At 33.6% G+C, this 43,186-nt stretch carries 46 protein-coding genes (1 of these 46 running past the window's edge); 29 read left to right on the forward strand and 17 right to left on the reverse strand.

Annotated features, from left to right (window positions below):
• Window positions 1–52, reverse strand: the 5' portion of a protein-coding gene (gene hemA / locus PHR76_RS04915; protein WP_300059156.1) for a glutamyl-tRNA reductase. 1,205 nt of this gene lie to the left of the window's left edge; only the first 52 of its 1,257 coding nucleotides appear in the window; the start codon lies at window positions 50–52; its stop codon lies beyond the left edge, outside the window.
• Between the two features lie 218 nt (window positions 53–270).
• Between hemA and PHR76_RS04920 the strand changes: the two genes are divergently transcribed.
• The 8 genes from PHR76_RS04920 to PHR76_RS04955 all read left to right on the forward strand — a co-directional run bounded on the left by PHR76_RS04920 (window position 271) and on the right by PHR76_RS04955 (window position 8,588).
• Window positions 271–1,137: an AraC family transcriptional regulator gene (locus tag PHR76_RS04920; RefSeq protein ID WP_300059158.1), complete on the forward strand. Its 867-nt coding sequence runs from the start codon at window positions 271–273 to the stop codon at window positions 1,135–1,137.
• A gap of 11 nt (window positions 1,138–1,148) precedes the next feature.
• Window positions 1,149–2,186: a ferrochelatase gene (hemH, locus tag PHR76_RS04925; protein ID WP_300059159.1), complete on the forward strand. Its 1,038-nt coding sequence runs from the start codon at window positions 1,149–1,151 to the stop codon at window positions 2,184–2,186.
• The gene (locus PHR76_RS04930) at window positions 2,187–3,521 is read left to right on the forward strand and encodes an MATE family efflux transporter (protein ID WP_300059161.1); all 1,335 of its coding nucleotides are present in this window, start codon (window positions 2,187–2,189) and stop codon (window positions 3,519–3,521) included. It begins immediately after the preceding gene.
• A 2-nt stretch (window positions 3,522–3,523) separates the two neighbouring features.
• The gene (locus PHR76_RS04935) at window positions 3,524–4,120 is read left to right on the forward strand and encodes a hypothetical protein (RefSeq protein WP_300059162.1); all 597 of its coding nucleotides are present in this window, start codon (window positions 3,524–3,526) and stop codon (window positions 4,118–4,120) included.
• A 5-nt stretch (window positions 4,121–4,125) separates the two neighbouring features.
• A complete protein-coding gene (locus PHR76_RS04940) occupies window positions 4,126–4,674 on the forward strand; it encodes a CopD family protein (protein ID WP_300059164.1) in 549 nt (182 codons plus the stop codon).
• A gap of 53 nt (window positions 4,675–4,727) precedes the next feature.
• Window positions 4,728–6,161, forward strand: a complete 1,434-nt coding sequence (locus PHR76_RS04945; RefSeq protein ID WP_300059166.1) for an ATP-binding protein — start codon at window positions 4,728–4,730, stop codon at window positions 6,159–6,161.
• A 1-nt stretch (window position 6,162) separates the two neighbouring features.
• A complete protein-coding gene (locus PHR76_RS04950; protein ID WP_300059168.1) occupies window positions 6,163–6,948 on the forward strand; it encodes an enoyl-CoA hydratase-related protein in 786 nt (261 codons plus the stop codon).
• Window positions 6,949–7,073: 125 nt separating this feature from the next.
• Entirely contained in the window at window positions 7,074–8,588 is a 1,515-nt protein-coding gene (locus PHR76_RS04955) for a S41 family peptidase (protein ID WP_300059170.1), read from the forward strand.
• Between the two features lie 119 nt (window positions 8,589–8,707).
• Here PHR76_RS04955 and PHR76_RS04960 read toward each other — a convergent pair whose 3' ends face one another.
• Genes PHR76_RS04960 through PHR76_RS04975 form a run of 4 tightly spaced genes read right to left on the reverse strand, consistent with a single transcriptional unit; the run spans window position 8,708 to window position 12,047 of the window.
• Window positions 8,708–9,598, reverse strand: coding sequence for a T9SS type A sorting domain-containing protein (locus PHR76_RS04960; RefSeq protein WP_300059172.1), 891 nt, complete (start codon window positions 9,596–9,598; stop codon window positions 8,708–8,710).
• A 35-nt stretch (window positions 9,599–9,633) separates the two neighbouring features.
• Window positions 9,634–10,278 (reverse strand): HD domain-containing protein, encoded by a 645-nt coding sequence (locus PHR76_RS04965; protein WP_300059174.1) that lies wholly within the window; start codon window positions 10,276–10,278, stop codon window positions 9,634–9,636.
• A gap of 41 nt (window positions 10,279–10,319) precedes the next feature.
• Window positions 10,320–11,309, reverse strand: coding sequence for an acyl-ACP desaturase (locus PHR76_RS04970; protein WP_300059176.1), 990 nt, complete (start codon window positions 11,307–11,309; stop codon window positions 10,320–10,322).
• 3 nt (window positions 11,310–11,312) lie between these two features.
• Window positions 11,313–12,047: a lysophospholipid acyltransferase family protein gene (locus PHR76_RS04975; protein WP_300059178.1), complete on the reverse strand. Its 735-nt coding sequence runs from the start codon at window positions 12,045–12,047 to the stop codon at window positions 11,313–11,315.
• A 139-nt stretch (window positions 12,048–12,186) separates the two neighbouring features.
• Between PHR76_RS04975 and recA the strand changes: the two genes are divergently transcribed.
• The 7 genes from recA to PHR76_RS05010 all read left to right on the forward strand — a co-directional run bounded on the left by recA (window position 12,187) and on the right by PHR76_RS05010 (window position 17,458).
• A complete protein-coding gene (recA, locus tag PHR76_RS04980) occupies window positions 12,187–13,188 on the forward strand; it encodes a recombinase RecA (RefSeq protein WP_300059180.1) in 1,002 nt (333 codons plus the stop codon).
• Window positions 13,189–13,281: 93 nt separating this feature from the next.
• On the forward strand, window positions 13,282–13,689 hold the full coding sequence (locus PHR76_RS04985; protein ID WP_300059182.1) for a hypothetical protein: 408 nt from the start codon (window positions 13,282–13,284) through the stop codon (window positions 13,687–13,689).
• 18 nt (window positions 13,690–13,707) lie between these two features.
• Entirely contained in the window at window positions 13,708–14,250 is a 543-nt protein-coding gene (locus PHR76_RS04990) for a sigma-70 family RNA polymerase sigma factor (RefSeq protein WP_300059183.1), read from the forward strand.
• On the forward strand, window positions 14,247–15,719 hold the full coding sequence (locus PHR76_RS04995) for a hypothetical protein (RefSeq protein ID WP_300059185.1): 1,473 nt from the start codon (window positions 14,247–14,249) through the stop codon (window positions 15,717–15,719). The genes PHR76_RS04990 and PHR76_RS04995 overlap by 4 nt, the downstream gene beginning before the upstream one ends.
• A 135-nt stretch (window positions 15,720–15,854) precedes the next feature.
• Window positions 15,855–16,358, forward strand: coding sequence for a nuclear transport factor 2 family protein (locus PHR76_RS05000; protein ID WP_300059187.1), 504 nt, complete (start codon window positions 15,855–15,857; stop codon window positions 16,356–16,358).
• Between the two features lie 64 nt (window positions 16,359–16,422).
• The gene (locus tag PHR76_RS05005; protein WP_300059189.1) at window positions 16,423–16,860 is read left to right on the forward strand and encodes a hypothetical protein; all 438 of its coding nucleotides are present in this window, start codon (window positions 16,423–16,425) and stop codon (window positions 16,858–16,860) included.
• A 16-nt stretch (window positions 16,861–16,876) separates the two neighbouring features.
• Complete coding sequence (locus PHR76_RS05010; RefSeq protein WP_300059191.1) at window positions 16,877–17,458, forward strand: hypothetical protein; 582 nt, start codon at window positions 16,877–16,879, stop codon at window positions 17,456–17,458.
• 46 nt (window positions 17,459–17,504) lie between these two features.
• Here PHR76_RS05010 and PHR76_RS05015 read toward each other — a convergent pair whose 3' ends face one another.
• Window positions 17,505–18,446: an L-threonine 3-dehydrogenase gene (locus PHR76_RS05015; protein WP_300059193.1), complete on the reverse strand. Its 942-nt coding sequence runs from the start codon at window positions 18,444–18,446 to the stop codon at window positions 17,505–17,507.
• Window positions 18,447–18,585: 139 nt separating this feature from the next.
• Here PHR76_RS05015 and PHR76_RS05020 point away from each other — a divergent pair, with 139 nt between their 5' ends.
• Window positions 18,586–19,173, forward strand: a complete 588-nt coding sequence (locus tag PHR76_RS05020; protein ID WP_300059194.1) for a hypothetical protein — start codon at window positions 18,586–18,588, stop codon at window positions 19,171–19,173.
• A 129-nt stretch (window positions 19,174–19,302) separates the two neighbouring features.
• Window positions 19,303–22,536: a transcription-repair coupling factor gene (gene mfd, locus PHR76_RS05025; protein WP_300059240.1), complete on the forward strand. Its 3,234-nt coding sequence runs from the start codon at window positions 19,303–19,305 to the stop codon at window positions 22,534–22,536.
• 361 nt (window positions 22,537–22,897) lie between these two features.
• Here the strand turns inward: mfd and PHR76_RS05030 are convergent, their stop codons facing one another.
• The 3 genes from PHR76_RS05030 to PHR76_RS05040 all read right to left on the reverse strand — a co-directional run bounded on the left by PHR76_RS05030 (window position 22,898) and on the right by PHR76_RS05040 (window position 24,981).
• Window positions 22,898–23,557, reverse strand: a complete 660-nt coding sequence (locus tag PHR76_RS05030; RefSeq protein WP_300059196.1) for an aspartate kinase — start codon at window positions 23,555–23,557, stop codon at window positions 22,898–22,900.
• Window positions 23,558–23,621: 64 nt separating this feature from the next.
• A complete protein-coding gene (locus tag PHR76_RS05035) occupies window positions 23,622–23,981 on the reverse strand; it encodes a YraN family protein (protein ID WP_300059198.1) in 360 nt (119 codons plus the stop codon).
• Window positions 23,982–24,015: 34 nt separating this feature from the next.
• A complete protein-coding gene (locus PHR76_RS05040) occupies window positions 24,016–24,981 on the reverse strand; it encodes an LD-carboxypeptidase (RefSeq protein WP_300059200.1) in 966 nt (321 codons plus the stop codon).
• A gap of 348 nt (window positions 24,982–25,329) precedes the next feature.
• Here PHR76_RS05040 and metG point away from each other — a divergent pair, with 348 nt between their 5' ends.
• The 5 genes from metG to PHR76_RS05065 all read left to right on the forward strand — a co-directional run bounded on the left by metG (window position 25,330) and on the right by PHR76_RS05065 (window position 31,370).
• Window positions 25,330–27,414 (forward strand): methionine--tRNA ligase, encoded by a 2,085-nt coding sequence (gene metG / locus PHR76_RS05045; protein WP_300059202.1) that lies wholly within the window; start codon window positions 25,330–25,332, stop codon window positions 27,412–27,414.
• Between the two features lie 5 nt (window positions 27,415–27,419).
• Window positions 27,420–28,271, forward strand: a complete 852-nt coding sequence (locus PHR76_RS05050; RefSeq protein WP_300059204.1) for a DMT family transporter — start codon at window positions 27,420–27,422, stop codon at window positions 28,269–28,271.
• Between the two features lie 6 nt (window positions 28,272–28,277).
• Window positions 28,278–28,973: an HAD family hydrolase gene (locus PHR76_RS05055; protein WP_300059206.1), complete on the forward strand. Its 696-nt coding sequence runs from the start codon at window positions 28,278–28,280 to the stop codon at window positions 28,971–28,973.
• Window positions 28,974–29,045: 72 nt separating this feature from the next.
• Window positions 29,046–30,461 carry a hypothetical protein gene (locus PHR76_RS05060; protein ID WP_300059208.1) on the forward strand — a complete coding sequence of 472 codons (1,416 nt, stop codon included), beginning with the start codon at window positions 29,046–29,048 and terminating at the stop codon, window positions 30,459–30,461.
• 6 nt (window positions 30,462–30,467) lie between these two features.
• Entirely contained in the window at window positions 30,468–31,370 is a 903-nt protein-coding gene (locus PHR76_RS05065) for a histone deacetylase (protein ID WP_300059210.1), read from the forward strand.
• On the opposite strand, the gene PHR76_RS05070 is transcribed toward PHR76_RS05065, so the two are convergent.
• The 4 genes from PHR76_RS05070 to ssb (PHR76_RS05085) all read right to left on the reverse strand — a co-directional run bounded on the left by PHR76_RS05070 (window position 31,367) and on the right by ssb (PHR76_RS05085) (window position 33,142).
• Window positions 31,367–31,843, reverse strand: a complete 477-nt coding sequence (locus tag PHR76_RS05070) for a CBS domain-containing protein (protein WP_300059212.1) — start codon at window positions 31,841–31,843, stop codon at window positions 31,367–31,369. The genes PHR76_RS05065 and PHR76_RS05070 overlap by 4 nt on opposite strands.
• Before the next feature lie 97 nt (window positions 31,844–31,940).
• Window positions 31,941–32,393: an HRDC domain-containing protein gene (locus tag PHR76_RS05075; RefSeq protein WP_300059214.1), complete on the reverse strand. Its 453-nt coding sequence runs from the start codon at window positions 32,391–32,393 to the stop codon at window positions 31,941–31,943.
• Between the two features lie 15 nt (window positions 32,394–32,408).
• Window positions 32,409–32,729 (reverse strand): single-stranded DNA-binding protein, encoded by a 321-nt coding sequence (gene ssb, locus PHR76_RS05080; RefSeq protein ID WP_300059242.1) that lies wholly within the window; start codon window positions 32,727–32,729, stop codon window positions 32,409–32,411.
• 83 nt (window positions 32,730–32,812) lie between these two features.
• Window positions 32,813–33,142, reverse strand: coding sequence for a single-stranded DNA-binding protein (gene ssb / locus PHR76_RS05085; RefSeq protein ID WP_300059216.1), 330 nt, complete (start codon window positions 33,140–33,142; stop codon window positions 32,813–32,815).
• Between the two features lie 181 nt (window positions 33,143–33,323).
• Between ssb (PHR76_RS05085) and PHR76_RS05090 the strand changes: the two genes are divergently transcribed.
• From PHR76_RS05090 to PHR76_RS05115, 6 genes are read left to right on the forward strand one after another with little or no spacing between them, the layout of a single operon-like run.
• Window positions 33,324–34,850 (forward strand): bifunctional GNAT family N-acetyltransferase/carbon-nitrogen hydrolase family protein, encoded by a 1,527-nt coding sequence (locus PHR76_RS05090; protein WP_300059218.1) that lies wholly within the window; start codon window positions 33,324–33,326, stop codon window positions 34,848–34,850.
• Between the two features lie 2 nt (window positions 34,851–34,852).
• A complete protein-coding gene (locus PHR76_RS05095; RefSeq protein WP_300059220.1) occupies window positions 34,853–35,203 on the forward strand; it encodes a hypothetical protein in 351 nt (116 codons plus the stop codon).
• 24 nt (window positions 35,204–35,227) lie between these two features.
• Window positions 35,228–37,618, forward strand: coding sequence for a M20/M25/M40 family metallo-hydrolase (locus PHR76_RS05100; RefSeq protein ID WP_300059222.1), 2,391 nt, complete (start codon window positions 35,228–35,230; stop codon window positions 37,616–37,618).
• The gene (locus PHR76_RS05105; RefSeq protein ID WP_300059224.1) at window positions 37,608–38,405 is read left to right on the forward strand and encodes an SDR family oxidoreductase; all 798 of its coding nucleotides are present in this window, start codon (window positions 37,608–37,610) and stop codon (window positions 38,403–38,405) included. The genes PHR76_RS05100 and PHR76_RS05105 overlap by 11 nt, the downstream gene beginning before the upstream one ends.
• 26 nt (window positions 38,406–38,431) lie before the next feature.
• Window positions 38,432–39,427 (forward strand): NAD(P)H-dependent glycerol-3-phosphate dehydrogenase, encoded by a 996-nt coding sequence (locus PHR76_RS05110; RefSeq protein WP_300059226.1) that lies wholly within the window; start codon window positions 38,432–38,434, stop codon window positions 39,425–39,427.
• A 1-nt stretch (window position 39,428) separates the two neighbouring features.
• Window positions 39,429–39,644, forward strand: coding sequence for a hypothetical protein (locus PHR76_RS05115; RefSeq protein ID WP_300059228.1), 216 nt, complete (start codon window positions 39,429–39,431; stop codon window positions 39,642–39,644).
• A gap of 2 nt (window positions 39,645–39,646) precedes the next feature.
• Here PHR76_RS05115 and PHR76_RS05120 read toward each other — a convergent pair whose 3' ends face one another.
• The 3 genes from PHR76_RS05120 to PHR76_RS05130 form a co-directional block, all read right to left on the reverse strand.
• Complete coding sequence (locus PHR76_RS05120; protein ID WP_300059230.1) at window positions 39,647–40,054, reverse strand: hypothetical protein; 408 nt, start codon at window positions 40,052–40,054, stop codon at window positions 39,647–39,649.
• A 47-nt stretch (window positions 40,055–40,101) separates the two neighbouring features.
• Entirely contained in the window at window positions 40,102–41,121 is a 1,020-nt protein-coding gene (gene pheS / locus PHR76_RS05125) for a phenylalanine--tRNA ligase subunit alpha (protein WP_300059232.1), read from the reverse strand.
• A gap of 82 nt (window positions 41,122–41,203) precedes the next feature.
• Complete coding sequence (locus tag PHR76_RS05130) at window positions 41,204–41,560, reverse strand: hypothetical protein (RefSeq protein ID WP_300059234.1); 357 nt, start codon at window positions 41,558–41,560, stop codon at window positions 41,204–41,206.
• 89 nt (window positions 41,561–41,649) lie between these two features.
• Here PHR76_RS05130 and PHR76_RS05135 point away from each other — a divergent pair, with 89 nt between their 5' ends.
• Entirely contained in the window at window positions 41,650–42,192 is a 543-nt protein-coding gene (locus tag PHR76_RS05135) for a CvpA family protein (RefSeq protein ID WP_300059236.1), read from the forward strand.
• Between the two features lie 96 nt (window positions 42,193–42,288).
• Here the strand turns inward: PHR76_RS05135 and PHR76_RS05140 are convergent, their stop codons facing one another.
• Window positions 42,289–42,954 carry a T9SS type A sorting domain-containing protein gene (locus PHR76_RS05140; RefSeq protein ID WP_300059238.1) on the reverse strand — a complete coding sequence of 222 codons (666 nt, stop codon included), beginning with the start codon at window positions 42,952–42,954 and terminating at the stop codon, window positions 42,289–42,291.
• Window positions 42,955–43,186 lie beyond the last annotated feature (232 nt).

The following is a 43,186-nucleotide window of genomic DNA, read 5'->3' on the forward strand; positions in this document are numbered from 1 at the left end:
TTAAGCCAACCGCATAAAACGTTTGAGACTTCAATCCTTTAATACTTTCCATAAATTCATTATCGGTGTAATGTTTGACAAAATTATAACGAACATTAGCAAAAAAATAACGCTCAAAGTTCTTTTTATATCGTTTAAAGATTTATTTTTGTTTTTGTTTAAAATGATTCTAAGTTAATAGCTTTTTAAGGAGCTAATAAGGTTTTTGTTTAGAATCATTCTAAATAAATAATTATCTAATCGATACATTATATACGAAAAAATACCGCTATGGGTTCAAATGAAGAAATAAAAATTGAAAACGATTTCTATTTGATTCGTTTTCAAAACGATACAGAGGAAACAATTGTGTATCAACGGCCAGTACATAATGAGTTGATTCAGTTTCATTATGGTTTAAAAGGAAAGGCAAAATTTGTATTTAATCAAGGGAATTATGCTTTGGATTTGCACGAAGAAAAATCACTTCTTTTTTATAATCCGCAAAAAGAACTCCCGGTTCACTTAGAAATTGGCCCTAATTCATGGATGATTTCAGTTTTAATTTCGATAAAAAAACTGCATTCGCTTTTTTCAACAGAAGCGGAACATATTCCGTTTTTGAGCCTTGAAAATAGAGAAAAAAAATATTATTCAGAAGAATCAATTAGTCCATCAATGGCTATTGTGCTGAATCAATTGTTTCATTATAATTTAAATTCTTCCATCAAAAACTTGTATTACAAAGGAAAAGGATATGAATTATTAAGCTTATACTTCAATCGAAACGAAGACCCAAATTCAGAATATTGTCCGTTCTTAATTGATGAAGAAAATTTAGCTAAAATTAAAAAAGCCAAAGAAATCATCGTTCGAAATATGGCAGAACCGCCTGGTTTACAAGAATTAGCAGACCTCGTTGGTCTAACTTTAAAAAAACTAAAAGTTGGCTTTAAACAAGTATATGGCGACAGTGTTTTTAGCTTTTTATTTGATTATAAAATGGAACAGGCTCGAAAAATGCTCGATTCTGGTTCGTATAATGTAAATGAAGTAGGTATCCAAATTGGATACAGCACGTCCAGCCATTTTATTGCCGCTTTCAAGAAAAAATTTGGTACAACTCCAAAAAAGTACCTCATGTCTTTAATAAATTAATTGCTAAAAAAATGAAAAAAGGAGTATTATTAGTCAACTTGGGCTCACCCGAAAGCCCAACCGCAAAGGATGTTAAACCTTATTTAGATGAGTTTTTAATGGATAAATACGTTATTGACGTTCCGTTTTTATTACGAGCTCTCTTAGTAAGAGGAATAATTTTACAAACTAGGCCAAAAAAATCGGCAGCAGCTTACAAAAAAATTTGGTGGGAAGAAGGTTCTCCGTTAATTGTGTTGTCTAAACGATTGCAATCTAAAATTCAAAAACTAGTGAGTATTCCAGTTGAATTAGCCATGCGGTATGGAAACCCAAGTATTGAAAGTGGTTTACAAAAATTGAGTGACCAAGGAATTACCGAAGTCTTATTGTTTCCGCTATACCCACAATATGCAATGGCCTCTACGCAAACTATTTTAGTTTTAGCGGAAGAATTGCGAAAAAAGAAATTTCCACACATCACTTTTACGATCGTTCCCACATTTTATAACCATCCCGATTATATCAGAGATTTATCAAATTCCATCCAAAAACATTTGGAAGGATTTGATCATGATCATCTTTTATTTTCGTATCACGGAATTCCAGAACGACACATTCGAAAAACAGATGTCACAAAAAGTCATTGTAAAATTGACGGAAGTTGTTGTAACACGCCTTCGCCAGCTCATGAATTTTGCTATCGCCACCAGTGTTATGAAACCACAAAGCAAGTTGTTAAATTATTGGGAATTGAAGAGGGGAAATACAGTCAAACGTTTCAATCGCGTCTAGCTGGAGATAAATGGCTCACTCCTTATACCGATACGGAAATAAACAAAATGCCTGCCAAAGGAATTAAAAAATTGGCGGTGGTAACCCCAGCTTTTGTATCTGATTGTTTAGAAACTTTAGAAGAAATTGCAATGGAAGCCAACCACCAATTTAAAGAAAATGGTGGCGAAGAATTTAAAGCAATTCCGTGTTTAAATGACGATGATAATTGGTCTAGAACCTTAAGCCGCTGGATAGATCAATGGGCTTTTGCCGAACAAGAAATTCAAGTTTAAATGGCAAAATCTTCGGGAGCTTTAGGCTCAGAAAACATAAAAACCTTACTTTTCAAACAAGCGGTTCCGGCTTCCATTGGCATTTTATTTATGTCGGTGAATATCTTAATTGACACCATTTTTGTGGGTCAATGGATTGGTTCGTTGGCTATTGCTGCTGTTTCAGTTGTTTTACCAATTACTTTTTTAATTTCCTCATTAGGAATGGCTTTAGGAATTGGAGGTAGCTCCATAATTTCAAGAGCTTTGGGTGGTAATAATCGTGAAAAAGCACTCAAGACGTTTGGAAATCAAATTATGTTAACGTTGAGCTTGTCAGTCATTACCGTAGTTATTGGGTCTTTTTACTCCGAAGAAGTTTTATTGCTTTTTGGAGCGAATGGCGAAATCATGAAACCTGCAAAAGAATTTTTTATGCCCGTTTTATTTGGCGTTCCTTTTTTAGCGTTATGCATGATGGGAAACACGGTCATTAGAGCCGAAGGAAAACCTAAATTCGCAATGATTGCGATGATTATTCCCGCCTTTTGTAATATTATCTTAGATATTATTTTTATCAAATTTTTAAATTTAGGAATGTTTGGAGCGGCTTTAGCTACTTCCATTTCCTATTTTATGTGTTTCGCCTTTATTCTTTGGTTTTTTATTTATAAAAGTGATCTTCGATTACATTTAAATCATTTTAATTTTAATTTTAAAATTGTATCCGAAATCACTTCTTTAGGCTCTGTAACCTTTGCCCGTCAAGGCGTGGTGGCTATTTTATCGATTATTTTAAATCATACCTTATTTGTTTATGGAGGCGAACATTCTGTGGCTGTATACGGAATTATAAGCCGCATGCTGATGTTTGCTTTATTCCCAATATTAGGCGTTACACAAGGATTTTTGCCCATTGCAGGCTATAACTATGGAGCAGAAAATTTTGAACGTGTCAAAGAAACCATTTCAATTTCTATAAAATGGTCTGCAGGTTTAGCGACCATTATTTTTATTGCGATTTTGATTTTTGCCGAATCAATTGTGGGTGTCTTTTCAAATGATGCGGCAATTATAAAAGAAACTCCTAATGCGTTGCGATTGGTTTTTGCAGCGTCACCAATCATCGCCATTCAACTCATTGGAGCAGCCTATTTCCAAGCGGCCGGAAAAGCCATTCCTGCTCTATTACTTACATTAACTAAACAAGGGTTTTTCTTGATTCCTTTGATATTGATTCTGCCTAATTATTACGGTGTTTTTGGAATATGGATTTCTTTTCCAATTGCTGATATTTTAGCTACCTTAGTCACTGGATTGTATTTAAAGAGAGAAATGATTCGAAAATTAATTTAAAAATGAAACGTTTTTTGTCCCTACTGGTTTTCCTTTTTTCACTGTATTCTTGCAGTGTGCCAAATTATTATGTAGAAAACAAAACACAAGATTTTGGTGTTGATTTCACTAACGGAAAATGGATGTTGAATAAAATTGATGCTCCTCTTCAGGTAGAAGACAAATTAAAAAAGAACGCCTTGCACGATTTTAAAGCATTACTTGACGACCGTTTAATAGCTATCGAAGATGTTAAAGGCCAACTTTTGCCAAAGAAAATTCCTTTACAACCCACGAAAGAAACATTAAAAGAATTGAAAATTGGTACTAATTTTGATTACATTATCAACCTCAAAGCGTCTAATCTTAAACAAGATTTTGATAGTGTTTCATTAACGAACCATAAATTCCAAAATGGCGAAATAAATAGTAATGAGGTGATTATAGAAATATATGATTTATCACTCTTAGAAATAATTTACAGTCAAAAAGTTATTGGTTCCGCTTCAATACCTGAAAACAGTTCGAGCGACGTGCATTTTTCTAAATCATCAAATTCTTTAATTTTGGGGGCTTATAAAAAGCTGATGAAAGAACTGAAAAACAAATCAATAAAATAAAATTTATGGAATATGACTATATAAAATCCTTGCATTTAATATTTGTAATCACTTGGTTTGCCGGGCTTTTTTATGTTGTTCGCTTGTTTGTTTATCATGCTGAAGCGAAACAAAAACCGCAACCGGAACAAGATATACTCATCAAACAATACCAATTAATGCAATACCGGTTGTGGTATATCATTACGTGGCCAAGTGCCGTTCTAGCAAGTATATTTGGCTTTTGGCTGATTTTTTTCACGCCTATCGGAAAAGCTTGGCTACAAATGCCTTGGATGCATGTGAAACTAGGATTTGTTTTCTTATTGTATATTTATCATGCCAAATGCCATCAGTTTTATTTACAATTACAAAAAAATGAAGTTAAAAAATCTTCTAATTTTTTTAGATTATGGAATGAAGGAGCTACACTAATTTTATTTGCGGTCGTGTTTTTGGTTATCTTAAAAAGTGCAATAAATTGGATTTATGGCGTGATTGGTGTTTTTGTGTTTTCAATCCTCATCATGCTTGGCTTTAAGTTTTATAAAAAAATACGAGAACGAAACGAGTGAAATTATCTAAAAAAATAAGCCATCTCTCTCTTCGAGTTAGAATTTTCATTTCGATGATTTTACTAACCGTGATTTCTTCGATTTTAATTGCTTCCGTTTCCATTTATCAATTTCGAAATGAAGCAAAAGATTACCATCGCGAACGCCTTGAACGAAAAGAAAATGCCATTAAGGAACACATTAATTATATTTTAAACACCACAACTTATCCGTTAACAACAGAAAATATTCCGTTAATTTTTTCAGAACGAGATAAAATACATGAACTTGCTGATATTCATGGTTTAGAAATTAATTTATTTGATTTAGAAGGCCGACTTTTAAAGTCGTCAAAATCTTCTTTTGCCGTCGATGAGGAACCAAAATCAATTGATATTTATATTGTCAAACTAGTACAATCAAGCATGGACAAACGCTATGTGGAAGTAAAAGAAATTGATGGTGTAAAAAACCTTTCTTCCTTTAGTGAAGTAAAAGACACACAATTTAAACCACTGGCAATTTTAAACCTCCCTTATATTGAAGATGATGGCTATTATGAACGAGAATTACAAAAATTTTTAGTCCGTTTTGGTCAAGTATATACTTTTATGCTGATACTTTCTGGCGTTTTGGCTTATTTTTTATCGAGTTATATTACGAAATCGCTCAAAACTATTTCAGATAAATTAATCAAAACGCAACTCAATAAAAACAATGAAAAAATTGAATTAGAGGCTAGTAGTAGTGAAATTGAATTGTTGGTGGAATCGTATAATAGTATGGTTGATAAATTAGAGGAAAGTGCCATTAAACTTGCACAAAGTGAACGGGAACAAGCGTGGAGAGAAATGGCCAAACAAGTGGCCCATGAAATAAAAAATCCACTAACGCCGATGCGTTTAACAGTTCAAAGTTTTCAGCGAAAATTTGACCAAAACGACCCAAATATCATCACTAAATTAGATGATTACACTAAAACCATCCTACAACAAATTGACACCATGAGTGCTGTAGCCGGTGCTTTTTCTAATTTTGCTTCTATGCCAGCTCAACAAAATGAAGAAATTAATGTGGTCAAAATAATTCAATTGGCTCTTGAAATATTTAATGAAAACTTCCTTTATTTTAAACCAGAAAAAGAAGAAATCTTAACGGTGATGGACAGAACACAACTTATTCGTGTCATTACCAATTTAGTTAAAAATGCGATTCAATCCATACCCGAAGAAAATAAAAATCCGTTCGTAGAAATTGAAGTTTACCAAGAAAGCGAAACGATAATTATTAAAGTAAAAGATAATGGTTCTGGCATAGCCGACGAGAATAAGGCATATGTTTTTGAACCAAAATTCACAACCAAAACCAGCGGAATGGGCTTAGGGTTAGGAATTATAAAAAAAATTATTGAAAACTATCACGGAACCATAACTTTTAAATCTGAACTCCATGTAGGGACAGAATTTATGGTTTCTTTACCACTGAATACAAACGTAAAAATAAATTAAAATGAGGCAATTTGAAAACCTAGAAATTGAAAGAGAAAACGGAATCACCGTAATTACAATCAACAGACCAACAAAATTAAATGCGTTAAATAAAGCAACGATTGAGGAGCTTCACCATGCTTTTGAGACAGAAAATAAAAATCAGGAAACGCGAGTTATTATTCTAACTGGAAGTGGCGAAAAAGCCTTTGTGGCAGGAGCCGATATTTCGGAATTTGCAAATTTTTCGGTTGAAAATGGAGGGAAATTAGCAGCAAAAGGACAAGAACTATTGTTTGATTTTGTTCAAAATCTTACTACTCCAGTAATTGCAGCCGTAAACGGTTTTGCACTTGGCGGCGGATTAGAATTGGCCATGGCTTGTCATTTTAGAGTAGCCTCTGAAAATGCCAAAATGGGATTGCCAGAAGTTACCTTAGGTGTCATTCCTGGTTATGGGGGAACACAACGTTTGCCACAATTGGTTGGAAAAGGAAGAGCGATGGAAATGATTATGTCTGCCGTGATGATTGATGCCGAAACAGCTAAAAATTATGGTTTAGTAAACCACGTAGTGCCACAAGCAGAATTAGTAAAATTCACCAAAGGAATTGCGGCTAAAATTGCTAGAAATTCTGCTACTGCAATTGCCAGAGCGATTGAAGCGGTTAATGCCAACTACATCGATGGAATAAATGGTTATGAATCAGAAATCAAAAACTTTGGGGCTTGTTTTGGAACAGCAGATTTTAAAGAAGGAACAACTGCCTTTTTGGAAAAAAGAAAAGCCGTTTTTTCCGGAAAGTAGATACCATTATTAGCATCAAATATTATAAATTGTAATAACAAAATTAAAAATAGAAGAAAAGTATATTTAGAAGCTGTCCGTTACATTACTGAAACACCCTAAAAATCAAAAGCTTAATAAAACAAATGAAATATATTTTAACTATTACAGCTTTTTTCATCTTAACAAATAATTTATTTGCCCAAGAGGATTATGAACACAAAATTGGCTACACCAACCTAAAATTAGATTTAGATTTCTTTTGCAACATCAGAAAGAAAGCAAATTCGGGTTTGTATAAATACCGAACAGTTGCACAAACAGACAGCATAGAAAAACAAGCGTATAAAAAACTTTCCGACGAAACAACGTTGAGAGAATTTTTTAATATCATCAGCGAATTGACAGATTTTGAAGGAAGTTTACATAACGATGTTTCATTTTCACAAAAAATCGTAAAACAGGTAATTGCAGACTCTGTTTATTTCCCTATACCAATTAAAGTTATAGCTGGAAAAATACGTGTAAATAGCAAAGAATCTATCATCCCATTAGGAGCAGAAATACTGTCAATAAATGGAATAAATGCCGAAGAAATATTAAAATTCAATTCTATTTACTATACAACCGACGGTTTTAGCTTTACTGCCAAATTATTTGCTCAAGACGGAGGTTTTGCCGCTTACTTATTCTATTCATTAGGTAAAATGACAGAATACAAAGTGCTGTTTCAAACAACCTCAGATAGTGAAATTAAAGAAGCCATCATTAAACCAGTAATTGGTAAAACATTTTCAGATAATTATAAAAAGAGGCATTCAATTGCTTTGGATAGTATTTCCAAAAGCAGCACACGATTGCCATATAGTTTTGAAATTATAAATGAAAATACTGCAAAATTGAATCTTCATTCTTTTATAATTGGAAACAATGCAAAAGACCCCAAACATTTGCAGTTTGTTACTTTTTTAGATAGCTGCTTTATTTCTATTAAACACAATTCTAATATTAAAAATTTAATTGTTGATGTAAGAAATAATGGAGGCGGAAACGACCCAAATGATGTGGTTGCGTTTTCATATTTAGCCAACAAACCGTTTCAAGAAAACATAAAGGCATTTTCTAATTTCGTAAAAATACCAAGTTGGAAAAATGTTGACCATAAAGCGTTCTTTTTGAAACGAATTATAGCTAAATGGATTTATCAAAAAGAGTTGCGAAAAGAATTCCCAATTGCTAAAGACAATGTTTTTTATCAGGGAAACTGTAGTGATAACACTTTAAGAAATCCAAATGAAAATGCATTTAAAGGTCAGATTTACCTACTTATTAACCCAAAAGTAGCATCTGCGGCTAGTTTATTTGCCGCCTTGGTTGCAGGAAACACAAATGCTATTGTTGTAGGACAAGAAACAGGTGGAGGTTACTATGGACATAATGGTCATACTCCGATGGCATATATTTTACCTAATAGTAAAATAAAATATGAGTTTTCAATTGTAAACCTCAATCAAGACGTTCCTTTCAAAGAAAAACAACCTTTTGGAAGAGGTGTAATTCCTGACTACAACATTGAGCAAACATTACCAGATTTTTTAAATAATAAAGATACGCAAATGGAATTTTTACTGAAACTTATTGAAACAAAGCAAACTAAATAGGCGAACACACAACAGCCGTTCTTATGTAATGTACCATTAAGTTTTTAATAACTTTGAGAGAGGGTTCTATTTAGGTTTAAAAAAAGAAATAGATTAAAACCTTTTGCATAGAGAGGCTATTATTCTGAATTTATTTTGAAGATTTTACGTTGTTCAAAATCATCCTGAAGAAGGAGAATGTATATTCCAGCTTGAAATTCATCTAATGACAAAAAGACACTGTTTTTTTGATTATTAATAATCGTTTTTAATTTTTGTCCATTTATAGAAAAAAGCTCTATCGATTTGATATGCTCTATATTCTGTAATTTAAAACTGTTTTTTTGGTCTGCCCTTATAATCTTAATTTTCGAAAAAAATGAGCTTTGCACTTTTAGCGGAAGATAATCACACGAATTAATCGAATCTAATTGAGCATAAACTAGCATTTCATCTTTGAAATAACAGCTCAATTGCCCAGCTCCATTAATGTCTGCCTCACCTCCAGGAGCATTAATAATTGATTTTGAACCTATTCCTTCTATCCAAACTACGGGATAAGTTGCAATGGTATTCGATTCGGTGGGTGAAAAATAAAAATGCCTATATTCCATGTTATTAACTACCGGTTTCATTCGGATAGAATCCAATTGAAATTCGCCTCCAATTTCTGGAAATGGACTTATCGGATTTTTCATTTCAAAAACATCGCCTTCGTCTAAAGAAAAATCATATAATAAAAATTCTCGTGTATAGGTTGGAAATATTTTTTTTAGATACACTTTTTTCTCTGAAACACTTTCTTTAAGCAAAAAAGTTCTAGATATATAATGATATCCATCTAAAATTTTATAATTTTCTCCATTCACTAAAGTGTCACCATTGGTATAATAAACATCGGTTAAACAACCCGAATAACAAGTAGTAAAATGCCATTGATTTGATGTTGCGAGCATAGGTTGATAGGGCTGACTCAAACAAGGTTTGCCATTCAACACTAACACCAAGATAATTAAAAGTAGCTTTTTCAACTTTAATTGTTTTTAATTGAATGCTTATCGCAATTTTAGAACTGTCCGTCCCATTCTGCATAAAATTGAGATAAAAATCTCACCATATAATTATGGCGATCTTCTGCTAATTTTTTGCCTGTATCGGTATTCATTTTATCTTTTAAAAGCAACAGTTTTTCATAAAAATGATTCAACGTAGGAGCATTATTGTTTTTATACGCTTCTTTATCCATTTTTAAATTAGGTGCAATTTCAGGATTATAAATTGGCCTATTTTTAAAGCCTCCATAATTAAACATTCGGGCAATTCCAATCGCTCCTAAAGCATCCAAACGATCAGCGTCTTGAATAATTTCTAATTCTTTGGATGTAAATTGCTGCTCAAAATTGCCGCCTTTATAGGAAATGTTCTGGATAATTAGAATCACATGTCCAATTATTTCTTCTGGAACTTGTTGTTTTTCTAGAAAGTCTCGAGCAATTTTAGGGCCAATAGTTTCGTCACCATCATGAAATTTACTATCTGCTATATCATGAAGTAAAGCTCCTAGTTTGACCACTTCTAAATTACAGGTTTCGTTTTCTGAAATCAAAAGTGCATTTCGAAAAACGCGTTGCACATGAAACCAATCATGACCTCCTTCGGCACATTGGAGTTGTTCTTTAACGAAAAATATCGTTTTATCTATTATGGACATACAAATTTAGCTTTGACAAAGATAAGTTGGAATTTTTGCGTTTATTTAATTAAAGCGGGCTGCACCCATTTAAAAATATGACTTTCTTGCGGAATCACTAATCGTTCTGAAACTCTAGCCATTCGAGCAGGTAATTTCATTAAAAAATCTCTTGCTTTTTCTGCTTCATCCGTTAGCCCAACAATTTTATCAATTTCCCATTTATCAATCAATTTTTGCATGATTTCTACATAATCGTTGGCTGTATAAACTCCAATTCGTTGAGCAGAATCAGAAAATTGTTCAAAAGCGGTACTTATTTTTTGACCAGATTCTCGTAAAAAATGAGCAGGCATCACAATTTTTTGCTTCATCATATATTGAAACGCCAACATCATTTCACTTGGGTCTACTTTAAAAATTTGGTTGATAAATTCGGCATAAGCCATGTGGTGACGCATTTCATCTCCAGCAATTAACTTACACATTTTTGACAATTTATTATCCCCATATTTTTTTGCCATTTGTGCTACCCGATTGTGCGATACATAGGTTGCTAATTCTTGGAAACTAGTATATACAAAGTTTTTATAGGGATCTCTTCCGGTGCCAATGTCAAAACCGTCATTAATTAAATGTTGGGTAGTCATTTCTATTTCTCGCATGTTTACGCGACCTGATAAATACAGGTATTTGTTGAGCACATCGCCATGACGATTCTCTTCGCCAGTCCAACTTCTAATCCATTTTGACCAACCATTTCGTTCTACATTGTCAACGCCTTCTACTTCCATCAACCAAGATTCATAGGTAGGCAAAGCTTCTTCTGTGATGGTATCACCAACTAATACAACCCAAAAATCGTATGGTAAATCCTTAGCGATTTCGCGGAGCTCTTTCACTTCCTCAAAAAAGTTTTCATTTTCAGAATCAGGTAACAAATCAGTGGGTTGCCAAATTTTTTCGACAGGAATTAGGTAATCCTCTACATACGTATCAACTTTTTTTTCTAGAAGTTGCATAACTTCTAAGCGAATGTTTTTAATAGACATAATTTAAATTTTTATTCCGTTTACTACGGCATTTTCTGTTCGTGTTATAATTTCTTCAAATGACAAATCTTTTATAAAAAACGGCTCCTGAATAGTATGGGTAATTCTAACTCCTAAACCAAGTGGAAATTGTCCATAACGAACCATTTTCCATGAATTATTAATTGATATTGGAACAATACAAGCCGAGGGAGCATATTTGCACAATATTTTTAGTCCGCTTTCTGAAAACTTTTTAGGAACTCCCGTTTTGCTTCTTGTTCCCTCTGGGAAAATAACGGTTGACCGATTGTATTTTTCAATATACTCTCCCATTTTCTTTATTTCCGCCAAAGCTTGTTTCGAATCTTTTCTATCTATTAAAACGGAACCTCCATGTCTTAAATTATACGAAACGCTCGGAATTCCTTTTCCTAATTCTTTTTTGCTCACAAATTTGGGGTGCCATTTCCGCATAAACCAAATAATCGGAATAATGTCATATAAACTTTGATGGTTGGCCACGATGATTAATGGCACATCATTCGGTAATTTTTCTCTTCCTTTAAAGGAATAAGTAGTTCCTAATACATGCGTGTTGCGAACTAAAAAAAAATTTAAAATTGCAACACTACGTTGGTGTGCTTCATAACCAAAAAGATTTATACAAATCCATTGAATCGGATGAAATACACATAATATTGCTAAAAAGAGCAGATAATATAGGGCCGAAATTGGATACGAAATCAGTTTTAGCATAGTACTACATAAAGTCTTCAAAAGTACGTAAACTAATTTAAATAGCAGAAACTGATTTGTGGAAAAATAATTTAATGACACATTGAAAAAAGAAGTATTTTTACAGAAACAATTGTAAATACATTTAAAGCCAACTATTATGAGTTCAGACAAAGAAGCCAAATTAAAAGCCCTGCAATTAACGTTAGACAAATTAGACAAAACATACGGTAAAGGAACCGTTATGAAAATGGGAGACAAAGCCGTTGAAGAAGTAGAGACCATCTCTTCTGGTTCGCTAGGTCTCGATTTAGCCTTAGGCGTAAATGGTTATCCCAAAGGGAGAGTCATCGAAATATATGGCCCAGAATCTTCGGGTAAAACTACGTTAACACTTCATGCTATTGCAGAAGCTCAAAAAGCAGGAGGCATTGCTGCTTTTATTGATGCAGAACATGCTTTTGACCGAAATTATGCACAAAAATTAGGTGTTGATATTGAAAATTTAATTATTTCTCAGCCCGACAACGGAGAACAAGCTTTAGAAATTGCTGAAAACTTAATTCGTTCTGGAGCGATTGACATTGTAGTAATTGACTCCGTAGCAGCCTTAACTCCAAAAAGTGAAATTGAAGGAGAAATGGGTGATTCTAAAATGGGATTGCACGCTCGATTAATGTCGCAAGCCTTACGTAAACTAACGGCAACTATTAGCAAAACAAATTGTACCGTATTTTTCATCAACCAATTGCGAGAAAAAATAGGGGTGATGTTTGGAAATCCTGAAACAACTACGGGTGGAAATGCCTTGAAGTTTTATGCTTCTATTCGATTAGACATTAGACGTTCTTCGCAAATTAAAGATGGCGAAAACGTGATTGGAAACCGAACCAAGGTTAAAGTTGTTAAAAACAAAGTAGCTCCGCCTTTTAGAACTGCCGAATTTGATATTATGTACGGCGAAGGAATTTCTAAAACTGGGGAAATTTTAGATTTAGCAGTAGAATTTGAAATTATCAAAAAATCGGGTTCATGGTTTAGTTATGGCGAAACCAAACTAGGACAAGGACGAGACGGCGTGAAAGCCTTGATTAAAGACAATCCTGAGCTAGCCGATGAATTAGAAATTAAAATTAAAGCAAAAATTAAAGAAGCTGAATAATAAGTAAAACCCGAAATTTCTCGGGTTTTTTTATTTTAGTACGCAACCTTTAATCCGTTTTTGCATCTTAGAAACGTAGAAAACAAAGATGAAATGAAAAACATTTTAGGAATCATCATGCTACTTTTCTTCTTCAATTCTTGTAGTGTTGAAGAAGATCCGAGCTATCATTATGAAATATTACCGGTAACCAATTATGAAATGCCAGAATCATTTGTTTTAAACGAGCCGCAACCTATCAAGGTTTATTACCAAAGACCTTCGTCATGCCATGCATTTCAGGGTTTTTATTTTGAAGTAGAAGGTAATCAGCGAACCATTGCCGTTCAAACCATCGTTTCCCATTCACAACAGTGTACGCCCTACGATAACAATGTGCAAGAAGCTTCGTTTACTTTCACACCAAAAAGTTTGCAAACGTATTTGTTTAAATTTTTTAAAGGCTATGATGAAGAGGGAAATGCAACCTATGATATTATTGAAATTCCAGTGAGCAATTAACAAGAAAAGAATATAAAATTGGGTTTAGAGCTACTCATAAAAGATTGTAAGAACAAAAATACAAAAGCACAAGAACAATTATATAGATTATTTTCATCTAAATTGTTTCAAATCTGCTTGAAGTATTCAAGAAGTTATGTCGAAGCTCAAGATAACCTACAAGATGGCTTTTTGTTAATCTTTGAAAAAATCAACCAGTATGAATTTAAAGGTTCTTTTGAAGGTTGGATAAAGCGGGTGATGATTAATCATATTCTTCAAAAATACAGATCTGTTTCAATTTTTGAAATTGTAACCGAGAATTTTCCTGAAACGATTGATGTTGAAATGGATGAGGAAGAAGTTTCTATGGATTATTTATTAAAGATTGTACAAGAACTACCCGATCGGTACCGAATGGTCTTTAATTTATATGTTTTTGATGATTATTCACATAAAGAAATTGCAGCCATGATGGAAATTTCCATCGGAACTTCTAAATCAAATTTAGCCCGAGCGAAGATGATTTTAAAAGAAAAAATAGAAAATCAGGCGTCTAATAAAATGTACGAAGCCAAATGAAAAATAAGAAAAATTTAGAGCGATTATTTCAAGAACAATTCAAAGATTTTAATGAAAATCCGCCAGAAATTGTTTGGGAAAATATTCAAGAAAAACTACAGGAAAAAGAAAAGAAACGAAGAGTTATTCCAATTTGGTGGCGACTTGGTGGTATTGCAGCTTTGTTTATGTTGGGCATTTTAGGAATTCGTTCACTATATGATTCAAATACAATTTCCGTTGAAAACCCCGTGGTAATTGAGAAAAATAGAAGTCCTAAAAATCCCATTTTAACTCCGCAAGAAAATCCTATCAAAGAAGGCGAAAATGTGAGCCAAGCCGAAAATGAAAACGCTTCTAAAACAACTACTAATTCATTGATTGAAGCAAAATCAAATTCGCGTTTTGAAAAAAATATTCCAGATGAATCTTCTACTCAGATAGTCAATGTGAATACTAAAACGTTGAACAAAAAAACAAGTCTTAAAGCAAACAATCCCAATCAAAACGCAGATAAACAGGAAAGTATGGCCCAAAGTAATTTGGCAAAAAACATCAATTCAACAGAAGCTAAAAATCAAAAAAATAAATCAGAATTATCATCTAATTCTAATACTGAAAAATCGGAAAAGCCTAAAAATGATAAGCCTTTTGAATTAATTGAAAACCTGTTAGTTCAACAGAAAAATACAGTAGATTCAACTCAAACTTCTGCCTTGGCAGAAAATCAAGTTGAGCCTAATGCGTTGGAAGAATTGCTAAAAGAAAAAGAAGAAAATCAAAAACCAAAAGTCGAACCTAAACTAAACAGATGGCAAATCTCTACGGCGGTTGCTCCTGTTTATTTAGGTTCCTCTTCCAACGGTTCTCCAATCGATGCCGATTTTGCAAACAATCCAAAAGACTACAAAAACACCATAAGTTATGGTTTAGGAGTTAATTATGATGTAAATCAGAAGTTTTCATTGCGAACAGGTGTGAGTAATCTTTCCTTGAGTTATGCCACAGAGGATGTTTATTTTTATCCTAATATAAATGCAAGAGGCATCACTACTTTAAATTACAGTTCACAAGGAGCCCCAATTAATGTGCAGGATTTTTCGGCTAACAATGAGATTCAAGTCGTTCAAAGTGGAGCAATTACGCAACAAATGAATTATATTGAAGTCCCATTTGAACTTACCTATAAAGTGTTAGACAAAAAATTTGGTATTCAATTAATTTCTGGATTTAGTACTTTATTCTTGAACAACAATGATTTAATGGTTGTTTCAGAAGGATTTTCTGCTCAATTAGGTGAAGCAACAAATTTAAATCAAATTCATTTTAGCACCAATGTCGGTTTAGGTTTTCGGTATATTTTTTGGAAATCATTTCAAGCCAATTTTGAACCAACTTTTAAATACCAACTCAATACATTTAGCAGTAATGATGGCGGATTTCAACCCTATTTCATTGGATTGTATTCTGGTATTAGTTATCGTTTTTAAGCATCGTAGCATTCGTTTTTTTGTTATAAAGTTTAGTTAAGTTTGTTGTTACTTTAATGCCAACTGTAATAACGCATCAAGAGCACTTCGGTTAGAGTGCTCTTTTTTTTATACCTTCCCGTCAAATTAGTCAATATGAAAAAAATGTGCTTCTTTCTTTTATTTTTAGGTTGTTTTCAATCTTGTCAAAAATCGGTTGCTGAAGAAGAAAATAAAATCAATACACTTTTAGACCAATGGCATTTGGCTGCAGCCGAAGCCAATTATGAAAACTATTTTCAAGCCATGTCAACCGAAAGCGTTTTCATTGGAACAGATGCAACGGAAAACTGGAACAAAAAGGATTTTCAAGCCTATTCCAAACCTCATTTTGATAAAGGAAAAGCATGGCGTTTTAAATCCTTAACTAGAAATATAAGCTTTAACCCAGATTATACTGTTGCTTGGTTTGATGAATTATTAGAAACACAAATGAAAATTTGTCGCGGTTCTGGTGTACTCGTTAAAGAAAAGAACACCTGGAAAATTAAACAGTATGTGTTGTCGATGACTATTCCCAACGAAACTTCTAAAGAAGTTATTCAACTTAAAGATTCTATTGAAAATCAATTGATTAAAAAATTAAAATCAAAAAAATAACTTTTTAAAAAACCATTGCCACTTTTTTCTCGTAACTAAGAATATAAACTCAAAATTCTTGGTTATGGCAATGAATAAAAAAATTAAGCTTTTCCTGTTTGGAACATTAAGTCTACTACTGCTCTTAGTTATTGTATTAGTGGTACATATTGCCATGGCAAAACCCGTGGTGGTGGACAATGCCAACTTACAAATCAGTAGAATCGACTTTAACGAACCGCTCGACGCTAGTAAAGCAAAGGAAATTCATCGAAATCTCAAATCGATTGAAGGGGTAAAAAACATTAAAATTGTTGCTGAAAAAGGTGTCGTGGTTTATTTTCATGACAATCGAACCATCAATTCCTCAGAAGTTTTTGATAAGCTTATTTATCTCGGAAATTATGCAGCAAAACCTTTTGTGCTTTCCAAAGCGTTAGCGTCCAAAAAAGTTTGTCCGGTTATGAATACGGATAGCTTTAGCTATAAGTTCTCACGTGGCATTCAACGAATCTTTAATTAACTAAATACTTTTTATTATGAAACATTTTTCAAAACGCACCCTTTTTGCCTTAGTTCTTATTTGTGGATCTTTCTTGGTTTCCTGTAGTGATGACGATGAAGCTACACCAGCAGAATTAACCCTTTATCAAAAATTAGGAGGAACATCGATGGTAGCCGATCCCAACAATTCAGGCCAGCTTATTGAACAAGGACGATTATCATTTCGTTCGGTTGTAGACAGTACAATTACACTAATTGTAACAGATATTGTGTTAGAATCCAATGGAAATTTAGGAGCTCACTTTGCTCCTATTTTAGCCGAAGTAGCTAGCGGAAACACGACCAACGTAGCGGTTTTAAGTAAAAACTTAACCGATTTCTTTTCGGCAAATACGGGTGGCGGAGCAACCAATACCTATTCTGGTTTAAATATGGTGGTCACTCATGATCCAGCACTAAATCCGCGTATTGGTAAAAAAGTCAACAATACAGAATATGATAAATTTATTGGTTATGTTGGAGCTGCTGCTGGTTTAAATGGGGTGACTGACCCTGCTTTAATTGGTGATGTAGTTACTGTACTAGAATCATTGCGTTCTCCAATTGTTCAAGAATAACATTAGCTTTTTTACTAAAATCGCCACTGTAAAGGTGGCGATTTTTTTATTTTGATAAATTTTCTAACATTTCTACGGTCATCGAATCCATGTCATAGTGGTGTTTCCAATTCCAATCTTCACGAGCAGAAGAATCGTCAATTGAAGCAGGCCAACTATCCGCAATTTTTTGACGGAAATCAGATTTATAAGTAATTTTAAATTCTGGAATGTGCTTTTTGATTTCTTCCGCAATTTCTTTAGGGGTAAAACTAATTCCAGATAGATTATATGAAGAGCGAATTTTAATTTTTTCTGCTGGAGCTTGCATAATTTCAACCGTAGCTCTTATCGCATCTTCCATATACATCATAGGTAAAGCCGTATTTTCAGAGAGAAAACATCTAAACTTTCCTTTCTCTAATGCTTGGTGATAAATATCCACCGCATAATCTGTTGTTCCTCCTCCAGGTTCGGATGTCCAGCTAATTAATCCGGGATAACGAATACTACGCACGTCGATTCCGTATTGTTTATTATAATATTCACACCAACGTTCGCCCGTTTGCTTACTAATTCCGTAAACCGTTGTAGGTTCCATAATTGTATACTGAGGCGTATTTTCTCTTGGTGTTGTTGGCCCAAAAACCGCAATACTTGATGGCCAAAAAATCTTTTTTATTTTTCCTGCTTTGGCTAAATTCAAAACGTGAAACAAGGAATTCATATTCAAATCCCATGCAAAAGCTGGGTTTTTTTCGGCTGTTGCCGATAATAAAGCCGCCATTAAATAGACATCCGTAATTTGATACTGCTCTACTAATTGCTGAATCTGATTGTAATCTAAGGCGTTTACAACCTCAAAAATTCCATTGTTTACGACATCATTGTTTAGTTTACGAATGTCAGAAGCTACTACATTTTCATTACCGTATATAGTCCTTAATCTGTGCGTTAACTCTGTTCCTATTTGTCCACAAGCACCAATAATCAGAATTTTTGTATTCATAAGATATAAATTAAAGTACAAATATAACGTTTTCGTAAATGAGAAATCAGCAAACAAATTACTTTTATTTTGGAAAGCTTTAACGCGATTAACCAAGATTCATTTTACCTTTGTATTTTTGAAATCTAATTTATTGATAATGAAAATCCGAGTCCTTTTTTTCTTGTTTTTTATGTTTGTACTTTTTTCTTGTCAAAATGACAACGAGCAGCGTTTAATTCAACAACAAAAAGAATTGGCTAAAAGCGATGTGGCTTTTAAGAAAATTAATAGTGCCTGGAATTTCAGAATAATGAATTTAGAACCACATTCGCAAGATTTAATAAAAGATTGGACTTTATGGCATTTGTTTTTAACCGAATTAAATCAAAAACCTACTCGTTCGATAGAGGCTTTTCAAAAAAAATCAAAAACGCTTTCCAAAAAAGCAGATGAAATGCTGCTAACCATTCCAAAACATTTAAAAACACCCGAATTTAAAAGTAGATTTACCGTATTACTCACCACCTTTCGCTCTTTAGAAATGTATATTAATTTAAATGATATTCCGGTACAAAAAGTAACCGATTTAATTACCGATATTAATTTACAATTAGCTGCTATCGAACTACAAATCAATGAATTGGTTCGAAAAAAAGAAGTAAGAACTGAACAAGGTGAAGCAGAAATGATTCGACTATTAGACACCTCACGGGCTGCTAAAAATGCTCCTAAAATTTTAGAATAATTGAGTTTAAAAAACATTCATTCCGTTTATCACGCTTCTGCAAAAGTGAACCAACTGGCAGAAATTATTGTTGCTCCTGAATCAAAAGCTCAACTTCAAGGGTTAATAGGTTCTAGTTTGTCTTTTGTGATGGAGGCATTATTTCAAAAAACAGAGCTCCCTTTTTTACTTTTGTTTAATGATAAAGAAGAAGCTGCTTATTATTTAAATGATTTAGAAAACCTCATCAACGACCAAGATGTGCTTTTTTATCCGAGTTCTTATCGTCGTCCTTATTTAATTGAAGATACAGATAATGCCAATGTTTTGTTGCGAGCAGAAGTTTTAAATCGTATCAATTCACGTAAAATACCCTCAATAATTGTAACCTATCCAGAAGCTCTATTTGAAAAAGTAGTGACTCGAAAAGAATTAGATAAAAACACCTTAAAAGTGGCTGTTTCTGATAAGATATCAATCGATTTTATCAATGAAATCTTGTTTGAATATAATTTTAAACGCGTCGATTTTGTGTCTGAACCAGGAGAATTTTCTGTTCGTGGTGGAATTATCGATGTGTTTTCCTTTTCGAATGACCAACCTTACCGGATTGAGTTTTTTGGAAATGAAGTAGATAGCATCCGGACTTTTGATGTAGAAACCCAACTTTCGTTAGAAAAACAGAAAAAAATTGCCATCATTCCAAATGTAGAAAATAAATTTTTGCAAGAAAATCGTGAAAGTATTCTTTCGTATATCCATCCAAAAACGGTGCTTTTTATTCAAGATTCAACAGTTTCTTTAGCAAAATTAGATGATTTGTTTGAAAAAGCAACAGTGGCTTTTTCTAAGCTTACGGGCGAAATTAAACAGGCTTCTCCCGAAGAACTTTTTATTCATCAGAAATCATTTTTAAAACAAGCTCTCGATTTTTCTATTGTTGAAGTTGGCTCCCATTCCTTATTCAACATTGAAAAAAAATTCGAATTTCATATCAAACCACAACCTCCGTTTAGTAAACAATTTGATTTATTGTTAAACAATTTAAACGAGAATCATTTTCATGGATTTAAAAATTATTTATTTTGCTCTAATGAAAATCAGGCGAATCGATTTCATGATATTTTTGAAAGTTTAGATGAGGAAAATCATGAAGACATCCGAAAACAATACAAAACGATTGTTTTTCCGCTCTTTCACGGATTTATTGATGAAGAAAATCAAATCGCTTGTTATACTGACCATCAAATTTTTGAACGATACCACAAATTCACAATTAAAAACGGGTATTCCAAAAAGCAAACCATTACGTTAAAAGAATTAACCCAACTTTCTGTAGGGGATTATGTCACGCACATTGACCACGGAATTGGAAAATTTGGTGGATTACAAAAAATTCAAGTAGAAGGCAAAACACAAGAAGCTATCAAATTGGTATATGCGGATAATGATATTGTGTATGTGAGCATTCATTCGCTTCATAAAATTTCTAAATACAACGGAAAAGACGGCACACCACCCAAAATTTATAAATTGGGTTCTAATGCCTGGAAAGCCCTTAAACAAAAAACAAAAGCTCGGGTTAAACACATTGCGTTTAATTTAATTCAATTATATGCCAAAAGAAGACTTGAAAAAGGATTCGCTTGTGCACCAGATAGTTATTTGCAAAAAGAGCTAGAAAGTTCATTTATTTATGAAGATACACCAGACCAAATTACGGCAACGCAGGATGTAAAAACCGACATGGAAAAAGACCGTCCAATGGATCGTTTAGTCTGTGGCGATGTCGGTTTTGGTAAAACTGAAGTCGCCATTAGAGCGGCCTTTAAAGCGGTAGACAACGGGAAACAAGTCGCTATTTTGGTACCAACTACCATTTTGGCCTATCAACATTATCGAACGTTTACCGAGCGATTGAAAGAAATGCCGGTTACAGTAAATTACTTAAACCGATTTAGAACGGCCAAACAAAAAAGCGAAACCTTAAAAGGATTAGCAGAAGGTAAAGTTGATATCATCATCGGAACGCATCAATTGGTGAGCAAAGATGTAAAATTTAAAGATTTAGGACTTTTAATTATTGATGAAGAACAAAAATTCGGCGTAAATGTAAAAGACAAATTAAAAACAATTTCGGCAACTGTAGATACGTTAACGTTAACAGCTACACCAATTCCGAGAACTTTGCAATTTTCATTGATGGCCGCTCGTGATTTATCGGTGATTACCACGCCTCCTCCAAATCGATATCCAATAGAAAGTCATGTTGTAGGTTTTAATGAAACCTTGATTCGTGATGCGGTTTCTTATGAAATTCAACGAAACGGACAAGTTTTTTTCGTTCATAATCGAATCGAAAATATCAAAGAAGTTGCTGGAATGATTCAACGTTTGGTTCCTGATGCTCGAATTGGCATTGGCCACGGACAATTAGATGGAAAAAAACTGGAAGAATTAATGCTCGGTTTTATGAATGGTGAATTTGACGTTTTGGTGGCCACAACCATTATTGAAAGTGGTTTGGATGTGCCAAATGCCAATACCATTTTCATTAACAATGCCAATAATTTTGGATTATCCGACTTGCATCAAATGCGAGGAAGGGTTGGTCGTAGTAATAAAAAGGCTTTTTGCTATTTTATCACACCACCGCATTCGGTCATGACAGAAGATGCTCGAAAGCGAATCAATGCATTAACTCAATTTAGTGAGTTGGGAAGCGGATTTAATATTGCTATGAAAGATTTAGAAATTCGCGGTGCTGGTGATTTATTAGGTGGCGAACAAAGCGGATTTATCAATGAAATTGGTTTTGAAACCTATCAAAAAATCATGAATGAAGCAATTGATGAACTGAAAGAGAATGAATTCAAAGACCTTTATCAAGAAGAAAATGATAAAGAAACCAAAGAATATGTAAAAGAACTTCAGATTGATACCGATTTTGAATTGCTCTTTCCAGATGATTACATCAACAATGTAAATGAACGATTGAATTTATATAATGAACTCGGTAATGTCAAAACGGAAGAAGCGTTGCTGGTTTATGAACAAAAACTTATTGACCGTTTTGGAGCATTGCCAAAAGAAGCTCATTCGTTGTTAAACAGCATCCGAATTAAATGGATTGCTACGCGTTTAGGAATTGAAAAACTCATCATGAAACAAGGAAAGATGATTGGGTATTTTGTGGGCGATCAGCAAAGTGATTATTATCAATCAACACGATTTCATAAAGTTTTGCAGTTTGTTCAACAAAATGGAAATCTTTGTAAAATGAAAGAAAAAGAAACCAAAAGCGGTTTGCGATTATTGCTAACGTTTGAGAATGTAAAATCTGTTAAAAAAGCATTAGAATTGATGGAGTTAATGGACAAATAAAAAACTTATATGACTTATTTGACTTATATGTTAAAAAATAAAAATTAACCATATAAGGATCATATAAGTTTAAGATGTATTATAATATGTGCTCCAATTTATACAAAAAGTGAAAAAATAAAATCCAAGTGAAAAGCAGGGAAATTCATCAAACGAATGAATAAAAGCTTATATGACTTATATGTTAAAAAAAATAACCATATAAGTTTAAGATGTATAAGGAAATGTGTTCCAATTTATACAAAAAGTAAAAAAATCAAATCCAATTGAAAAACAGAGAAATTCATCAAACGAATGAATAAAAGCTTGTATGACTTATATGTTAAAAAATAAAAATTAGCCCTCTAAGTTTAAGGTAATTTTACAAATTTTTTAAATCTTTAATTACTTTAAAAGCCACATCAACTTCTTCCTCACTAACTAAAATAGTAAATTCATTTGACGTAGAAATCACCTCATTAATAATGATTCCTTCCCAAGCTAAGCGTTGAAAAATGAAGTAATATATTCCAGGAATACTAATATTTTCTTTAGGTAATTTAACCGTAATTGAAGCTAAATTTTCTAATTTTTGAATGAGTTTCTCGTTAGAAAAATAGAGTTCTACTAAATGACCAACACTATCACTCACCACAATATTGGTTTCATTTACACCACGAGAAGAAGTATAAAATATTCCGTTTTGCTTATTAATCTCCGATATCAAAGTTGCTTGTTTGTCTAAAATGGTATCTGAAACGGAAAACGTAAAATCAATTAATGAGGAACGAACGGTGATTTCTCCAATGTTTTTTAAGACTTTTAAAATTTTGTGATTCAGTTGAAAATCCAATTCTTCCGACATGCGTTTTAAAGCCATAACCACCGCTCCTTGTTTTACTTCTTTGCCTAATTCTTGTTCCAATTCAGGCATCATATTCCGTGAAAGTGAGGTTAAATTTATAATACCTTCGGATAAAGCGTTCAATAAAAAAGGTTTGGTTTTGATATAATTTTCAACTACAGAAGAAATCGTTTTCATATAATAATGTTTCAAAAAGCATACGAATATATAAATAAAAACAATTTGTTACAATTGTAACAAATTAAAAATAATAAAAGGCATCTTCTAAATGTTCAATTGCCATTTCGTTTCCGTTTTTATGGATAGCCATGATATCAAAACGTACTTTTACATCTAAATCTTGTTGAATCACATATTCATTAACTGCTTTTAGTAATAGTTGAATCTTTTTTGGTTTAACGAAATCTTGCGGCAATCCAAAATCGATAGATGAACGGGTTTTAACCTCAACAATTGCCAATACATCTGCCTTTTGAGCAATAATATCGACTTCTGCCTTTTGAAACGTCCAATTGATTTCGCAAATTTCATAGCCGTTTTTCTTTAGAAAATCTACCGCTAATTCTTCACCCAATCTACCTAATTCATTGTGTTCTGCCATATTTAAAATTCCAAGTTAAGCAAACAATTAATTTTTAATCAAAAACCAATTTACTTTCTGTTGCTGTTACTCCCAAGCTTACTTGTCTTCCGAAAATCAAGGCTCGGTTATCAGCAATATGTCCAGCGGGAAAATTATAAACTACTGGAATTTTATATTCTTTTGTGATGTCTTGAATAATTTCCAAAGCATTTTTTCCCCATGGAATGTCGTTGTCGTTCATTTTGGTCATGCTTCCGATGACAATTCCTTTTAAACTTTCCAAACAACCATTGCGTTTAAGGTTCATCATCATCCGATCAATATGATATAAATATTCGTCTAAATCTTCGAGAAACAAAATTTTATCGGTGCAATCAATCGCCGATGCTGAGCCAAACAAACTGTATAAAATAGATAGATTCCCGCCAACTAGTTCGCCTTTAGCTGTTCCGATGCGGTTCATTTTATCATACGGAATTGTATACGAAAGTGGTTCGCCAAACAATGCTTTGCGCAAACTTTCTTTGGCCCCTGTCGATGCTTTTGGAATATTTACTGGCATCATCCCATGAATAGATTGAACGCCCAACGTATTTAAATGATTATGCAAAACCGTGACATCACTAAACCCAATAACCCATTTTGGTTGTTGTTTAAATTTTGAAAAATCTACTAAATCAACCATACGAACCGTGCCATAACCGCCACGAACGCACCAAATAGCTTTGATTGTGGGATTGTCTATTTGTTGTTGAAAATCGGATGCTCGTTGTTCGTCTGTACCGGCCAATTGATTGCTATCCAACCCAATTGAAGAACCAATCACTGTTTTTAATCCCCAATTTTCAAGAAATTCAATCGTTTGTTTTAAATCGTCATTCAAATGTTTTCGAGCAGTGGATACAATGGCAACGGTATCGCCTTTTTGTAAATACGGTGGTGTTATCATTTTTTTTGCAGATTGAGCATTAAGTTGAAAAAAGAGTGAAAGGATTAAAAGGGTTATGCATTTTTTCATGATTCACTAGTTTTTCTACAAACAAATAAACAAATTTTTCTATCGTATCGCAACGTTTTGGTCAAATAGATTGTTCATTTTGAGCATCCTTTTCTAGCCCGGATAGTAGCGGAAAGCCTTTTGCAGGATTTTTGCCTTTTTTCTTGGTAAAAAAGAGCGACTTTAGAAGCTCCTTTTTTGGCTTAGAAAAAAGCAACAAGACCAAAAAGCTTGTAGCGAATAGCCGGAAAAGCTTCTGAAAAAAAATAAAATGCAAACCGTGTCACAAAGCATTCGTACGGGTGCGATAAAAAACTTATTTTTGCATTTCATTCTGAACTTATTTCAGCGTCAAATTTAGAAAATCCAATGATAGAAAATCCGAAAAGATATACGATTACAGCCGCATTACCTTATACCAACGGCCCGATTCATATTGGCCATTTGGCTGGTGTTTATGTACCTTCTGATATTTATGCTCGTTATTTGCGACTGCAAGGAAAAGATGTCGCATTTATTTGTGGTAGCGACGAACACGGCGTAGCCATTTCGATGAAAGCAAAAAAAGAAGGGATTTCACCACAAGAAGTGATTGATAAATATGACGGAATTATCCGGAAATCTTTTGCTGATTTCGGTATTTCGTTTGATAATTATTCACGGACATCCGCTAAAATTCATCATGATACCGCTCAAGCTTTTTTTAAGAAATTAAATGACCAAGGCGACTTTATTGAAGAAGTAACCGAACAATTATATGACGCCAAAGCCAATCAGTTTTTAGCCGACCGTTTTGTAACGGGAACGTGTCCGAAATGTGCCAATCCAGAAGCCTATGGCGATCAATGTGAAAAATGTGGTTCCACGCTAAACGCAACCGATTTGATTAATCCGAAGTCGACCATAACAGGAGATGCACCGATTATGAAGGAAACCAAGCACTGGTTTTTGCCATTAGACCGATACCAAGACTTTTTAGAAAAATGGATTCTTAAAGACCATGCAAAAGATTGGAAAACAAATGTGTTGGGTCAAGTAAAATCATGGTTAGATGATGGTTTAAAACCAAGAGCCGTAACACGTGATTTAGATTGGGGAATTGATGTTCCTGTGGAAGGTGCCGAAGGAAAAAAACTATATGTTTGGTTTGATGCTCCGATTGGATACATTTCGGCAACCAAAGAATGGGCTGAACGTGAAGGAAAAAATTGGGAACCTTATTGGAAAGATGCTGACACAAAATTAGTACACTTTATAGGAAAAGATAATATTGTTTTTCATTGTATCATTTTTCCAGCGATGTTGAAAGCCGAAGGAAGTTTTATTTTACCCGATAATGTTCCGGCAAATGAATTCTTAAATTTAGAAGGAAATAAACTGTCTACGTCTAAAAACTGGGCGGTTTGGCTGCATGAATATTTGCTTGATTTTCCGGAAAAGCAAGATGTATTGCGGTATGCTTTAACGGCTAATGCTCCAGAAACAAAAGACAACGATTTTACATGGAAAGACTTTCAGGCAAGAAACAACAATGAATTAGCTGCTGTTTATGGGAATTTCATTAATCGTGTGGTAGTTTTAACGCATAAATATTATGATGGCGTTGTGCCAACGCCAAATGAGTTAAGTGATTTTGACGAACAAACTTTAGCCGAATTAAAAGCGTATCCGGCGGTAATTTCAAGCTCTATAGAACGTTACCGTTTTAGAGAAGCACAAGTAGAATTAATGAATGTGGCTCGTCTTGGTAATAAATATTTGGCCGATGAAGAACCTTGGAAAATGGTTAAAGAAAACCCGGAACGTGTAAAAACGCAAATGTATGTGGCTTTACAAATCGCAGCAGCTTTAGCGATTTTGTCTGAACCATTTTTGCCATTTACCGCAAAAAAACTAAAAAACATTCTTGTCATTCCGACGAAGGAGGAATCTCAAAATGAATGGGAAAAAATTGGTGAAGGAAAATTTATGATTAGTTCGCAGCACCAAATCAATTCGGCTGAAATATTGTTTGCCCAAATTGAAGATACTGAGATAACCAAACAAATTGACAAATTAGAAGCTACAAAAACAGCTAATAGAATGGAGATTACCTCGGCACTGGCAATGACTGAACCTCAAAAAGAAACATCAACTTTTGATGATTTTTCTAAATTAGATTTGCGAGTGGGTACGATTTTAGAAGCCGAAAAAATGCCAAAAGCAAATAAACTTTTGGTTTTAAAAGTCGATACCGGAATAGATGTGCGAACAATTGTTTCTGGAATTGCCGAACATTTTTCGCCAGAGGAAGTGATTGGTAAACGTGTGACGGTTTTAGTGAACTTAGCACCAAGAGCGTTGCGAGGTGTGGAAAGTCAAGGAATGATATTGATGACCAACAATGCCGAAGGAAAACTGGTTTTTGTAAATCCGGATGCAGAGGGTGTCGAAAATGGAGCTTTGATTAGTTAAAACAAATGAAAAACAAGCCCAGAATTGCTCTACTAATAGGGATAATCTGTATTTCAATATTCCCAATTTTAATTAGATTACAATTAACTTCGGGTTTAATTTCAGCTTTTTACCGAATGGCAATTGCTCTTGGCTTGCTTTTGCCTTATGTTTTAATCACAAACAAAGTCAAGCTTCTCAGAAAAAAACTTCTCTTGACTGCGATTCTTTGTGGTGTTTTGTTTGCAGCGGACGTAGCTGTTTGGAACATTGCAATACAAAAATCGAGTGCTACTCAAGCTACGCTTTTAACCAATTTAGCACCTGTTTGGGTCGGCATAATCTCCTATTTATTTTTAAAAAACAAACCCGCTTTTAACTTTTGGATTGGCACATTCGTTGCAATAGTAGGAATGATTACCTTAGTTGGTTTTGACTTTTTCATCGAATTAAATTTTGACTTGGCTTTTAACTTAGCTATCTTATCAGGTGTTTTATATGCTATTTATATTTTAGTGAGTAAAAAGGTGTTGTCGGAAGTAGACGTATATTCTTTTATGACGATTTCACTAATTTCATCAACGCTGTTTTTAAGCATCGTTTGTTTAATTGCTGGCGAACCTTTTTACGGATTTTCAGATAAAGCTTGGTTATTCCTTTTTATTCAAGGTGCTGTTTGTCAATTAGCCGCTTGGTTATTAATTAGCTACGCTACTCAAAATATGCGTGCCACAAGAGTTTCGTTAAGTTTGTTGAGTCAAGGTGTGATTGCTACGTTTTTAGCTTGGTTATTCATCGATGAAAAAGTAACTTTACAAATGATAATCGGTGGTATTATTTTGCTTTTTGGAATTCGTATTACATTTTATAAAAATTAGTCACTCATGAAAAATATAAACATAATCGCTTTTGACGCAGATGATACCCTTTGGCACAACGAACCTTATTTTGATGAAGCCCAAGAACGTTTTTGTCACTTATTTCAAGATTTTGCTTCTAGTCAAGAAATTTTAGGTTTAATTCTGAATCACCAAGTTAAAAATTTGCCGCTTTATGGTTTTGGAATCAAAGCCTTTACCCTTTCGATGATTGAAGCCGCTTTGCAATTAACCAATCATCAAATTTCCGGAAAAGGAATTGAACAAATTATGGTTATTGGAAAAGATTTATTGCAAAAACCGGTAGAACTTTTACCAGAAGTGGAAGAAGTTTTAAAACAATTAAAAGGAAAATACAAATTAGTTGTCGCTACAAAAGGCGATTTAAAAGACCAGCATCGAAAATTACACGATTCTGGAATTGGTCCATATTTTCATCATATTGAAGTGCTGAGTGATAAGACAGAGTTGGATTATCAAAAAATGTTAGGCCGTTTAGATACACAAGCCAGCGATTTATTGATGATTGGCAATTCGTTAAAATCAGATGTGTTGCCTATTCTAAAATTAGGCGGGCAAGCAATTCACATTCCGTATGCAACCACGTGGGAATATGAAAAAATTGATTTTGAAATTAACCATCCTAATTTTATAGCTCTTACTTCTGTAAAAGAAATTCTACCATTACTGCTTCCTGCGTAAAGTTTTATTGCCTTTTTAGTAAATTGGTTTGATTCTCTCGTATTTTTGATTCTAAATTTGATGCATTTTACTATGAAAAAGAGTTTTTGGATTATTGCCTTGTTTTCATTTCAATTAATCTGGAGTCAAACTAAAATTGCTTCGGCGACACTAGAATTAAAAAAAGGTTCAGAGTATCAAAAATTAATGCAGATTCATCATTCAAAAACCGATGAATTATTTGTGTCTGCCTCTGACAAAGAAAAAATAACCCTTTTTAAATTTAATCGGGCTTTGTTTTTGGCGGATCGTTTACAAGCACCAAAACAAAAATCTTATTCTAATCAATTAGGCCATAGTTTTCTCGAAAATGGCGAAACGGTGCTTTATTTTTCTTCGGATGATTCCAAAAAAATAATGGCTTTTACTTTTGATTTCAACAATCAGAAAACAACTGCACATCTTTTTAGTATTCCCTTTAAAGACGAACTACTCATAACCCAATTTTCTACTAATAATCGGTTTTATATGTTAAGTCACAACCGTTATGAAAAGCACCTCAAATGTTATGTTTTAGAAGGGAATTCGTATCAAGAAATACTTTTAAACTTCTCTGATTACAAGGCAAATCTCACTAAAAACAACATGATTCCTGTAGTTGATTATATTGAAAAAAGCTCTGTTGAAGTGATTGATAACACCATTTTTAATCCGCTTTATAGTGGGGCTTATAAGGTGAAGTTATATCCGCAAAACGACAAAGTAGTCCTAACCCTAGATAGTAGTTCCGTTTTAACCCAAGTACTTGAAATTGATTTAAATTCATTTGAAATTTCAGAAAAAGCTTTCCCGCAACCGGAATTAGGAGACGTAATTGGCAATTCCAACTCCTTTCTTTTTCAAGATAAACTTTTTCAAATCAATGCCAATGCAGAGCAATTGGTGCTTACGATTCAGGATTATGCTCAACAAGAAAGTCCAATTCACTACCGTTTTAATTCTACTGAAAATGCTGATTTTAAAAACTCTCCTTTTTTACTTCAAACCGGCAATAAACCTGTTAAAGAATTAAAAAACAGCAAAAAGTTTTTATCGCGATTACAAAATAAATCGGCAGGTATCACGGTTTATAAAAGTGAAAACGATTTTCTGCTCACCGTTGGTGGCACCAATATGGTTTTAAGCACGGAAAGTTTAGTCTTTGGCTCTCTATTTTCTGTCGGAAGTGTTTTAGCGAGTGGCGAAGTTTATATTCCAGAATTATATGGCGACCAAATTCCTCAAAATTTATTTTTTGAATGTCGATTAGATGCTACCTTTAAACCTGAAAAATTGAGTTTTTCGCCCTTAGCAACCGACTATGTTTCTTATTTTTTAGAAGAACACAGCTCTATTTCTGTTTATCATTTAATTAAATACCACGATTTTTATTTAATGAGTTATTATGACGCCAAAGAAAAGCAACTACAACTTCGTAAATTTGAAGACGGTTACCCCGAAAAATTTTGATTTATCATGTTACCAATTGCTTTTCATCCACTTTTTAAACATCCGTTACCGGAAGGTCATCGTTTTCCGATGCTGAAATATGAATTATTACCCCAGCAATTAATGCATGAAGGAACCGCATTAGCAACTGACTTTTTTGAACCTGCAATTCCAGATTTAGAATTTATTTATGCGGTGCATGAAAAAGCGTATGTAGAGCATTTGCTCAATTTAACGTTAAGTCCAAAAGCTGTTCGAAAAATTGGCTTTCCGCTCTCTGCTGGATTAATCGAACGTGAATTACGCATTGCAAACGGCACTATTTTAGGAGCCTTAAAGTCGCTTGAAACAGGAATTTCATTTAATATTGCTGGCGGAACACATCATGCTTTTACGAATCGTGGCGAAGCTTTTTGTCTATTAAATGACCAAGCGATTGCGGCTCAATATCTATTATCAAAAAAGCTGGTAAAGAAAATAGTAATTGTTGATTTAGATGTGCACCAAGGAAATGGAACAGCTGAGATTTTTGAAAAAAACAAGGCTGTGTTTACTTTTTCAATGCATGGAAAATCGAACTATCCGTTTAAAAAAGAAGTATCTGATTTGGATATTTCCTTGCCAGACAGCACCATGGATAGCTTTTATTTAAATCAATTATATGAAACCTTGCCTAAATTAATTGAGCAAGAAAAACCAGATTTTATTTTTTATTTGGCCGGAGTAGATATTTTAGAAACTGACAAATTAGGAAAATTATCTTGTACTATCGAAGGTTGCAAAAAACGCGACCAATTTGTTTTAGAATTATGTAAAAAACATGAAATTCCTGTGCAGGTGAGTATGGGCGGAGGTTATTCGCCAGAAATTAAAACCATTATTGATGCTCATGCCAATACTTTTCGGATAGCACATTCGGTTTTTCATTAACTATGATTCTTTAACCAATTAGTGCCTTCCCATTGAATAACAGCTTTAAGCACATTTTTCTGACTGATTAATCCTATTATTTTTCCTTGGTGAATTACAGGAAAATTTCTTTTTTTTGTGGTTAAAAATTTATCCGCCACATCAAAAATACTGTCACTCGGACTCACACAAATTACATTTTTGGTCATATAATGGCCAATACTCATTTCGTTTAAAGGCAAATTATAATACTTGCTTTCCGTAATTTGTTTGATACAATCTCCTTCTGAAATAATTCCCAGAACTTCATTTGTTTCAGAAACTACTGGCCCACCCGAAATAGCATTTTTAATAATAGAATCCATCACTTCTAAAATAGTTTGAGACGAATTGAAACAAACAACCGATTTGTTCATGTGATCCTCTACACGAATTTGTTCTGGTTTAGTAGCAGTTTTTCCCACTAAATCTCCTTGATAGCTTTTAATTCCCATGGCTAATAGATTTAAAATTAGAACTTTAAATATACAAAAAAAAACCATTCACCGCAGTAAATGGTTTTTAAAAAAACAGTAAATTGAATAGATTAAGTTAACTTGCTTGTAATAAACTAAGAATATCAAGGCCATATCGGGCTATTTTTTGCTCACCAAAACCTTTAATTTTTTTCAAGTCTTCTACCGATTCAGGTTTCATTTTGGCAATGGTCATCAATTCAGAATTGTGACAAATCATGTATTGCGGCATCCCTAAAGTTATCGATTTTTCACTTCTCCAACTTTTTAGTGAATTCAGCGTATTCTTTTCAGCTTGGCTTAATTCTTCATAATTTAAGATAGCGACTTTTTCAGCTTCTTGCGGCTCTTTTGTTTTAGTGGTCTTAGCCGAATAAAAAACAAGAACCGACCAATAATCAATCATCCCTGAGATAAAATTTGTAGCTGTTTTTTCTACAGTTATTTCTGTTAAAAACTGATTAATAATATCCTGATCGTTCTGCAAGTGCTCCCCACTTACCCGAACTCTAAAGTGTTTTACTTTCATGGCGTTTAGTATAGATTATTTTCCTAAAAGTAAGACATCGCTAATAATCACTTCGGTTATATACCGTTTGTTTCCCTCTTTGTCATCATAACTTCGGGTTGACAATTTTCCTTCAATGGCAATTTCCTTTCCTTTCGTAACAAATTTTTCGATAATCTCTGCCGTTTTTCCCCAGGCAGTTAAACGATGCCATTCGGTGTGCTCTACTTTTTCACCTTTTGCGTTGGTATAATTTTCATTAGTAGCGATATTTAAATTGGCTACTTTTCCTCCTTCAAAGGTTTTTACCTCTGGGTCATTTCCTACATGACCGATTAACTGTACTCTGTTTTTCATTGTGTTCATGGCGTATAAAATTTAAAGTTTAATCTGAACTCGTTTCAGATTCTAATAAGTATTTGATTTTTGATATTGTTGCTTTATTTCATCAAAAGCAACTCCGTTACGACAACCTCCGTCACATAGCGTTTGTTTCCTTCTTTGTCATCATAACTACGTGAAGTTAATCTTCCCGTAATACCGATTTGCTTTCCTTTTTCTACAAATTTTTCAATAAGTTCTGCTGTTTTTCCCCAAGCAACAATATTGTGCCATTGGGTTTCTTCCATCTGATCTCCTTTTCGGCTCACATACACATCTTTAGTGGCAAGTGATAGGTTGGCTAATTTTTTTCCTCCTTCAAAATCTTTGATAATTGGGTCTTTTCCAACATGTCCGATTAATTGTACTTTGTTTTGTAATGCTTTCATGGCGTTTAAAATTTAATTGTTAATAAAGTAAGTTGTTGTTTGTTCATTCAAATCAACGAGGCAAAGATGTGGTGGCTTTCTAGATTTATTCGGTAACAAAACAATTACTTTCGGTTGTAAATGCTTGTAACCGTTTGTAATTGGAAAATATAATTGTATATTTGTTCAAAATCAACCATTTATGAGTCACGCGATTAAAACCGTAGAATTACGGAATTTACAACTAGAAGATTACAAACAATTAAAAAACTCGATGATAGAAGCTTATCCAGAAATGGAAAATAGCTATTGGCAAGAAAGTCAAATCAAGGAGTTATTACGAATTTTCCCAGCGGGACAATTAGTGATTGTAGTAGACGGAAAAGTGGTTGGCTCGGCACTTTCACTGATTGTTAAAGACGACTTAGTCGATAAAAGCCACGATTATAAGACCATTACCGGAAATTTTACTTTTTCAACACATACCGATAAGGGCGAGATTTTATACGGAATCGATGTTTTTATTCATCCTCAGTTTCGTGGGCTCCGTTTAGGAAGACGGTTATATGATTCTCGGAAAGAACTATGCGAACAATTAAATCTTAAGTCGATTGTTTTTGCAGGTCGAATTCCGAATTACGGAAAATATGCTCAAGAATTGACTCCCAAAGCCTATATCGAAAAAATTAGAAAGAAAGAGTTACACGACCCCGTTTTATCTTTTCAACTGAGTAATGATTTTCACGTGATGCGAGTCATGAAAAATTATTTATCTGGAGACAAAAGCTCTAAAGAATTTGCCGTTTTATTAGAGTGGAACAACATTTATTATGATGAAAGTCCGAAAGCCATTAATGCTCCTAAACGAATTATTCGCTTAGGCTTGGTTCAATGGCAAATGCGTTCGTTAAATAATTTAGAAGAGTTTTTTAATCAAGCGGAGTTTTTTATTGATGCCGTTTCAGGATATGAAAGTGATTTTGCCCTTTTTCCTGAACTGTTCATCGCTCCTTTAATGGCTGATTATAACCATTTGTCAGAAGCAGATGCGATTCGAGAATTAGCAAAATATGCTGATGCAATTAAAAAGAAATTTCAAGAATTAGCTATTTCCTATAACATCAATATTATTACAGGAAGCATGCCTTTTTTAGAAAATGACCATTTATATAACGTTGGCTTTCTTTGCAAACGTGACGGAACCAACGAAATGTATCGCAAAATTCACATCACACCGAATGAAATTTTCCATTGGGGAATGACTGGCGGTGATACTATTCAAACTTTTGATACCGATTGCGGAAAAATTGGAATCGTCATTTGTTATGATGTTGAATTTCCTGAATTATCTCGATTAATGGCCGATGAAGGCATGAACATTCTATTTGTCCCTTTTTTAACAGATACTCAAAACGGATATACGCGGGTGAAACATTGTGCTCAAGCTCGTGCGATTGAAAATGAATGTTATGTGGCCATTGCAGGTTGTGTAGGAAACCTGCCTAAAGTGAACAACATGGATATTCAATATGCACAAGCGGCCGTTTTTACACCTTCTGATTTTGCATTTCCGAGCAACGGAATCAAAGCAGAGGCTACACCAAATACAGAAATGACCTTGATTGTGGATGTCGATGTGGATTTATTAAAAGAATTACATGAGCATGGAAGTGTTCAAATTATGAAAGACAGAAGACACGATTTGTATAGTTTGAAAAAAATAAAATAATCATGACAAAAACCTGTTTAGAGTGCGAAGAAAAAATAATTGGCCGCGAGGATAAAAAGTTTTGTAGTGACGGTTGTAGAAATGCCTACAACAACAAAATGAATAAAGACAGCACCAATTTGATGCGAAATATCAATAATAAACTCCGAAAAAATTATCGAATTTTAGCTGAGTTAAATGTTGATGGGAAAAGCAAAACCTCCAAATCAAAATTACTCAGTAAGGGATTTGATTTTGAATTTTTTACCTCCATTCTTCATACTAAAACAGGAAACACCTATTATTTTCTGTATGACCAAGGCTATATGCTTTTAGAAAATGATTATTATATGTTAGTTAAAAAAGACTTTTAAAAAACACCAGAAAACTATCTACTCATGATGAAAAATTATCAATCGCTACTGACTGTTGTTTTTATCTCCGCTATTGTAGCTCTCGTTTTTTATAAAATGATGCCACAGGATTATTCTAGGAAAAGCGAACCTTTAACTGCGTTTTCTACCGAAAGAGCTCTGAAACATGTTGAAAAAATAGCACAAAAACCCCATTATGTGGGAAGTGAGAATCACCCAGAAGTAAAAAAATATTTAGTAAGCGAACTGAAAAAACTGGGATTAGAAGTCCAAATTCAAGAAAGTGCGGTCTTGAGTAAAGGGAATAATTTAGTAGAAACGCAAAATATTATTGCCAAAATTGAAGGCTCCGATTCTTCAAAATCATTATTGCTTTTGTCGCATTATGACAGTGCTCCGCATACAAAGTCATATGGTGCAAGTGACGATGCCAATGGATTAGCAGTTATTTTAGAAGGTATTCGAGCTTTTTTACATCAACAAGCCGCTCATCAAAACGACATCATCATCTTGTTTTCCGATGCAGAAGAGGTTGGTTTAAATGGAGCTTATGCTTTTGCGACTGAACATCCATGGGCAAAAGATGTTGGTTTAGTGATAAATTTTGAAGCCCGAGGAACAAACGGACCATCCATGATGTTGGCCGAAACCGAAGGTGGAAACGCTCAATTAATTAAAGCTTTTTCGGCAGCAGGAACGACTTATCCTGTGTCTAATTCATTGATGTACAGCATCTATAAGATGTTACCCAACGATACTGACTTGACTGCTTTTAGAGAAAAAGCCGCTATTCCCGGTTTTAATTTTGCCTACATTGATGACCATTTCGATTACCATACAGCTCAAGATAATTATGAAAATTTTACCCCAGAATGTTTAGAACATCAAGCAACTTATTTAATGCCGATGTTGCATTATTTTTCAAATACGGATTTAACTACGCTAAAATCTACCGAAGACCGGGTTTATTTTACTATTCCGTTTGGGTTTATTAATTATCCGTATACATGGAATTTACCTTTATTAATCCTTGCCGTCATTCTGTTTTTCACCATTACCTTAATTGGCTTAGGAAAACATGTGTTAGATTTTAGAGAAGTACTTCGTGGTTTTGCTCCGCTTTTTGGATCCCTTTTTATTGCTGCTATTGTTGCTTTTTTTGGATGGAAAATGATTCAATCTTTATATCCAGAATACCAAGATATTCTTCAAGGTTTTCCCTATAATGGTCATCGTTATATCGCTGCTTTTGTTTTTATTACCCTCGCCATTTGTTTTTGGTTCTATGCCTATTTTATTAAATCAAAAAATATAGCCGATTATTTTATTGCTCCATTATTTACATTTTTACTTTTAAATCTATTGCTATATAACTATTTAGACGGAGCCTCTTTTTTTATAATTCCTGTTTATTTTGGTTTAATTAGTTTGGGAATATTTGTGTTTAAAAGTAAAATTACATGGATAGCATCCTTGTTGCTTGCTATTCCCGCACTTTTATTATTCGTGCCATTTGTTACTTTATTTCCCATTGGTTTAGGCTTAAAGATGCTAGCTGGAAGTGCTGTTTTTGTGGTTTTTATATTTAGCTTTTTAGTGCTTGTTTTGGGCAACTTTTCACATAAAAGTAGTTGGGGCTGGCTATCATTTATTCTGGGTTTTGTTTTTTTAATAACTGCTCATGTTGAAAGTGGGTTTGAAAAAGGCAAAGCCAAACCAACAAGTTTGGTGCATCTTACGGAGGCAAACACTTCTAAAAGTTGGTGGGCTACTTATGACAAAGTATTGGATTCGTGGACAAAAAATTATTTTGGCGAACACACTCTAAATGCGTCATCATTAAATACGAACACGCTAACCAGTAAATATAATTCTGGTTTTACATTAATGGCAGAAGCTCCTTCAAAAAACATTGCGGCTCCAAGTTTGCATTTTTTAAGAGATACAATTATTGGAAATTACAGAACCGTTCACTTAGAAATAAAAGCCAATCGTCTTGTTAATAGAATTGATGTATTTATGAACGAAAAGATAAAAATTCATAATTTGCGAGCCAATGGTGTTCAAGCAATTAATCAGAAAGAAAGCTTTTTTGTTCGAAAAGACTCCCGTGTTTTAAATTATTATCCGATTCAAAATAAGCCTTTAACGCTACAGTTTCAAATTTCAAAAGAGGATAAACTTCAACTAGAAATCATGACTTCTTCTTTTGATTTACTCGAGAACAAACTGTTTAGCATTCCAAATCGTCCTGCAGAATCGATTCCGATGCCTTTTGTACTAAACGATGCAATTATCGTCAAAAAGAAGTTTTTTAAAGCAATTCCAACTTTAAAAATAGAAGAAGAACGAATTGAGCAGGTTGTTTTACAAGATTCAACATTAACGTTAAAAGATAGTCTTAATGCAAATTAGTATTCTGGGTTGTGGATGGCTCGGATTTCCGTTAGCTCAATCTCTTTTACAAAAAAAATATCGTATTAAAGGCTCAACAACGACAGCTCATAAGCTTGTTGACCTTGAAAAAAGTGGGATTCTTCCTTTTTTACTGTCTTTGGAAGAAGAGCATGTAATCGGAAATATTGAAGCCTTTTTAAAAGACTCAACTGTTCTACTCATTGATATTCCCCCAAAATTAAGAAAGGAAAACGCACCAAATTTTGTGTCTAAAATAAAGACTTTACTCCCTTTTATCGAACAATCAACGATTCAAAAAGTGCTTTTTATTAGTTCTACTTCAGTTTATGCCGATGACAACTCGATAGTTACGGAAGAAACGATTCCAAAACCCGAAACAGCAAGCGGAAAACAACTTTTGGAAGCGGAAAAATGCTTGCAACAAAATTCAAATTTTCAAACCACAGTCGTCCGTTTTGGTGGTTTGATAGGGCCGAATCGCCATCCTATTCATTTTCTTACAGGAAAAACAAATTTAGAAAATCCGAATTCACCCGTCAATTTAATTCATCAAAACGATTGTATCAGCATCATCGAATTGATTATCGAACAAGATTATTGGGGAAAAACAATTAATGCAGTAAACCCCAATCATCCAACGCGAAAAAACTATTATGCACAAACGGCAAAAGCCTTCGGACTAGTTGTTCCTCAATTTAATGAGAGTCAAGATTCTAGAGGGAAAACGATTTGTTCAAACAAATTGATTCAGGAATTAGGATACGATTTTAAAAATTTAAGCTAAATTTACCTTTCCAAACTAAATAACTTATGAGTGATTCATCAAAATTTGCCGTCATCGGCGGTGGAAGCTGGGCAACTGCGATAGCAAAAATGTTATGCGAAAATCAGTCGGAAATATGTTGGTATATGCGTAATCAAAATGCCATTGACCATATTAAAGCCGAAAAACATAACCCAAACTATTTAAGTTCAGTAGAGTTTGACGTTAATCAATTAAAACTTACAACAGATATAAATGAAGCGGTCGCTTATGCAGATTATTTAGTTTTTGCAATCCCTTCTGCCTTTTTAAATACTGAATTAGAAAAACTGACCGAATCGTTAGCTGATAAAGTTATTTTTTCGGCCATAAAAGGAATTGTGCCAGAAACATTCTTGATTGTTGGCGAGCATTTTCATAAAAATTATAACATCCCGTATGAAAATATTGGTGTGATTACAGGCCCGTGCCATGCAGAAGAAGTCGCTTTAGAACGTCTTTCTTATTTAACAATTGCTTGTGCCGATGACCAAAAAGCAAAAGTGATGGCTAATAATTTAGCGTGTAAATACATCAAAACTAAAATATCTGATGATATTATTGGCACCGAATATGCAGCCATGCTAAAAAATATTTATGCCATTGCCGCAGGTATTGCACATGGTTTAGGTTATGGTGACAATTTTCAGGCTTTATTGATGAGTAATGCCATTAGAGAGATGAAAAAGTTCATTAAAAAAGTCCATCACATGAAGCGAAACATCAATGATTCTGCTTATTTGGGCGATTTATTAGTAACAGGATATTCCGTTTTCTCTAGAAATCGAATGTTTGGAAACATGATTGGAAAAGGCTATACCGTAAAAAGTGCTATGATGGAAATGAGTATGGTGGCTGAAGGTTATTATGCAGTGAAAAGTGCGTACAAACTCAACCAAGACTACAAAGCTAAAACGCCAATTATCGATGCGGTTTATGAAATTCTATACGAAGGAAAAGATCCGAAAGCAGTTTATAAAAAACTGACCGACAAGTTGGATTAAAATGAAAAAACGTTGGAAACATCAACTGGGATTTGGACTCATTTGGGGAAGTTTGATGACTGTATTTACGCTTCTATATTCTATTAAAGAGGTTTCTTTACAAGCCCAATTAGCATCGCCTATCTTTTGTTTTAAAGCGATAGCCCATTTCCTTATCGGAATTTTTATTATTGGGTATATTGGCTGGAAAGAAATATCCAGACAAAACCCTCAGTAAAACTAGTTGACTATAACGCCATTTACAAATAAAATAGGCACTTCTTCCGTTGCCTGCTCATTGATAGAATGGGCTTTAAAAGTAAATTTTTTGTCGTACAACGTATTTTCAATAAAATAAGTTAGCATAAACTCATTGTTTAAAACTAACAGGCTTTTTTCTATCAGTTCTACTTTAATCACTGAAACGCTTGGCACTTTTAGAAAAGCATGACGCAATAAGGATGTTTTTTTCATTTCTCCATCAATCGTTCCAAAAGCTTTTGAAACTAACATGACGCTATCTAAGTCAAAATCACTGTCGTTGATGAGATAAACATACCAAACCTTTTCCATAAAGTCGTCACTCCATTCTTGAACAGCAGCTAAAAATACATTCTCTACTTTTGGAATACTAATATCTGATTTCATTTACTTAGCGATTATGAAGCAATGCTTTTTTGATGCAAACGGAAAGTTTACAAGTTCGTTTTAAATTGTTCTAAAAAGCGAACATCATTTTCATAAAACATCCGAATATCTCCAATTTGATACAACAACATGGCTATGCGTTCAATTCCCATACCAAAAGCAAAACCGTTGTATTCATCTGGGTTTATGCCACAGTTTTTCAACACATTGGGGTCAACCATTCCACAGCCCATAATTTCCAGCCAACCAGTTCCTTTAGTGATTCTATAGTCGGTTTCTGTTTTTAAACCCCAGTAAATATCAACCTCAGCACTTGGTTCTGTAAACGGAAAATAGGATGGTCGTAATCGGATTTTAGACTTTCCAAACATTTCCTTGGTGAAGTATAAAAGCGTTTGTTTTAAATCGGCAAACGAAACCTCTTTGTCAATATATAGTCCTTCCACTTGATGGAAAATACAGTGAGAACGAGAAGAAACGGCTTCATTTCTAAAAACTCTTCCTGGAGAAATCGTTCGTATTGGCGGTTTATTATTTTCCATATAACGCACTTGAACCGATGAAGTATGGGTTCTGAGCAATACATCTGGATTAGTTTGAATAAAAAAAGTGTCTTGCATATCACGAGCCGGATGATATTCTGGCAAGTTTAATGCCGTGAAATTATGCCAATCATCTTCAATTTCTGGACCGTCTGAAACATTGAAACCAATGTTTGCAAAAATGTCGATAATTTGATTTTTAACGATTGAAATCGGATGTCGAGAGCCAATAGAAAAAGGTTCGCCCGGACGGGTTAAATCGCCCAAAATACCTATCGTTTCTTCTTTGCTCTCAATACGTTCCTGAAGTGATTTAACTTTTTCTTCCGCTTTTGTTTTTAGGGTATTGATTACTAGTCCGAATTCCTTTTTTTGTTCCGTTGGAACATTTTTAAATTCGGCAAAAAGATCTTTCAACAAACCTTTGCTTCCTAAAAACTTAATTCGAAATTGTTCTAGTGATTCTTTATTATCGGTTTGAAAAGCTTCTGCTTCAGCAATATATTCTTTTATTTTATCAATCATCGTTTGTGCTATAAAATGCAAATTTAGTTTATTTTAGTGATAGGGACAAGTTGCAACTTATCCGTATTCTAAAGAATTTTATTTAATCAATCACTTCTCTTTCCAAAAAATAAGTAACAATGGCATCCTTCATTAAAACGGTTTGTTCCCCTGCTTTTAAAGGAGGGAGTTCTTCTTTTACTTTATAATGTGGCCAACCATCATTGTCATAAAACTCAAATTCGTAATAACCATACGGCTCTAATAAACGACAAATAGCAATATGCATCAATTCAATTTTTTCGTCTTTTTTAAACGTTTGTTTTACCTTCCCTAATTCTTGTACCCCAATTAAATAAATAATGGCATCTAAATCAAGGGTGTCGCCTTCTGCAAATTGTGTGGAAAGTAGTTGAACCACTTTTTCCCAACGTTCTTTTAATTGAATATCTCTAGACATAAGTAGCTTTCTTGATTGTTTTTTCAGTGGCAAAGATAACAACTTGAACTCGATTAATTTTATTTTAATATATTCGTAAAAAAGTTTAGATGGGTTTTTTGGACATAATCATTCTTATTTTATTATTAATTGGACTTTATAAAGGTATTAAAAATGGCTTTTTTGTGGAAATAGCCTCTTTAGTTGCTTTTGTAATTGGCGTTTTTATTGCGATTAAATTTTCTTATTTAGTTAAAAATATTTTAATCAAATGGGTGAATTGGTCGCCAGAAACAATTCAAATTTCTGCTTTTATATTGACTTTAATTTTGTTAGTTATTGGAGTTCATTTATTAGCAAAAATATTTACTAAAATAGCCGATTTTGCTTTTTTAGGTTGGGTAAACAAAGTAGCCGGCGGAATTTTTAGTGTCCTGAAAACAGCTTTGTTAATTGGAATTTTTTTGAATTTAGTCCAAAAGATAAATAGTGACAATCAATTTATTTCTAAAGAAAAACAAGAGAAATCAATATTCTACAAACCAATTTTAACTACAACAGCCTTTTTGATGCCGATGTTAACTCGATGGGTTGATGATATTAAAAAGAGTTACGAGGAAACTACCTCTAATGTTGATGATACAATTAGTTGATTTTAACTATTCGTAAAAAAATTACTTGAGAAATATCAATAAAAAAGCAAACAATTAATAAGGTATTTATTGTTTGCTTTTTAATGATAGTGTTGTTTATCTAACAACAATAATTTCTTTTTTATAAAACCCTTTTGATGTAAACACGTTTAAAATATAATGACCTTTTTTTAAGGTGACATTTGATATTTCTATTTTATCTGAGTCAAATCTTTTTGAGAATACTATATTTCCGTAAAAATCATAAATTTTTACATCATTATTATTAGTAACTCTTCCAAGAGGATTATCATCACACGGATCAATTGGTGGATAAATCACTTCAATCGAAATGTTTCCAGGCTCTCCACTGTTGGCATTTACTGGATTTGGAAATACTAAAAGAGAACCTTCACAGGGGTCTGGACCGCCACCATTTGGATTATACACATTAACGTTTTTATAATAAATACCATCTGTTCCACAACTATTTACTGCAACACAATCAACAGAGTAAGTTCCGATACAATTACCCCAATTAACGGTTGCTGTGGGGGATGTTGTTGTGATAGTTAATGTATTATTTGGTGCAAACTTTGGTAAAACAACACCATTGGGACATGTTGTTAGTCCTAAACTATTTGTGGTACATCCGCAATTAGTTGAAAGATTAGAGAGTGTCCAATAATAACTTGTTGCACCGTGTACAGTAGTGACAGTATAAGTAGTTGTTGTGTTATAGGGAACATTGTTATAACCACCATAAATATTTTGGTCTTGCACATCTGGACGGCCTACCCAAATTCTTTTTGGAGCCGGTGTTGCTGAACCACATCTATCATTGCTGTAACTAACATTTAAAGTAATATACCCACTTTGATTGGGGTTTGGATATACTAATTTAGCTTCCAGTTAAAGTTAAGAATAAAATCTTATTTTTAACCTATGAAACGAGAAAGAAAAATTTATGATGCAGCTTTTAAGACCAAAGCTGTGCAACTAAGCAACGAAAGGG

Source organism: Flavobacterium sp. (assembly GCF_028689845.1).
Classification (GTDB): domain Bacteria; phylum Bacteroidota; class Bacteroidia; order Flavobacteriales; family Flavobacteriaceae; genus Flavobacterium.

Coding starts and splice junctions, on each gene's coding strand:
- PHR76_RS04970 (WP_300059176.1), bottom strand. CDS start 11,309: ATGTCTATTAAAAACATTCGCTTAGAAGTTATGCAACTTCTAGAAAAA.
- mfd (WP_300059240.1), top strand. CDS start 19,303: ATGGAGGCATTATTTCAAAAAACAGAGCTCCCTTTTTTACTTTTGTTT.
- PHR76_RS05090 (WP_300059218.1), top strand. CDS start 33,324: ATGAGTCACGCGATTAAAACCGTAGAATTACGGAATTTACAACTAGAA.
- PHR76_RS05035 (WP_300059198.1), bottom strand. CDS start 23,981: ATGGCAGAACACAATGAATTAGGTAGATTGGGTGAAGAATTAGCGGTA.
- PHR76_RS05015 (WP_300059193.1), bottom strand. CDS start 18,446: ATGAATACAAAAATTCTGATTATTGGTGCTTGTGGACAAATAGGAACA.
- PHR76_RS05075 (WP_300059214.1), bottom strand. CDS start 32,393: ATGAAAGTAAAACACTTTAGAGTTCGGGTAAGTGGGGAGCACTTGCAG.
- PHR76_RS04945 (WP_300059166.1), top strand. CDS start 4,728: ATGATTTTACTAACCGTGATTTCTTCGATTTTAATTGCTTCCGTTTCC.
- PHR76_RS05100 (WP_300059222.1), top strand. CDS start 35,228: ATGATGAAAAATTATCAATCGCTACTGACTGTTGTTTTTATCTCCGCT.
- PHR76_RS05120 (WP_300059230.1), bottom strand. CDS start 40,054: ATGAAATCAGATATTAGTATTCCAAAAGTAGAGAATGTATTTTTAGCT.
- PHR76_RS05070 (WP_300059212.1), bottom strand. CDS start 31,843: ATGGGAATTAAAAGCTATCAAGGAGATTTAGTGGGAAAAACTGCTACT.
- PHR76_RS04965 (WP_300059174.1), bottom strand. CDS start 10,278: ATGTCCATAATAGATAAAACGATATTTTTCGTTAAAGAACAACTCCAA.
- PHR76_RS05030 (WP_300059196.1), bottom strand. CDS start 23,557: ATGAAAACGATTTCTTCTGTAGTTGAAAATTATATCAAAACCAAACCT.
- PHR76_RS05055 (WP_300059206.1), top strand. CDS start 28,278: ATGAAAAATATAAACATAATCGCTTTTGACGCAGATGATACCCTTTGG.
- PHR76_RS05095 (WP_300059220.1), top strand. CDS start 34,853: ATGACAAAAACCTGTTTAGAGTGCGAAGAAAAAATAATTGGCCGCGAG.
- PHR76_RS05050 (WP_300059204.1), top strand. CDS start 27,420: ATGAAAAACAAGCCCAGAATTGCTCTACTAATAGGGATAATCTGTATT.
- PHR76_RS05105 (WP_300059224.1), top strand. CDS start 37,608: ATGCAAATTAGTATTCTGGGTTGTGGATGGCTCGGATTTCCGTTAGCT.
- PHR76_RS05000 (WP_300059187.1), top strand. CDS start 15,855: ATGAAAAAAATGTGCTTCTTTCTTTTATTTTTAGGTTGTTTTCAATCT.
- PHR76_RS04920 (WP_300059158.1), top strand. CDS start 271: ATGGGTTCAAATGAAGAAATAAAAATTGAAAACGATTTCTATTTGATT.
- PHR76_RS04940 (WP_300059164.1), top strand. CDS start 4,126: ATGGAATATGACTATATAAAATCCTTGCATTTAATATTTGTAATCACT.
- PHR76_RS05010 (WP_300059191.1), top strand. CDS start 16,877: ATGAAACATTTTTCAAAACGCACCCTTTTTGCCTTAGTTCTTATTTGT.
- PHR76_RS05115 (WP_300059228.1), top strand. CDS start 39,429: ATGAAAAAACGTTGGAAACATCAACTGGGATTTGGACTCATTTGGGGA.
- hemH (WP_300059159.1), top strand. CDS start 1,149: ATGAAAAAAGGAGTATTATTAGTCAACTTGGGCTCACCCGAAAGCCCA.
- metG (WP_300059202.1), top strand. CDS start 25,330: ATGATAGAAAATCCGAAAAGATATACGATTACAGCCGCATTACCTTAT.
- PHR76_RS05110 (WP_300059226.1), top strand. CDS start 38,432: ATGAGTGATTCATCAAAATTTGCCGTCATCGGCGGTGGAAGCTGGGCA.
- ssb (WP_300059216.1), bottom strand. CDS start 33,142: ATGAAAGCATTACAAAACAAAGTACAATTAATCGGACATGTTGGAAAA.
- PHR76_RS04950 (WP_300059168.1), top strand. CDS start 6,163: ATGAGGCAATTTGAAAACCTAGAAATTGAAAGAGAAAACGGAATCACC.
- PHR76_RS05135 (WP_300059236.1), top strand. CDS start 41,650: ATGGGTTTTTTGGACATAATCATTCTTATTTTATTATTAATTGGACTT.
- PHR76_RS04935 (WP_300059162.1), top strand. CDS start 3,524: ATGAAACGTTTTTTGTCCCTACTGGTTTTCCTTTTTTCACTGTATTCT.
- PHR76_RS05005 (WP_300059189.1), top strand. CDS start 16,423: ATGGCAATGAATAAAAAAATTAAGCTTTTCCTGTTTGGAACATTAAGT.
- PHR76_RS05065 (WP_300059210.1), top strand. CDS start 30,468: ATGTTACCAATTGCTTTTCATCCACTTTTTAAACATCCGTTACCGGAA.
- PHR76_RS05040 (WP_300059200.1), bottom strand. CDS start 24,981: ATGAAAAAATGCATAACCCTTTTAATCCTTTCACTCTTTTTTCAACTT.
- PHR76_RS04995 (WP_300059185.1), top strand. CDS start 14,247: ATGAAAAATAAGAAAAATTTAGAGCGATTATTTCAAGAACAATTCAAA.
- PHR76_RS05020 (WP_300059194.1), top strand. CDS start 18,586: ATGAAAATCCGAGTCCTTTTTTTCTTGTTTTTTATGTTTGTACTTTTT.
- ssb (WP_300059242.1), bottom strand. CDS start 32,729: ATGAAAAACAGAGTACAGTTAATCGGTCATGTAGGAAATGACCCAGAG.
- PHR76_RS04930 (WP_300059161.1), top strand. CDS start 2,187: ATGGCAAAATCTTCGGGAGCTTTAGGCTCAGAAAACATAAAAACCTTA.
- PHR76_RS04985 (WP_300059182.1), top strand. CDS start 13,282: ATGAAAAACATTTTAGGAATCATCATGCTACTTTTCTTCTTCAATTCT.
- PHR76_RS04955 (WP_300059170.1), top strand. CDS start 7,074: ATGAAATATATTTTAACTATTACAGCTTTTTTCATCTTAACAAATAAT.
- PHR76_RS05130 (WP_300059234.1), bottom strand. CDS start 41,560: ATGTCTAGAGATATTCAATTAAAAGAACGTTGGGAAAAAGTGGTTCAA.
- PHR76_RS05060 (WP_300059208.1), top strand. CDS start 29,046: ATGAAAAAGAGTTTTTGGATTATTGCCTTGTTTTCATTTCAATTAATC.
- PHR76_RS04975 (WP_300059178.1), bottom strand. CDS start 12,047: ATGCTAAAACTGATTTCGTATCCAATTTCGGCCCTATATTATCTGCTC.
- recA (WP_300059180.1), top strand. CDS start 12,187: ATGAGTTCAGACAAAGAAGCCAAATTAAAAGCCCTGCAATTAACGTTA.
- pheS (WP_300059232.1), bottom strand. CDS start 41,121: ATGATTGATAAAATAAAAGAATATATTGCTGAAGCAGAAGCTTTTCAA.